The 41,789-nt window shown below is 35.4% G+C and carries 34 protein-coding genes; 15 read left to right on the top strand and 19 right to left on the bottom strand.

All coding sequences use genetic code 11. The features are described from left to right. Positions 1-203: 203 nt before the first annotated feature. The 9 genes from QXL17_03760 to QXL17_03720 all read left to right on the top strand — a co-directional run bounded on the left by QXL17_03760 (position 204) and on the right by QXL17_03720 (position 7,815). The gene (locus QXL17_03760; protein MEM4258253.1) at positions 204-650 is read left to right on the top strand and encodes a hypothetical protein; all 447 of its coding nucleotides are present in this window, start codon (positions 204-206) and stop codon (positions 648-650) included. A 357-nt stretch (positions 651-1,007) separates the two neighbouring features. Then, entirely contained in the window at positions 1,008-1,661 is a 654-nt protein-coding gene (locus QXL17_03755) for a flagellin (protein MEM4258252.1), read from the top strand. Positions 1,662-1,675: 14 nt separating this feature from the next. After that, complete coding sequence (locus QXL17_03750; GenBank protein MEM4258251.1) at positions 1,676-2,356, top strand: flagellin; 681 nt, start codon at positions 1,676-1,678, stop codon at positions 2,354-2,356. 14 nt (positions 2,357-2,370) lie between these two features. Next, a complete protein-coding gene (locus QXL17_03745; GenBank protein MEM4258250.1) occupies positions 2,371-3,084 on the top strand; it encodes a flagellin in 714 nt (237 codons plus the stop codon). Positions 3,085-3,379: 295 nt separating this feature from the next. Beyond that, on the top strand, positions 3,380-4,414 hold the full coding sequence (locus QXL17_03740; protein MEM4258249.1) for a Gfo/Idh/MocA family oxidoreductase: 1,035 nt from the start codon (positions 3,380-3,382) through the stop codon (positions 4,412-4,414). Beyond that, on the top strand, positions 4,381-5,433 hold the full coding sequence (locus QXL17_03735) for a methyltransferase domain-containing protein (GenBank protein ID MEM4258248.1): 1,053 nt from the start codon (positions 4,381-4,383) through the stop codon (positions 5,431-5,433). The genes QXL17_03740 and QXL17_03735 overlap by 34 nt, the downstream gene beginning before the upstream one ends. 33 nt (positions 5,434-5,466) lie before the next feature. After that, on the top strand, positions 5,467-6,402 hold the full coding sequence (locus QXL17_03730) for a phosphoglycerate dehydrogenase (protein MEM4258247.1): 936 nt from the start codon (positions 5,467-5,469) through the stop codon (positions 6,400-6,402). 71 nt (positions 6,403-6,473) lie between these two features. Further along, positions 6,474-7,121 carry an HAD hydrolase-like protein gene (locus QXL17_03725; protein ID MEM4258246.1) on the top strand — a complete coding sequence of 216 codons (648 nt, stop codon included), beginning with the start codon at positions 6,474-6,476 and terminating at the stop codon, positions 7,119-7,121. 19 nt (positions 7,122-7,140) lie between these two features. Next, entirely contained in the window at positions 7,141-7,815 is a 675-nt protein-coding gene (locus tag QXL17_03720; protein MEM4258245.1) for a cyclase family protein, read from the top strand. Between the two features lie 8 nt (positions 7,816-7,823). On the opposite strand, the gene QXL17_03715 is transcribed toward QXL17_03720, so the two are convergent. The 5 genes from QXL17_03715 to QXL17_03695 all read right to left on the bottom strand — a co-directional run bounded on the left by QXL17_03715 (position 7,824) and on the right by QXL17_03695 (position 12,678). Next, positions 7,824-9,296, bottom strand: a complete 1,473-nt coding sequence (locus tag QXL17_03715) for a radical SAM protein (GenBank protein MEM4258244.1) — start codon at positions 9,294-9,296, stop codon at positions 7,824-7,826. Next, on the bottom strand, positions 9,293-9,985 hold the full coding sequence (locus QXL17_03710; protein ID MEM4258243.1) for a hypothetical protein: 693 nt from the start codon (positions 9,983-9,985) through the stop codon (positions 9,293-9,295). The genes QXL17_03715 and QXL17_03710 overlap by 4 nt, the downstream gene beginning before the upstream one ends. Positions 9,986-10,047: 62 nt before the next feature. Beyond that, the gene (locus QXL17_03705; protein ID MEM4258242.1) at positions 10,048-10,854 is read right to left on the bottom strand and encodes a 6-hydroxymethylpterin diphosphokinase MptE-like protein; all 807 of its coding nucleotides are present in this window, start codon (positions 10,852-10,854) and stop codon (positions 10,048-10,050) included. A 2-nt stretch (positions 10,855-10,856) separates the two neighbouring features. Further along, positions 10,857-11,858: a hypothetical protein gene (locus QXL17_03700; protein MEM4258241.1), complete on the bottom strand. Its 1,002-nt coding sequence runs from the start codon at positions 11,856-11,858 to the stop codon at positions 10,857-10,859. Positions 11,859-12,099: 241 nt separating this feature from the next. Further along, a complete protein-coding gene (locus QXL17_03695) occupies positions 12,100-12,678 on the bottom strand; it encodes a class I SAM-dependent methyltransferase (protein ID MEM4258240.1) in 579 nt (192 codons plus the stop codon). Positions 12,679-13,114: 436 nt separating this feature from the next. Here QXL17_03695 and QXL17_03690 point away from each other — a divergent pair, with 436 nt between their 5' ends. The 4 genes from QXL17_03690 (at position 13,115) to QXL17_03675 (ending at position 16,120) form a co-directional block, all read left to right on the top strand. Further along, positions 13,115-13,768 carry a flagellin gene (locus QXL17_03690; protein ID MEM4258239.1) on the top strand — a complete coding sequence of 218 codons (654 nt, stop codon included), beginning with the start codon at positions 13,115-13,117 and terminating at the stop codon, positions 13,766-13,768. A 14-nt stretch (positions 13,769-13,782) separates the two neighbouring features. Continuing rightward, positions 13,783-14,460, top strand: coding sequence for a flagellin (locus QXL17_03685; protein MEM4258238.1), 678 nt, complete (start codon positions 13,783-13,785; stop codon positions 14,458-14,460). Between the two features lie 14 nt (positions 14,461-14,474). After that, entirely contained in the window at positions 14,475-15,191 is a 717-nt protein-coding gene (locus tag QXL17_03680; GenBank protein MEM4258237.1) for a flagellin, read from the top strand. A 257-nt stretch (positions 15,192-15,448) separates the two neighbouring features. Further along, positions 15,449-16,120, top strand: coding sequence for a flagellin (locus tag QXL17_03675; protein MEM4258236.1), 672 nt, complete (start codon positions 15,449-15,451; stop codon positions 16,118-16,120). On the opposite strand, the gene QXL17_03670 is transcribed toward QXL17_03675, so the two are convergent. The 9 genes from QXL17_03670 to QXL17_03630 form a co-directional block, all read right to left on the bottom strand. After that, on the bottom strand, positions 16,117-17,190 hold the full coding sequence (locus tag QXL17_03670; protein ID MEM4258235.1) for an ATP-dependent 6-phosphofructokinase: 1,074 nt from the start codon (positions 17,188-17,190) through the stop codon (positions 16,117-16,119). The genes QXL17_03675 and QXL17_03670 overlap by 4 nt on opposite strands. Positions 17,191-17,258: 68 nt before the next feature. Beyond that, a complete protein-coding gene (locus QXL17_03665; protein MEM4258234.1) occupies positions 17,259-19,043 on the bottom strand; it encodes a type II secretion system F family protein in 1,785 nt (594 codons plus the stop codon). 7 nt (positions 19,044-19,050) lie between these two features. Continuing rightward, positions 19,051-20,703: a type II/IV secretion system ATPase subunit gene (locus QXL17_03660; protein MEM4258233.1), complete on the bottom strand. Its 1,653-nt coding sequence runs from the start codon at positions 20,701-20,703 to the stop codon at positions 19,051-19,053. Positions 20,704-20,716: 13 nt separating this feature from the next. Further along, on the bottom strand, positions 20,717-22,345 hold the full coding sequence (locus QXL17_03655) for a type II/IV secretion system ATPase subunit (protein MEM4258232.1): 1,629 nt from the start codon (positions 22,343-22,345) through the stop codon (positions 20,717-20,719). A gap of 18 nt (positions 22,346-22,363) precedes the next feature. Then, positions 22,364-23,077, bottom strand: coding sequence for an ATPase domain-containing protein (locus tag QXL17_03650; GenBank protein ID MEM4258231.1), 714 nt, complete (start codon positions 23,075-23,077; stop codon positions 22,364-22,366). 14 nt (positions 23,078-23,091) lie between these two features. Then, the gene (locus QXL17_03645) at positions 23,092-23,541 is read right to left on the bottom strand and encodes a hypothetical protein (GenBank protein MEM4258230.1); all 450 of its coding nucleotides are present in this window, start codon (positions 23,539-23,541) and stop codon (positions 23,092-23,094) included. Between the two features lie 12 nt (positions 23,542-23,553). Next, entirely contained in the window at positions 23,554-23,982 is a 429-nt protein-coding gene (locus QXL17_03640; GenBank protein MEM4258229.1) for a hypothetical protein, read from the bottom strand. Positions 23,983-24,081: 99 nt separating this feature from the next. Further along, positions 24,082-24,852: a FlaD/FlaE family flagellar protein gene (locus tag QXL17_03635; protein MEM4258228.1), complete on the bottom strand. Its 771-nt coding sequence runs from the start codon at positions 24,850-24,852 to the stop codon at positions 24,082-24,084. 76 nt (positions 24,853-24,928) lie between these two features. After that, complete coding sequence (locus QXL17_03630) at positions 24,929-25,510, bottom strand: flagella accessory protein C (GenBank protein MEM4258227.1); 582 nt, start codon at positions 25,508-25,510, stop codon at positions 24,929-24,931. Between the two features lie 563 nt (positions 25,511-26,073). On the opposite strand from QXL17_03630, the gene QXL17_03625 reads away from it, so the two are divergent. Beyond that, on the top strand, positions 26,074-27,597 hold the full coding sequence (locus tag QXL17_03625) for a PAS domain S-box protein (GenBank protein MEM4258226.1): 1,524 nt from the start codon (positions 26,074-26,076) through the stop codon (positions 27,595-27,597). A 37-nt stretch (positions 27,598-27,634) separates the two neighbouring features. Here QXL17_03625 and QXL17_03620 read toward each other — a convergent pair whose 3' ends face one another. Continuing rightward, complete coding sequence (locus tag QXL17_03620; protein ID MEM4258225.1) at positions 27,635-28,540, bottom strand: archaellin/type IV pilin N-terminal domain-containing protein; 906 nt, start codon at positions 28,538-28,540, stop codon at positions 27,635-27,637. 307 nt (positions 28,541-28,847) lie between these two features. Between QXL17_03620 and QXL17_03615 the strand changes: the two genes are divergently transcribed. Further along, entirely contained in the window at positions 28,848-29,474 is a 627-nt protein-coding gene (locus QXL17_03615; protein MEM4258224.1) for a hypothetical protein, read from the top strand. Between the two features lie 16 nt (positions 29,475-29,490). On the opposite strand, the gene QXL17_03610 is transcribed toward QXL17_03615, so the two are convergent. From QXL17_03610 to QXL17_03595, 4 genes are all read right to left on the bottom strand, one after another. Beyond that, positions 29,491-37,953, bottom strand: a complete 8,463-nt coding sequence (locus QXL17_03610; GenBank protein ID MEM4258223.1) for a PAS domain S-box protein — start codon at positions 37,951-37,953, stop codon at positions 29,491-29,493. A 119-nt stretch (positions 37,954-38,072) separates the two neighbouring features. Then, complete coding sequence (locus QXL17_03605; GenBank protein ID MEM4258222.1) at positions 38,073-39,338, bottom strand: hypothetical protein; 1,266 nt, start codon at positions 39,336-39,338, stop codon at positions 38,073-38,075. A 20-nt stretch (positions 39,339-39,358) separates the two neighbouring features. Beyond that, a complete protein-coding gene (locus tag QXL17_03600) occupies positions 39,359-41,053 on the bottom strand; it encodes a signal peptidase I (protein MEM4258221.1) in 1,695 nt (564 codons plus the stop codon). Between the two features lie 209 nt (positions 41,054-41,262). Further along, a partial coding sequence (locus QXL17_03595) for a hypothetical protein (GenBank protein ID MEM4258220.1) occupies positions 41,263-41,789 on the bottom strand: 527 nt, incomplete at its 5' end.

The raw sequence follows: 41,789 nt of genomic DNA, 5'->3' as shown, positions 1-41,789 counted from the left end.
GAAAGGCAGATTACTTTGATTTAATTTTCATTCAAAATACACTGCATTCTTCCAATCACTCTTCAAATTGTATTAACACAAGAATTTTTCAACAGCCTATAAATTTCAACTGAGCTCTACTATAGAAAAGAAAAGTTTTAATCTATTTTTACGATTAATAGATGTATTTATTGATCCTTTCTAAAAATAAGAGGTAGTACCATATGCAAAAAATACAAAACGATGATATCATGAAAAAGGTACTGACAACAATGATTACTATCTCAGGTAGAAAAACAACCGAAGGATATGCAACATCGGTTCTAGAAACATTACTGAAACAACTGAGTAGTCGATATGATTTTTTAAAATATATCGATGTCAAAGACACTCAATTCGTAGAAGAACGAACGCCGATTACTGTCCTCTCTAATGTTAATGTTGTTTCATCTGAAGAGATTGGCAAAGCACTCCATGATATTATTACAACGATGAATAAAAACTTAGGAGAAGATGCAGGTCATTTTTTTATTAAAGAAATCTCAAGAAATCTAACTGAAGAATATAATAATGCGATTCGTTCAATGGGTGTTGATTTGAATCTTATGCAACTTGAACATGAGGTCAACGAACTTGAACGACGTCTTCTCAACTCTCAACAAAAAGCATGATACAGAAAAGATACGACACAGCATGATTTTTTACATTGGCGGTCGTTATAGTTCAACAATTCCAATCAAGTAAAACATTACATTCAGTCATAGTCAATTACATTTTATGTTTGTATGAACCTTTTTTTTTTAAAAGTCACCTTCTACTAGATATATCTTCATACATACCAAGTAGTCCAGGTGACTAATAATCTACTAATATATCTGTAAAAACAATTCGCAGTATAACTGCATACATACCTGCATATTCAGATACGTATTCATCTGCAAATAAAATATATAAACAAACCAGATGTTTCAATGTTTAGCACTCTAAAAAAGTTGTTATAGAACAACTATAGGAGGGAAGTGGAAGCGATGGGAAAGATATATAAGAAATTAAAGGAAAATGATATCGGCGATGTTGGTATCGGAGCGATGATTGTTTTTATCGCGATGGTCCTCGTTGCTGGTATTGCTGCTTCTGTTCTTATTCAAACAAGCGGCAAATTAGAAACGCAGGCGATGTCGACAGGGCAACAAACCATAGCAGAAGTTGCCACTGGAATAGCTGTTGAAAAAGTCTCTGGAAAAAACGAGGGATCGAAAATTGTTCGACTGGCGATTGAAATACGACCTCGTGCTGGGACAAAAGATGTTGATTTATCAACAGTTGTTGTTGAGATCTCTGATTCTCAGACAAAAAACCTATTTACGTACAGTCCAACCTACTTTACTGTAACAGCAAACATAAATGGAGATAGCTTCAAGGCTGCCAGTTATCCAGTCAATAACAACACAGTCTTTGGTGTTATCGTTCTCGAAGACGCAGATGAATCATGCTCAGCATCTAACCCGGTTATCAACACAGGAGATCATGTGATTCTTACTGTGAATGCCACTGCTGCATTTGGTGGTCTTGCAACAAGAGTCAATGTCTTTGGTATGATCATACCTGAAGAAGGATCACCTGGTATTATATCATTTACCACTCCTGCTGCATATAACGATGTGGTGGTGGAGCTCCAATGAGGAGGATGAAAACCATGAATCATAAGATATTACAAGTTCTTAAGGAGAAGGATGTTGCAGATGTTGGTATTGGTGCAATGATTGTGTTCATTGCGATGGTTCTTGTCGCAGGTGTTGCTGCATCGGTTTTGATTCAGACTGCTGGAAAACTTGAAACACAAGCGATGAGTTCAGGACAGCAAACTATTGCTGAAGTATCCAGCGGTATCGCCGTTATTGATGTGGTAGGAAAAACTGGCACAAGTGATCTGAAATATCTTGCAATAACAGTACGCGCGCGCGCTGGTGCACCAGACATTGATATCAACCAAACACGTATTGTAATTAGCGATGGAACAAAAAAGACAGTTCTGCTCTATGACGGCTGGATTGATCCACAGCATTATAATGCAACAGTAAACTCATCCAATGCTCAACTCTTCGACACTGGAAACTGGGATTCGTTAACCTTTGAGAAATTTGGGATTATTGTCCTCCAAGATCAAGATGGATCCTGTCAACGAGCAACGCCAGTTATCAACAAAGGAGATAAAGTTGTACTTACTTTGCTTTGTTCAGCAAGTGGTTGCTTTGGCCGAGAGATTCCAACTCGAACTCAAGTCTATGGAAGAGTCATACCTGAAATTGGATCACCTGGTGTGATAGCATTTACCACCCCAGCTGCATACAACGATGTGGTATATGATTTACAATGAGGAGGATGAAAGCCATGAATCATAAAATATTAAGGATACTTAAAGAGAAGGATGTTGCAGATGTTGGTATTGGTGCAATGATTGTGTTCATTGCGATGGTTCTTGTCGCAGGAATTGCTGCATCGGTGCTGATTCAAACAGCGACGAAATTGGAATCGCAGGCTATGGCGACAGGGCAAGAAACCATCGGCGAGGTTGCAACCGGTCTCGCAGTTTTCGATATCGAAGGATATTCCTCTTCGGTATCCGCAAATATCAGTAAGTTACTCATCTGTGTTAGACCTCGTGCAGGTTCAACTGACATTGATCTTAATCAGGTATTCGTTGAACTAGCAGATCCAACAATGAAGGTTGTTCTCAGATACAATAATACCTTTTTCGCAAAAAGGTTAAATGCCGGGTTTGATGACATCTTCAATCAAGCGATATTCCCTGGAGAGGGTATGAATTATTCAGCAGCGCAAGAAAGTGGAGTAATCGATGACTTTGGAATTCTAGTCGTTGAGGATGCAGATAGGTCGATTTCAGGAACAAATCCTGTTATCAATCGAGGAGATAAAGTCATGCTCGCGGTATATACCTACCATTGCTTTAATGAGAGTGGTTCACAAGGTCTCCGGGAGCGAAAAGCGATCTGGGGTGCTGTTGTTCCTGAACTCGGATCTCCGGGTATTATCTCCTTTGTAACTCCTGCGGCATACAACAGCAAAGTCATGGATCTACAGTGAGTCCGGTAAAAAAAGCACTCTGTGCAGAAAATCTGCACATCATCTTATTTTTTTCATTTTTTGAGAATTTTTCCAACTAAAAAAGTTCCTGTATAATTTTTTAAAAGAAGAATCCATAATAAACCTAAACCGTAGAATTTATACCACGAAGATGCATTTTGCCTTTTTGTATGCTCAAAAATTATCGTGGATACCCTGATAAATCAAAGTATATCAACATTCATACTATCTTGAAGAGACGTATAATACTTGATAATAAGTTTTTCATCAAAAAAGAAATATTTTCGAGGGGATTATGGATACACTAAAGGTTGGCATCATTGGATACGGTAAAGTTGGACGAATACGACAGAGGATTATAGAAAATCATACGAATTTATCTCTTATCGGCATATGTGATGTTATAAAGCCGAAAAATATTTCATCGAAATATTCTTTTTATACTGACTATAAAACCTTACTTAAAGAAAATCTTGATGCTGTCTTCATCTGTACTCCAAATCGATATTCTTCAGATATTGCAGTTGCTGCATTAAAAAAAAACATTCATGTTTTTTGTGAAAAACCACCGGGTCGTACTGTTGGTGATATCAAAAAGATTATTAAAGCAGAACAAAAACATAAAGATGTAAAAGTGAAATTTGGTTTTAATCATCGATACCACGATGGCGTCCGTGAAGCAAAGGCAATTATCGATAGTGGTCGTCTTGGTTCAATTCTCTGGCTTCGAGGGATCTATGGAAAATCAGGAGGTATCGATTTCGAAAAGAATTGGCGGAGCGATCGGGGCATTGCTGGAGGAGGAATACTTCTTGATCAAGGCATCCATATGTTAGATCTATTTCGATTTTTTTGCGGGGATTTCAGTGAGATTAAAAGTTTTGTCACTAATGCATACTGGAATATTGATGTTGAGGACAACGTCTTTGCCATATTACGAAATAACAGTAATCAAACCGCAATGATTCATTCTTCGTCAACCCAATGGAAACATATGTTTAAACTTGATATATTTCTCCGTGATGGATACGTTATTATTAATGGCATCTTATCCTCAACCCATAGTTATGGCCAAGAAAGTTTGATTATAGCCCGTCGACAGTTTGAAAATGAAGCATTTGCCTTAGGAAACCCTCGAGAGGAAATTATCTATTTCAGCGAAGATAACTCCTGGAAATTAGAAATCGATGAATTTGTTGATTGTATTCTCAACAATAAGCCTATTAGACATGGAACATCTACCGATGCATTAAAGGCGATGGAACTGGTGTATAAGATTTATAATGCTGATACACAATGGAGAAAAAAAATGAAAAAACAATCGAGTTGAAAACTATGAAACATGTTGTTGTTAATGAAGATATTAGGATCTTTGAGGTACAGCCAGCAAAGTTATTTGATGTTTATCTCCAGATGATTGAACAAGAACTTGGCCTACTCTTAAAGAAATGGGATCTTTTTGATATAAATTGTCCAGGATGTAATTCTCAAAAAAACGAGCAACTTTTTAAAAAATTTGGTATGACATATGTCGAGTGTCAGAACTGTAAAACAGTCTTTGTTACACCTCGCCCCTCAGAATTCAATATTACACAATATTATCAGAAATCAAAATCAATGACATTTTGGTTAAATAAGGTTTATAAAGCGACTCTTTCCTCGAGAAAGCGGGTAATTGTGCATCCTCGTGCCTTCTGGATCGTTGATGTCACTGAAACGTATCTTAAAAAACCGGTTACCTTAATTGATTTTCGGACCAAATATAACGAATTTGTTCAAGCATTACGGTCATTCAAATTTTTTGACCGTATAACTCTTGTTGAACCTTACAGATCTATTCGTGATACAGTCTCTTCTAAGAATATACATATGTATGATTCATTAGATTCTGTTGTTTCTGAGGGGTCACGGACGGCGGTGTTTAGTGCTTTGGAGGTTATTGATCGTGTTTCCAACCCAAAAGAAATAATTCAAAAAGCTCATTCTTTACTCGAACCGAATGGTCTTTTATTTTTAACCACAACAACCATTAGCGGTTTTGATCTTCAAATCCTCTGGCAGCATTCCAAGAGTATTCATCCTTTGGACCATATGAATCTCTTTTCAACGGAAGGAATTACAAAACTGCTTACTGATTGTGGATTCGAAATCATTGAATTAAGTACCATTGGCCAACTAGATCTAGAAATTGTGCGAAATGCTGTTAACAATGATCCCAGTATTCAGGTACCACGGTTTGTTACGTATCTACTTGAGAATCGAGACGAGCGAGCACATCGAGCTTTTCAAGATTTCTTACAACAATACAATTTAAGTTCACCACTTCGGATAGTTGCACAGAAGAAATAAAAAAACTTGATAGAAAAACGAGGCGTTGTTTTTATGGTATCAAAAAAAAAGGTAATTATCACTCCTTCCTCATTTGGAGAGTGCGGAGATGAACCATTAGAATTACTTCGGCAAGCGCATATTGACGTGATTCTTAATCCGTATCATCGAAAGATGAAACCAGAGGAAGTTATAGAACTTGGGAAGGAGTGTCAGGGAATCATTGCAGGCGTTGAAACTTTAAATCAGCAGGTACTTTCTGCGCTCCCTTTGGTACGATGTATCAGTCGTGTTGGTGTTGGTATCGACAATATCGATATCGAATATGCACGTAGACATGGCATTATCATTAAAAACACACCAGATGGTCCGACACGGGCTGTTGCAGAATTAACCGTTGGACTCATTTTTGATTTGTTGCGGATGATTTCATATCGTGATCGTTTAATCCGTCAGGGTATTTGGAACAAAGATATGGGCTTTCTATTGTATGGTAAAACTGTCGGAATTATTGGTCTCGGACGTATTGGTAAAAAGGTTGCAGAAATGCTCCAACTGCTCGGAGTTACTGTTGTCGGGCATGACATTCATCCAGATCATGACTGGTGCAAACAAAGAAACATTCATCTGTTATCTTTATCTGATCTGCTTCAAAAAAGCGATATTGTCAGTGTCCATGTTTCAAAATCACCTGAAGGTAAACCACTGCTCGGTAAATCTGAGCTAGCATTGATGAAAAAACAGGCGTTTCTCTTAAATCTTTCGAGAGGGGAGATCCTTGACGAACATGCCTTGTACGAAGCATTAAAAACACAATCACTGGCAGGTGCAGCACTGGATGTTTATACTCAGGAACCCTATGCAGGTCCTCTCACCGAACTTGGAAATATTATTCTAACACCTCATATAGGATCATATGCGAAGGAATCTCGGCTTGATATGGAGATTCAGGCGGTGAAAAATCTTCTTGAGGTATTCAGTAAGCAGTGATTTCGACCTTTGCAGAGAATCTCAAAAATACAACACGTGTGAAAGAAATATGAATGGATTTCGTGAACTCTATGCTTAAACTTATTATTATGGATTTCGACGGAGTCATCATTGAATCTGTTGATCTAAAAACAGAGGCATTTCGCGAATTATTTCAAGAGTATCATGAATATATCGATGACATTATCGATTATCACGTACGGCATCATGCATTTTCACGATATGTAAAATTTAAATATATCTATGAAAATATTTTAAAAAAACCGTATACTCCTGAAGTTGAACGTGATCTTGGACAACGGTTTTCATATATCGTTTATCAAAAAGTCGTTACCTGCCCATATGTTCCTGGTGCACTCGAATTTTTAAAATTCTTTGCACCACGATATCCCATTTATCTTGCATCGAACACACCTCAACAAGAGTTAGAACGTATTGTCGCAGAACGAAAGATACAACAATATTTTAAACGTGTTTTTGGAAGTCCGCCAGGTAATAAAATTGAATTTATTCACACTGCTCTTACTGCTGAACACGCACAGCCCCAGCAAGCAATTTATATTGGGGATATGCGGGAAGATTATAACGTTGCACGAAAAACAGGAGTCAAGTTCATAGGAAGAAAAAATATTGAATCTTTTGATGACTTTTGCGTCCCAAATTTCCCGAATCTCCTCGACATCAAAGAATGGATTGTGAGGGATATTAAAGAAAAATAATATGAGAGCTCTGGTGACTATGTCTCGATATATCTTACTGTCATATCCAATAAACACGGCTACTCCCAGTTATGGAAATACCCCACCACTTCAAATTGAACCATACCAACAGATCACCCAAGGAAATTCCTGTAATACATCACTCATCCATATCCATAACCATCTCGGAACACATATTGATGCACCATATCATTTCATAGATACTGGTAAAAAAATCACTGACTATACTATAGAAGAATTCATTTTTTCTCATCCGATAGTTCTAGATATACCAAAAAATCCTGGAGAATTAGTAATGGTTGATGAACTACTGTCGTATTCGTCTTCGTTGAGCTCATGTGATATGATCATATTTCGAACTGGTTTTTGGAAATATAGAAATGAAGCTGTGTATCGATTAAAAAACCCTGGAATCTCTCCCGAGATTGCACATTATCTTCGTACTGAATATCCAAACATTAAATGTGTTGGTATTGATTCGATTTCGATATCAAGTTTCATCCATCGTGAATCAGGGCGAAAGGCGCATACTATTTTTCTTCAGGATAAAGATTATGCAAGTAATCCGATTTTATTACTCGAAGACATGGACCTATCAAGTAAAAAATTAACAAGGTTACGGCAGGTCTTCGTTTGTCCTTTATTCATCGCTAATCTAGATAGTTCTCCCTGTACCGTTGTCGGTGTCTTATGATGATCAATTTAACCTGCATATTTTTTCCAAAAAATTTTTCCTACAAATGCTAACATGGTATCGTTTTTTTCTGCAATACGAATTAATGGATAGTACCATATCGGCATTTTAACATACAATGAAAATGTTCTCAATAAACCTGATAATTCTTGTTTTGAGAGATACGGATTTTCGATTACAGGATCGCCAATCAACGTATCAGGTTCTTGGTCGGGAGACAGATATTTGTTGTTAATACAATAGGTGTATAGCTCTGTTCCCTTATATGGTTGAAATATAAAACCACTCGTTGACATTCTACCGTGTAAAATCTTATTTAATCTTCGGTTTAATCGGATTGTGTCAAAAATTAATTTACGGTTTTCTTCAGGTAATCCAATAATATTGTTAACACCGACCTCTACATTATATTTTTTTAAAATTTTAAACGCTTCAATTGCCTCGTTATTTGTAAATGTTTTTTTAAGCCGGTTTTTTCGATAGTTTTCATTTCCCGATTCAATGCCAATTCCGATCTTATCGCATCCTATCTCTTTTAATAATCTTATTTTAACATCTGTTATTGTTTTAATATGTGTTTGACACCAAAAAGGAATTTGATAGTTTTTATACATTTCTGCAAATCGTTTGAATTCTTCGTCAGATACCGCAAGAAATGTTTCAGAATTGAAGTAAATATACTTTGGTTGATGTAGCTTGATTTGATACTCTAATTCAGCTTGTATTCTTTCTATTGTTTTGCGTCGGTAATATCCTTTACCGTAATGTTTCCGCAGCGATGGAGCACAACAATACGTACATGAATACGGACAGCCTCGATCCATATTAATCGTTACAGTTTTGATAATTTTTCCTGACATCGGCCGCATCAGCCGCTCTTGATCAAAAATTGTATAATCTTCAAAAGGTATTATGTTGATGTCGACAAGATCATCTGGTTTATTGTACATTATGGTAGTTTTTTTCCCCTTTGTGCTTCGATAACAGATATTTGGGACATCCTGAATTGGAATTTTTCCTTCGAGGTACTCAATGATTTTTACAATTGCGTTTTCTCCTTCTCCATAACATACATAATCAATTTCTTCTTTATTTGCAAGTTCTTCAGGTCGTAAAATTGCAGTCACACCACCAGCAATCACCGGAATGTTTGTATGCCGAATTTTACGTAGTAATTTCATCCCAAGTTGTAAGGTATTATCAACAAAAGTAATCGCGATGAGCTCAGGTTTGTACAGCTCAACGGTTTTTATCAAATCATCTTCAACAGGAGTTTCAATTAACTTTTTTATCTCAAACGGTTTAATCTGAAATCGTTGTATCCGTTTTTCCTCATTTGATATCTCTTCAGTCTTATAATAGGTGGTATCAAACAATTTAACTATGTGCCCTTCTTTTTTCAGACATGCTGATAAAATTGCGATACTATTAGGTATTGTTGCTTGAAGCATTAGATTTGGATAAATAAATAATACCTTCATTGTTTTTTTTCCTTCATAAGCAACCGTGTTAACTCTAAATCATCAGGATAATCAATGTCAATTGTTGAAAGGCCTGATAGTAGATAATAACCAATTTTATCTCCTTTGTGGCCAAATATTGCTTTGCCATCCTGTTCGTAATTTTTTATAAACGTCTTAGATCGTATACCAGTCAAACCCCAACATATGATATGCAGTGGTTTGATATTCTGTGAATTCTGTTTTGAACCACCATATGAAAATGTAAGCGGTTTGTTATCATAGAGCGCTTCGGAGCGTATTTCCTTTACTGAAAAAAGAAGGTCATACTGCTCTGTCGTCAACTTTTTTATAAATCCACTGATGTCTTTTTTCGTTAAGAATGGTGAAGTAAGATTCGCTTGAATGACATAATCACATGGTATGTTTTTCAAGAAGTCATAAATATACTCATTGTTCGTCACAGATGATGAGGAGAGGTGATCGGGTCGTTTATAATAATTTATTTTCTCTTGTTTTGCTATAGATTCAAAAACTGATTCAGAGGCGTTCAGATAGATATTCTTCCAATCGGAGACAACCTCTTTACAAACATCGATGATATAGCAGGTAAGGAAACGATTATGGACTGGTTGTAATGCTTTTAATAAAATTCGCTGGCTTCCCAATCGAGCCGGAATCATAATAACTATCTTATTTTTTTGTCTCATACGTTCACCATGTACTATTTTGATATCCTTCTTTGTTTTGCCTTGTAATACATTATTTATTATTAAAGAACAACGTCTTCTATTTTTTTTCGTTCAAAAACTTCCAAATATCCGCCCACAGTTGCATTAAAAATTTTTCTCCCATGATCCTCATATGCTTTTTTACATACTTTATACGCATCAAAAAGATACTGCCATTCTCCACGTATTCCTTTACCAATACGGTTTTCTACCGGCGTATCTTCAAAACGGTACTGATTATCAGTTATTCCACAATCACATCCTACTAAATACATTTCCTGAAATCCTAAAAAGAACGCTATTTGTAATGCGTTAATTACTGAGGAGCCACCGCTGTAGATACCTTTCGTAATATCTGTGCTAAAGGTATTGTAGACATTCATAGAACCAAGATTCCGGAGTACATATGGCTGTGTTGTCTCATAGAGATGGTAAAAATGATACTTTGTTAGATATTTTCGAGCCGCATTTTCAGTTAGAAACATCTGTACATTTTTCAAAGCAAAAAGCTCTTTGTAATTCTCCTGAAATAATTTGCCATCTGCTACAACCCAATATTCTGGTGAAAGCTTGAATCGATTCAACCCTCGATATAACGTATTGACGCCGATAACGTGTTCGTTTTGAAGTAATGCTAGATTCGTTTTATTTAGAGATGGGCCAGATCCTATTAAGAATCCTCGTTTTCCTTTATGGATATTATGTAACGATGAAAGCGTGCTGTTCAATTTTTCAAGTTTTTTGTTAAATCGGTAGTCAAGTATCATGTTTGCGGTGTTTGCTACCTTTGCAAAATGTTTTGGAATCGATATTTTCATACCGATTATTTCTTCGAGATTTTGAGCCATCGTCACCCCTTCAAAATTTCTTTGAGCTCCTCAACCGTTCGTGGCATAATGATGTTATTCTGTTCAAATTCTTTCTGCCAATATTCCTTTAAAACTGGATTGGTCCAAGTCCAGAGATGAAGTAATGAAATGACCGTTGCTTTTGTAGTTCGTTTAGCAGCAAATAACGCCTCAGTATAGTATCCAATGATGTATTTCCAATCATGATTCATGAGTGTTTCTGCAAGGATATATGGGGAAATAACATGGTCTGAATGAGCCATTCTTCCGTAGAGTGTATGCTCTCGTGGATGTGGTTTAATAACATATTTATCCTTGAATCTTTCATCAAGAATGTCCATAAGTGTATTGGTTATATTAACAACGCTTTCTTCAATAGCACCTTCAGAGACAAGATCATCACCAAGAAATAACACTGTTTTACCTTTGAGAAGATGCTGGTATTTTCCTGTTTTCGCAGGTTGCGTATCTAATGGGGAAGGCATGATAATTTCAAAATTAATTTTTTCCCTGTTTAACTCCCAAGCGAAACGTCCTGCTTTATTCAAAATGTAAACATCAACACCAAGGAATATTTTTGCGACCAAGATCATAAAGAAGGGAATAACACCTTTTTGTTTTTGGAAAGAGAATTTATGCGGATTTTTTTCAGATAAAACCAGAAAAACCTTATTTTTTTTAGAAAGTTTTTTAACATAACTAAGAAAAACGACAGACCATGAAGTAAAAAAAAGATATATCTCATCGTTGTTAATATTTTTAAACAATCGCTTATATTCTTTTCGTGCTTTCAAAACATTATAAAAAAGTTTCCACTTTGTTTGAGCAGTTATGAGATTTGGATGAACATTAGGAACAATAATATCTGCATTGGTATTTTCCTTAAAAAATGGTACAAGCTCTTCAGGTATCACTACTGAATATTTTTTAAATTTCTTGTTCTCAATTAACGGAACAGCTCTTGAATAAATCTGCACGGGTGCATTAATAAAAAGTATTGGCATAAAGTCACATCACGGAAATTGTTTTGTTAGCACATAGCGATTTACTTGGATATTATCTTTTTTTAACCAATTTATCAACTGAATTTTTAAAAAAATATTTCGCATAATGAAGTAACTCCTACATGCATATATAAATATTACTGATAGCTCTTGTAAAACTTGTTTATGTAGAATCGTTACTAATCATACTGCCCATCAAACTAAATAATAAAAAATGGTGAATATTCCTTTGTTATGCTTTTTATTTTTTTATCCACCAATCAGTAGGATAGCCGTGAGTCTGAAAACTTACCTTTTTCTTTTGTGAAAATTCAGCAACTGCGCGAGCAACATCAGGATGATTAAAATCATGACCACATAAAACACCGCCAGGTTTTACCTTTGGATAATATAATTCTAAATCCTTTAGTACATAATCATATAAATGATTTCCATCAATATACACAAAATCTAAGTTTTCTGGGACATCATTGATTGCTTCTGAAGACATTTTTCTAATCCAAATAATTTTTTCCTTATATTTTTTTAAAACCTTTTGTGCATACAAAAAAGCTTTACTATGTGGAACTTTTGGATCTTGTTTCTCATCGATTCCTTCATACATCATGTACGGATCGATAAGATATATTTTGTCAATGTTGAGATGTCGGAGTATATTCCGTGTGTTATAACCGCGCAGAACCCCTATCTCTGCGCCAATAACTTTTTTTTTATTAAAATGGTTTTTCATCACATAAATACTTTGCCTTGTTCCTAACATGTTTAAGAGGAATACAACGTTCATCGACTTCATATATGCATAATCGACTATTTTTTTCATATACCACCTCAGATAAACCCAAGTAAATTTATCCGTTTATCATCGAGAAGAAGTCATTTATCTTCCCAATTTGATTATATCTATTTCTGATCATTTTCTGTAACGTGACCGTAAGTTTAACAATTCTATATAAACTTGCCTCTTTCGTTCAATGTTTTATAAAAATATGTTTATTCATTTCACTTCGTTCCCTTATATCTTCGTAACTCTCTATATTTGTTCTCAAAATAGAAAGATATCAAGGTAGCACACTAGATACTCTACTTGGTGATTTCTTCTTTAATAATGCAGTTATTCATCGAATAATTTGGCACCTGCATATATACGTATATTTCTAGTTATATGCTCATATGCAAACAAGGTTAATAAATTATCCATGATTTTCATTTATTGCGGAATCACAACAAGATAACGAGTTGTGAGGATGGGATGTAAAATGGAAAAAACGGTAAAATTGTTGCAAAAAACCGATATCGGCGATGTTGGTATCGGAGCGATGATTGTTTTTATTGCGATGGTTCTTGTTGCTGGTATTGCTGCATCGGTTTTGATTCAGACTGCTGGAAAACTTGAAACACAAGCGATGAGTTCAGGTCAACAGACCATTGCGGAGGTTGCTACTGGAGCAGCTGTTGAAAAGATCGTAGGACAGCACGAAAACGGTAAAATTGTACGTTTAGCGATTTTTATTAGACCGCGGGCAGGTACCAAAGATATTGATTTATCAACAACAGTTATTGAACTTTCAGATTCGGATACAAAAAATATATTTACTTACAATAAAAGCTGTTTTACCATTACCGCAAATATTAACGGAGATCTCTTAAGCTCGTCTTGTTTTCCACATCTCAATGGAACGACTTTTGGTGTCATCGTCATGGAGGATGCAGATGAATCATGTTCCTCATCTAATCCTGTTATAAACACCGGGGATCATGTTATTCTCACGATTAATACCACTGCGGCTTTCAGTGGTTTAGGAACTCGGAGAAATATTTTTGGTCAAGTAATCGTGGAAGAAGGATCTCCAGGAATTATTTCATTTACCACCCCTGCAGCATACGCAGTTGCAGTGGTTAATTTACAATGAGGAGGATGAAAACCATGAATCATAAGATATTACAAGTTCTTAAGGAGAAGGATGTTGCAGATGTTGGTATTGGTGCAATGATTGTGTTCATTGCGATGGTTCTCGTCGCAGGCATTGCTGCATCGGTGCTGATTCAGACTGCTGGAAAACTTGAAACACAAGCGATGAGTTCAGGACAGCAAACCATTGCTGAAGTATCCAGCGGTATCGCCGTTATTGATATTGTCGGTATGAAAAACACAAAGCTCAACTATCTTGGAATTACGGTTCGAGCACGCGCTGGTGCACCAGACATTGATATCAACCAAACACGGCTTATTTTAAGCGATGGAGTTAAAAAAGTTGTTCTCCTGTATAATGGTTGGAAAAATCCAGGACATTATAATGCAACAGTTAATATCTCTAACGCTCAGATTTTTGACACAGGAAATTGGGATGAATTGAATAGCGAGACCTTTGGTTTGATTGTTGTTCAAGATCAAGATGGTTCTTGTAAAGAACTTAACCCCATTATCAATCAAGGGGACAAAGTTATATTAACAGTTCGATGTGCAGCAGCTGCATGTTTTGGTCGAGAGGTTCCAGAACGTGTTCAAATTTTTGGTTTGATCGTCCCAGAAATTGGTTCTCCCGGTATTATTTCATTTACCACTCCGGCTGCATACAACGATGTGGTATATGATTTACAATGAGGAGGATGAAAACCATGAATCATAAGATATTACAAGTTCTTAAGGAGAAGGATGTTGCAGATGTTGGTATTGGTACGCTCATCGTCTTCATTGCGATGGTTCTCGTCGCAGGCATTGCTGCATCGGTGCTGATTCAGACTGCTGGACGACTTGAATCTCAAGCAATGGCAACAGGACAGCAAACCATCGGCGAGGTTGCAACTGGCTTAGCGGTTTTTGGAATTCATGGGTATGCTGCTGCTGGTGCAAACATCAGTAAACTTGCAATCACCGTTCGCCCTCGTTCTGGCTCTACCGATATCGATTTAAGTCAAGTCTTTCTCGAGTTATCAGATACTGATACAAAAATTATTCTGAAATACAATAGTTCGCAGAATAATTATGCAAAAAGAGTCGGAGCAGGCTTTGATGATCTTTTCAACCTTCCTGTATTTCCCGGAGAAGGTTTGAATCATACTCAGCAATTACAGTATAATACTGTTGATGATTACGGGATCTTAGTTATTGAAGATGCTGATAATTCAGTGTCACAAACAAATCCTGTTATCAATCGAGGAGATAAAGTCATGCTGACGGTCTATACTTACCACTGCTTTAATTTCAGTGGTACCAATGGCTTCACAGAAAGAAAACCAATATGGGGTGCAGTCATACCTGAGCAGGGTTCACCAGGTATTATTTCATTTACAACGCCAGCTGCGTTTAACGCTCGAGTCATGACGTTACAATAAATAGTGATACTCTACATGATGAGATTCAGTTCTCATCATTTTTTAGATTTTTTTTATACTGGAAAAAAGACGATTATCTAATTCTAATTTAGGATTTTTGTCAGCTCGTACAATACTTGTTTTTATTGATATTTCTCAAATCTCTGATTTTTTCATTTTCTTCTGACATAAAACAATACCTTTTTATTCTCGTTTTTAATTATCGTTAAGTAGTTGGGAGATATATCCTTCTCAGGTACTACTAAACTTAGTGATTAATCGAGGGAGGCGAGGGGATTATACAACTACGTTGGTATACACTTCAGAAAGAAAGTCAAGCATCAATTGGGGTTGGTTCCTTAATTATTTTTATCGCAATGATTCTTGTCGCAGGCATCACTGCATCGGTTCTGATACAAACCATGAATAGTTTAGAACAACAGGCGCTCAAAACAGGAATGGAGACGATACGAGAAATATCAAGCGGTTTGAAAGTAACCCATATCAGCGGGTATCAACACAATGCAACTATTTCTCAACTCGCAATTTTTATCACGCCAGTTACCGGTTCTGAAGCAATTGATCTAACCTATACACATATTAGTATCTCTGATTCAAAAAAACAGGCAATCCTTAATTATTCGAAAACCTGTTTTAGTAGAAATGTAACAAATGGTTTATTTAATACATTAAACGCCAGTCGTCTTTCTGCATCAACCTTTGGAATTGTAGTCATTCGTGACATCGACGGTTCCTGTAATGCATCGCTACCTATTATTAATCAAGAGGACCTTGTTGTTCTGCTGATAAATACTTCGAAATGTTTTTCGGGTCTTGGAACACGTATAAAAGTACAAGGTTCGATTAATCCAGAATTTGGGATCGCGGGTCTTATTGAGTTTACAACGCCGAATACCTATTTAAAAAATATTGTTGAGTTGTGGCCTTAGGTCAAATCTTGCTGCATGATTTCTTCAGTTGGAGCAATTCTTCCAAAAAAGATTTTTGCAATATCGTATAACTCCATATCCACAGTTTTTAGCTTTTGAACAGCTTCTTCTAGATCAACAGGGATGATTTTATTTCCTCGTAACGCTACCATTTTTCCATATTGCTGATTTTTAATAACCTCGACAGCTGCAACGCCAAATCGTGTTGCAAGTACACGATCATACGCTGTTGGAGTACCACCTCGTTGGACGTGGCCAAGAACAGTCACACGAGTTTCGACACCGAGCCTTTTTTCAATCTCTTTTCCTAAAAAGTTACCAATGCCTCCAAGGCGCACATGGCCAAATTCGTCTCGTTCATCTGATACTGTTGCAAATTTATCAATATCTTTTGGTTTTGCTCCTTCGGAAACTACGACGATACTAAATGTTTTTCCACTTTCATACCGAGCTTTAAGATTTCGACATACCACATCAAGATCAAAGGGCTGTTCAGGAATAAGTATCTCATCAGCACCGCCTGCAATACCAGCTATTGTTGCAATCCATCCTGCATGACGCCCCATGACTTCTAACACCATGACTCGATGGTGGGATTCAGCAGTAGTATGTAATCGATCAATTGCTTCGGTGACAATCGATACTGCGGTGTCGAAACCAAAGGTAAAATCAGTGCCTGATAGATCGTTGTCGATTGTTTTTGGAACGCCGACTACAGGAATACCAAGCTGATATAACTTTAATGCAACTCCCAAGGTGTCTTCTCCACCGATTGCAACCAGAGCATCCAGTTTGAATTTTCTGATATTTTGTTGAACTTTTTCAACATTGCCTGTTTCTTTGAAAGGATTTGTTCGAGAGGTTCCAAGAATTGTTCCTCCTTTGGGGAGAATACCTGAGACGACACGATCGGTCAAGGGAAACATATCACCTTCAATGAGCCCTTTCCAACCGTTTTTAATACCGATAGTAACCCATCCGTACCGAGACGCCTTTCGAACTACTGCTCGAATGACTGCATTTAAACCGGGACAGTCGCCACCACCGGTTAATATCCCAATTTTTTTCATACCACCACCTTGATTAATTCCAGCTCTGTATTGATTTTAACTTCTAATAACTTATGGTTTGCTTTTTTTTACATACCAAGATACGTCCCTAAACCGATGTCAATAAATGCTCCTGTAACCGCGACTACCCATACAAAAGGAACAAAATATAGCAGTGTGAGGTAGAGATGGCTTCCTCGAAGTGTTCGTAAGGTTAATGCAAGCATGCAACAATGAATGGTAAGCACAATAAAAATAATTATAAAATTATAGGTAAAAACCTCCGGTGGAACCGTTTTTAGAATTGCACCGACATCAATAGTTGTCCCGCGGAAAGGATTTCCACCCATGCTTTCCCGCATAATCGTATTCATATGGCGAGCGATGACGAGTGAGGTATAGATACAGAACGCTAGTCCAAAGGTTATGCCGCCGAATAATGCAGCAGTTGTATTAATAACAGTCAATTTTTTAACCCGAAGATCTCGAATTTTTCGAATGTTTTCAGTAATCATACGACTAACAGTTCGAGGATTTGCTGCTGCTGCGGTTGCCTGACGGAACATTTCACAGGAACGCTGAATATGGTTACTTCCCGTATCAATGCCAAACCATTCCCAAGATTCATCATCGTTGATCCGTGTTCGAAGCCGTCGGTATAAATCACGGATATGTTTCGTGAGCACACCATAATCCTTTTCACTGAGATAGTACACTGATGCAGTAATTCGGCCGCCGCGCATCGTTGCAATCGAACCAAGAGATGGTAAAAAACTGAGAAAATTCCGTTCTTTTCGATTGATCATGTTTTCAGCTTGAAATGTTTTAATTCCAACGATGATTAATGGCGTCAGAGATAATGCAACAAGAATCTCAAAAGGAATGCTGCTGATCAATGGTAATATAAGAAGATATTTACTAAGAAATAAACAACATCCAAGAATAACTGACGAAATTATTGAAATTTTGAACAATTTTTTTAATTGGAGTTCAGTGTCTCCGGCTTCACCGGTTCGATGCCAAATCTCATCGGCAGGAACCATGGATCGAATCAAATATAAGAGCATTCCTTCAGAAACTATTAGGAGAAAAGATGAAAGAAATATGAAGGTATTCATATCTTCGGTACCAATAATCATTGGTAATACAATGCCAAGTGCCATGATAAAAATAATAGAAATTAACAGGCTGACGTAAACCTCGCTTAATATTACAATATTTTCATTTGATGATTCATACATGGTCTTATATTCTTGAAGCACAGCACCTTGTTCTGTTTCAATGAACTCTCGATGATCAACACCACTGTCTAATCCTTGAGCAAATCGATCTAGAAAGTCGCCCAGGATCTTACTTGGCGTCCGCTGTGCAATAAACGTGAAACATTTTGCCAGAGGCACCCGCCATTGTTCGCTCAAGACGCTAATTTTTCTTAGTTCCTCACCAAGACTTCCATATGCTTTGTTTCCGCCAAGCATCCCGATAATATCCTTAAGCGATGTATCTGAAATGGCAAGAACCCGTAGATGGGTTATAAAAAAATGCATTTTACTGTTAATATCTGCCTCTTTGTTCTTCCATGTGATAAAAGGGTAAAAAAATCCAAGCATGATGGGAACGATACCACCGATGATAAACGTTGTGGGATTTAAATCAAGTGGGACCGGAATCATCATTTGGAGAATAAATGGTAAACAAAAAACCAAAACACCTAATCCTATGAGTGGAAAAAGTACGGTTCGTTGAAATTTTTTTGGATCTTCAAGGGCGTTATACGCTATTTTTAATTGTTTTAAAAAATCTTCTTTTTGTTTTTTTTCCTTTCTTTCTTTCCGAGATTTTTTCTCCTCTTTTTTTTCTGTTTCTTCAGGCATAAGATATTCACGTTATCGAAAATGGTAAACCTTTTTCTCCCTCGCGATAGAAACCCCAGATACACTGTACAACTTCATAATAATCAAAAATCTTTTCTTCAACCATCCGTTCAAGAATACGTTTTCGTTTTTCATATTCGTCATAAATGCCTGCTGTATCAGCATATCCAGCGTTTTTTGCAATTTTTTGCTCAAGAATATAGCTGTTTTTGTTTCCGGTAAAAACATGTCGATCTTCTTCAGGCTTCCATTCAAAGGCCTTCCGAGCCATAATACCATCAACCGCCCGGTTGTAACCTTCAATTTCATCAATTGAGGTCACCCGTCGAATCAGCCGTCCATCTCGTTCTAACGCAAGTTGAATAACGACGAAATCCAAGTTATCCATAAATGTTTTTGGAACGTTAATAGGATCACCGGTGAACCGTTGAATAACCTTGGTGACAGTTCCGGCATGAAACGTTGTCATACATGGATGACCAGTTTGCATAGCTTGGAAAACAATACTTCCTTCAGCACCTCGAACTTCTCCTGGAATTATATAATCTGGACGTGATCGTAATGCTGCTCGAAGAAGGTCGAAAAGATCAACTTGTCCTTCTTCAGGTCCTGTTGTTTTCGTCAGAAGACGTTGCCAAACCGTATGCGGGACCTGCAACTCTGGGGTTCCCTCAGCGGTATAAATTTTTCGTTCAGGTGGTATAAAAGGAATAATCGCATTCATAGTTGTTGTTTTTCCGCAAGCAGTCCCACCACAGAGAAAAAAACTTCTCCCGTATTGAAGACAAATCCAGAGATATGAAGCGATACCAGCGTTCAGTGTTCCCCAATGGATCAGTTGGGTGATGCTGATCGGTGTTTCTGTAAACCGTCGAATGCTCATACTTGGTCCTTTGATACTGATTGCTGAGCTGTAGATGATATTTCCTCGACTACCATCAGGCAATACACCATCAACGATCGGACGTCCTTCACTGACTGGTGTCCCCATCTTTTCGCTGAGTGCTTTTGCAAATTCTGGGCCTTCTTTTGATTCAATGATCACATTTGTTTTAATCATTTCAAAAATTTTATGGAATAAATACACATTGTAACCTGAGACGATATTGATATCTTCGATGTACGGATCACGCATAAAACACTCGATTTTTCCTCCACCAATGAGATTTTTAATGATATAATATTGGATATTTGTTTTCTGCTCTGAAGTTAAACGTACCTTTGAAAGTTTTAATGGTTTTTTCTTTGATTTTTGAACATCTGCATCTACAGCTTGTTCGTCGACAATAGTTAATTCGTCAAGTAATTCAATAATAACATTTTTCAGATCTTCGTCTTCGATAACGCTCCGTTTCTCAGGTATTTTTTTTAAAATTAATTTTAACAACTGATCGTGTTTTATCTTTTCACTTTCACTAAGTATAGGTTCAATTGCTCTATACTCAACAGCATCCATATCAGCAGTTTTATAGATATGGACAAAAACCATCCCTTTTGTTGGATAAATGATATTTGGTAGTGACTCGTTTCGTACTTCACGGGGAACAGGACTGTAAAAATCAGGTTCACCTATTTTATCGCGAATGCTGTCAACATATTTTTTCAGATGAGGGTTTTTATTGTATAAATTCTGGATTTCCTCTTTTCCCATCTTCACCATACACTATCACCACCTAGAGTGCTATCGGTAGACCTTTTTCTCCCTCGCGATAGAATGTCCAAATAAATTGTACGACTTCGTAATAATCGAAAATCTTTTCCTCAATCATACGATCAAGAATATGTTTTCTGCGATCGAATTCATCATAAATCTGGTTGACATCGGTATATCCTGCGTTTTTTGCTATGCGTTGCTCGAGTACATAGCTGTTCCGATATGCTTTAAATATATGAGAATCATCAACCGGGTTCCATTCGAATGCTTTTCTTGACATAATACCATCGACTTCTTTGTTGTATCCTTCGATCTCATCGACTGAGAGTACCCGGCGAAGCCTTTTTCCTTTTCTTTCAACGGCCATCTGAATTAATACGACGTCAAGGTTATCCATAAATGTTTTTGGAATGTTAATTGGATGACCTGTGAACCGTTGAATAACTTTGGTAACTGATCCTGCATGAAACGTTGTTACTACAGGATGACCAGTTTGCATAGCTTGAAAAACGACGCGACCTTCAATACCTCGAGTTTCTCCAGGGATAATATAATCAGGACGGGAACGGAGACCTGCTCTTAGGAGATCACCTTCAAGGATATGTCCTTCTTTCGGACCAGTTGTTCGTGTCAGGAGTTGTTGCCAAACAGCATGGGGAACTTGAACTTCAGGAGTGTTTTCGACAGAAAAAATTTTCTTCTCAGGAGGAATAAATACAAACATTGCATTTGATGTTGTTGTTTTTCCAGACGCGGTTTCACCGCAGACAAAGATACTTCGGCCGTAATTCAAGCAGAGCCATAAATAGGCAGCGACTGCTGTTGACAGAGTTCCCCAACTAATCAGTTGTGTGATACTAATTGGAACTTCGCTGAATTTTCGAACGGTCATCGTCGGCCCCTTTAAACTCACATCTTTACTATGGATAATATTCACTCGACTTCCATCAGGTAATGTACCATCGGCAATTGGTTGTCCTTCGCTTACCGGGCTTCCAATTTTTTCTGCGAACTCCTGTGAAAAACGACTCGCCCATTTCTTATCGATATGAATATTGGTTCTAACCATCTCAAAGACCTTATGGATCAGATGGACATTTTCTCCAGTTATGATATGGATATCTTCAATGTACGGATCACGCATAAAGCATTCCAGTGGTCCACCACCAACAATATTTTTTAAAATATCGTATTCAATATCCATCCGTTCTACAGACGAGATGCGGACTTTCCCTTTTGATAGTTTAAATTCGCTCCCAGCGTTTTCATCAAGGATTGTTATTTCATCGAGAAACTTTTTCACCGCATTTTTAATCTCTTCATCAGTTTTCACGCGCTCTCGGTAGGGTGCACGTTCGTAAATCTTTTCAAGGATATAATCTCGCTTTTTTTCTTCAACCTCGTTTAATACTGGCTCAACAGAATGATATTCTTTAAATTCGGCGCCTTCAGGAGTATAAATATGGATGAAGACAACACCTTTTGTTGGATAGATGATATTTGGATTTTTTTCTCCTTTTAAATCGCGAGGTACTTTGCTATAAAAAACAGGACGGGGCATTTTACTGCTGATTTCATCAAGATATCGTTTCAAATGAGGATTATCACGAATCAGTTTTTCTTCTTCATCTTTTTCCATCTTTGTCATAATCCTATCCCCTCCTATTTAGAAGGCTACACCACTTGATTCGATACTTAAACCAACGTTTGGCTTCACTGAAAAGGTTGTCATAGGTTCATATTTTCTTCGTGCACCATTAAACTTTTCAATATAGAGATTGTGAACAACGCCGACACCGGGCATTGCCTCGCGGCTAATGCGATAATGAATGTCGGTAAACATTTTGAACGCATTATGGATTTCTGCGGGCCAGTCATTTGGATTCGCAGTTAGTACAATGATCTTTCCTGAACCTTTTAAACGGTTTAAAAAACTGGTAAGATCAATAAGATTTTCTTTATTAAGACTTTCATTGAGCAATGTAGAAATAGAATCAATAAAAATAATCTCAGGATCAAATAATTTTTTTCCAGTCATCAACGCTTCGAGAAATGTCTTTTTTGGTTTTGTTTCAGCAAGCGTTACCTCTGTGGAAATAAAAAACAGTTTCCCTGACATCAGGTATTGTCTCATATCATAGCCGACTGAAGCAGTTTGTCTAAGAAAACTTTTAATGGTAAATTGGGTGGAAACATATGAACAAGTATGACCATTCAATAGGAAGCTATAACAAAATCTCTGGCAAAAAATACTTTTTCCAGTACCTTCTTTTCCCTCCATGAATATTAGTGAACCATTTGGTATTTCAACACCAAATCGTTCAGCAAAACCGTCGGTTTCGCCTTTTCTCTTTAACATCAGAGATTTTGCTTCTTGCATAGCCATAATCCTTTTTATATTGTAAATATGAAGTCATCTTCAACAGCTTGCGGCCCAACAATCCGTAGTACATGATTGCCTGCGCTAAGTAACGTTTGAACTATATACAGATTCGTATATTCTGATTGATGGATTGAAGCATCTGAGAAATTATAGTATCTCTGCGGTACAATCTCACCGTCGATAAAAATATGCATAGTTTGATTGTTTGTAATTAATTCTTTTCCTCCAATATTTTTCAAATAAAAAATGCGGTAATTTCCATCTCCAGAAAGTGGTATTCTTTGGGGATCGTTAATAATGGTAAAATCAGTATCTAATTGGTCTTGGAGTCGTTTTCCTTGATCTGCTAAAGAGTTGCTGATATTCATTGTTACTCCAATAAAAACACCGGATACTGCTCCTGCAACGATAATTGCTGCAACAAAAAAGATTACATGCGCACCGGTTAAACTAAATCCCATTATGTTTCACCTTCATACGATAGTATATTCATAATAATCAGCTATCCCATAATCGGTAATTACTTTCAAGCGTTGAATACCAGCACCAGGTATATCTTCAAGAGTAAACTCTACAGTTTGTTGTGGATACAAATACGCTTCTGGACAGGAATGAGGATATACAACACCATTAAGAACAATACTACACTGAGCTGTTGAAAGCGTAGTACTACCGATATTTTTTACTGATACAATATGATTGTAGTTTGGACCATTTTCTACAATCACGACGTTGGAAATGCTTATATCTGTTTGAATTTTGTTCATACCTCGATTAACACAGTGAATAAAAGATGTATGAGTTTCCGAGATGCTTGGGATCACTGTTGCTGTAAAAATCTGCAGCCCAATAATCACTGAAATACTAATGATGCCGAATGCAGCAACGAGTGAAAATCCCATCTAATATCCCTCCAGATTTTGATACATTGTATGTGCTCCAAAATCCCCTTCATGGTTAGTTTATGGTGCAATACGTAATGTCTTTCGACTTAAAAAAGTTTATTTTAATTGATATTCTTCGATACTTTTTGCCATCTTTTCCATTTCGCGATCTATCTTCCAGATAAAACGTTCGTTAAGATTTTTACCTTTTAATTTCTGGATAAAGAGTAATGATTGAATATGGTCTTTCGTTACCAGTTTTGGTGGTTCTTTTATTTCTGCGGTACTGTCGCTGATTCCTTTTGCATATTCAATAAGATCAAGTCGGACATCGTCAGTAATCCAGTCGATATCAACATAATAGCTCAGAATGTCTGGGAGATTATTTTTACCAATTTTATCAACAAGATATTGGAGCCATTTCATTAAGACAACAATACTTTCAGGGTCATTAGGAATCAGTTCTAAAGGCTGCATCGGTTCATCAGATTCAACAATCTCCTGCTGTTGATTCATCATATCTTTTGTTTTGATAATTCGTCCTGAAACGCCTTTAACACCTTCAAGACGTTGTTCTTCAATAGATTTTATCCTTTCCTTTAATTCTTCGACGGTTTCAACGAGTTTCTTCATGTCTTGGACTTCTTCAGGAGATTGAACCGGTGTTTTTTGTCCGTTTCTCTTTTCAACGGTTATTGTTTGTTTATTCTTGCTATAGTTTTGGAGAATACCTTGGATCTTATTTACCAATTCATACAACTGTTCTTTTGAAATTGAAATATTGTTTTCTTTGATTTTTTTTCCAATTCGGTCAACAATTCGTGCAGGTAATAAATTTTTTTCGAGTATAGACTTTAATTCAAGATCTATATCGAACTTTTCAGGCACAGTCTTTCTTCTCCTCAAGGTTAGTTGTATTTTTATTCTTTTTAAATATTTTCCGTAAACAGTAAACGCATTACAGTTATTTTAAATTTAGTAAAAAATCATTTATCAATGAATCAATGTTTTGATCAATCATAAGTGATGAAAGAGATTCTGCTAGGATTCGATCAAGATCCTCATCGGTAAAATTACTCCATACATCTGAATCTGACGAAGAATTAATTTGAGGTTCGACGACAGAAGAGTTTGGTATTTCTTGGCTCAATTTCTTTTCATCTGTTTCTCCTTGAACAGGTATACTTTGTTTGTCGCTACTGCTTGATACCGCTTCCGTTGGTTTTAATTCAGGCTTGTTTTGTACAGCTGGTTTTACTTGAGGTTGTGGTATCTTACCATCTAAAATCATTTTATTCTTTTCGAGAACCGATTCTATTTCTCCAATTCGTGTATTTAATGTTTCAATTTCTTTAGTAAAATTTTCAAGTGCATCAAGTCGTTTTTTTGTAACTTTTGACAGGCCAACAAAAGGATTCATCTGTTCTGAGACAATTTCATAGAGGCTGACTAAGTCATCAAGATCCTTGGTAAGACTATCAATCTTTTCTGTTAATTTTCCGATATCCTCCTGGTTTTTCTTTATCTGAAAATCAAAGTCCTTAATACTTTGGAGGATATTTCGCCGCTGTTCTAAATCTTCTCGAGAACCTCCAGCAGGTGCTGCTGCAGCTTGCGGCTGAGGTATTTTTGGTATCGTTGGAATTGTTGGTGGTGCTTTTTCTTTTGTATCTGGAGTTTGAGGTTTTTGCTCTTTTTTCTGTTCTGGTTTTTTTGCTTCTTCAGCAGAGGGTGTTTTTTGATCAACTTTTATAACGGTTCGTAGCGCATCTACAGTTTGTTTTTGCTCTTGTGTTGCTTGTTCTTTTGGTTTCGGTGTTTCTGCAGGCTTTATCTCTTGTGTTCCCCCTCCGCTTGGTATCGGCTTCTCAACAGTCTCCTCTTTTCCCAGTTTTAGTTTTATTGCAACCCCTCCTCATTGTATTCACATTATTACTTGCTCTTACTAGATATAAACCGTATTCAGGTATTTATACTTTTACTTACTTTTTCCGAGTCTTTTATCCAAGAAGCGGTTTATCGAAAAAATCAAAATATATTAAAATATATTCGTTTTGTCATTGTCGAGTTAATCTATCTAGATACACTAGAACGTATTGGGTTGAGGAGATGGATAGTATCGATTCAACAAATCTAGAAAAGCATACAGCAAGAATACTTATTTTTGGTATTTCTAGAGATAAAACTATTGTTCAATTTGATCATGAATGTCAAAAAATTACGGAGTATCATCGTGGAGATATTATACGGCAAAAAACACTTGATTTTTTAGTTCCTTTGCGCTTTATCAAAAGATGGTATGAACAACTAGAAAAAATAGAAACTCAGGGATTTATTCAAGGTGTTGAACTCCCAATTAAAAAGAAGAATGGTGCTGAAATTACTATTTTATGGGATGGTTTTCCTTTAAACACAAAATCGTCAGATCCAATCTTTTGCTTCATTGGGACTATACCGGATAGTCAGGGACATTCTACACAAAGTCTCCCCTATCTCCAACATGGCAATTCGATTCTGCATGAAAATGATTGTCTACAGAATACATTCCAGGATACAATTCAAACGTCTTTTGAACTAAACGATCAGACAATTACTGCTGATGCATCCATAGACAAAAAATCACCATCAAACAGTAGAGATATATTTAATAGTAGATTTCTTGATACATATGATACTCATCAGGAAAAGGCTGATGGCACTTTAAAAAAGATGAAAGACCAGGACGCTATGGAAAAAAAGATTCGTGATTTATCAAAAAAATATTCTATTTTAAATCAAAAACTAAAAGATCTTGATAAAAAAAATAGATCCTTAGAGCGAAAGAATATTCAACTCGAACAAAATTTACAACACGTGAAAAAAAATCAGCCATCTCTCAATTCGGCAGATGTGTCAAATAATAAAATTTTCCATTTAAGAAAAAAACAACTTTCAAAACGCGCTCCCAAGAAAGGTAGATTTGATATTTTTGATCCTTTTGGGTTTAAACGAAAAAAAGAAGAGATAGCATTCGGCTTACAGCAGTTGGATCAGCAGAGACAAGAGCTGCTTAAAAAAGAATCAGATCTGCTTAGAGAACGGAAAGAAATTGATCAGAAAATCGCTGAATTTAGCAGTTGGAAAGAAAAATTAATAGAGGCTGAAGCAGAAATTGAAAAACGAAGGAATGCTTTATTTGAAGAAGAACGGCTGTTACAGCAACAATTAGAGCACCTATCTCCAGCGAATGAACCGGTCCAATCTCTACGTCAAGAAAAGAGTCAAGAGATATCTGAACCTCAAGATCTTGTTAGTGATCTTTCAGAATGTGCGGCTGTCGTCCAACGTGGCATTTTAAAACAAGTCAATGCATTGTTTACTGATTTTATTGGTTTTTCATCTGAAGAACTTCTTGAAAAAAGCCTTTTTGATTTTATTGCTCCTGAAGGATTATCTGATGTCGAACGATATTATCTTAATCGATTGAAGGGAAATGATGTTTCCAATTACTGTACGATTTTTTCAACAAAAAATAATGAAAAGAAATCTGCAGAAGTCTATCTAAAACCAGCAATTTACAAAGGTGAAAAAGCAGAGATTACAGTTATTAAACAAATTAAGAAAGAACCCAACTCTGAAAAACCAGAAAAATAATAAAAAAGAAGAAGGAAAATTGTAGCTTCTTCTCTTTTTACCACATTTGGACGATTCTTTTGCTAAATACTGCAGGTGCAGTGATTTCAAAGACACCTTTTGCACCAATCTCAGGCTTTATCGATCCAGATATCGAACCACGGGCTTCTAGTCCTGAATATGTCCAATCGTTTTGATTTGTATTCAGCACTGCACTGAGATTCACAAGAATATATACTCGGTCTCCACTGTTGATACCCTGGGTGTTTGAAATGGAGGCATCAGGATCATGTAATGCGATTGCTGCGAAGGTTGCATTGGTTGTTTTGTTCATGAGCCATATTGAATGATTTGTTGCTATCGGTGTTTCAAATACAGTTCTGTATCCTGTATTCACTGGAGAAATTAATGAGGTATTCAATGTTAGTACGGAGAGTTTGTTGTATAAAATTAGTAACTCACAGAGCTTTAAATCGATATCTTGTGATCCTGCGCGAGGTCGTATTGAGATAAGCATATAGTTAATTCGTGTTTTATTTGCATTGGTATATCCAATAACATCATCAATGACTATACCGGATGATACTTCTCTGATGGTTTGTGTACCGACGCTTTGTGCTCGTTGCTGCAAAGTTTCACTTGTTTGTATAATAACACTTGCTGCGACTGCTGCGACGAGAACCATCGCAATGAAGACGATGAGCGTACCAATACCTACATCGGCATCGGTGTGTGATTTAATATTTCTTTTTTCTTGTCGTTTTTTATTTCCCGGTTTGATGGCGACGATTGTATTAATTCGTAGACAGCCTAAGCCTTGATTTGAGTCAACTAAAATAAAACCGTCTTTGTAGTCGACATCTTCTAATATTCCGGTTACGACACTTGCTCGTTCTTCTCCAGGTTCTTTTGTGACTATTTTACAGTACTTTCCAACCAGCCTTTCCATATATTTCTTTTCCATACGTTTCACCTTCGTTTTCTTTCATTGCCCATGCTTTTTAACGGCATGGTAAATTTTAACATGTACAATGTTCTCAACTAACAATATATAAGGATTTGCCGGTTGAAGTACAAAATGTAAAAATGACAGTGTGATAGAATGTCACTGAGGTTGTTCTTTCTCTCTATAAACACTAACTGGATGACTCGATACAGCTCGATTGTTTCATCTTAGATTCATGGGATTATTTGCATAAAATAGGATATATTTGTATAACAATATTTATATATAAAACAAATTTATTTAACATCAGAATAAACGTGGAACCATGAACACTCACGGCGCTCTTGGATTAACAGCTATCCTCATTCTCGTTACAATTCTGTTCGTCGGTGCAACAGCTACCTCAGTACTACTCAATCAGTCAAACAGTGTAACAAAAGAAAACCTCACCCAAATTATTGATACGGTAGCAACGAAATATTCAACGTATCTGCAAATAGAAGGGATACTAGGTCAGTATTCAATGATAGATACTCATCGACAAATTGGGAACATTGCAATCCTCATCGAACCACTTGTAACAGCAAATATTGATCTTTCAAGCATGGTGATTACGCTAAATACTGGTGATACCGTACAAATACTTCGCTACAATGGGAATGCCAAACTACTACAAACACATCATAGTTTATTTTCCCATCCTCAATGGGAAACTCTTTCTAACAACACCTACAGCGCTCTTTCGATTCATGACCTCGATAACTCGCTTGTTGCCCATAATATATTGAATGATCATACTGATTTAACCTACCTTATTATAAAAACACCCGAAGAAATTCATATAAAAAATGGTGATCAACTCAGTATAACGTTCTTGATACCAAATGGTATTATACGAACGATAACCCTCGACATTCCCTTTTCGACAAAAAACGTTGTTTCTCTCTTGTAAGAAGAAATTTTTCCTATTATTTACCTTCTTCATCTTTTAATTTCTTTGTTTTTAGCTCAAGCCCCCGTGATTCTAGATACTTATCAATCTCAGCATAGATTTTTAATTTTTCACGTAACAGATGATCCATTTCAGCAGGAGAATGTTTTGCCGATTGAATAGAGATATTCATCGCTGCTGATTCTTTTGGGGTACCACTAGATACAACATCATGAGACGTATCTAATTTAGCATTTTCTTGTACGTCGATACTCATATTGTTTTTTTCTGTAGGATCTACACCAGTATTAACAATCTTTGATGTGCTCTCTTCAGCGGGTTTCAGATGGTTAGATAGCGCATTTAATACCGCAGTTCGCTCTTCATCAGCAAGTTTGTATTTAGTATATATCTCATCACATTTTACTAACAATGACGATACCTCTTCTTGCTTTTTTTGAAGTTCTACCTGTAATTCATTAATATTTGTAACATCGTTTAACACCATTAGCGACCCATTGATATCACCAGAACTGTCAAACAGAGGCATATTCACAATATCAATCAAGTGCATGTCACCCCGTGTATCTTCAACCGATATCGATTTAATATTAACTGGTTTTTTCTCAGTTTCTGATTGTTTTAATCCTGATCGGATTCGTTCCTTATTTAATGAATCAACTTCAAAGATCGTATGTCCCATGAGCTTCTCAGTAGGGATTCCAAGATAGTATTCCGCTTGTTTGTTCATCATAACAATTGCATGATTTCTATCGGTCATAATAACTGGTGAAGGAATCGCATTCGTAACCGTATTAAACGAATGAGCGATCCTGTTCTTTTCAGCTAAAATCTGCTCAAATTGTTGTTGCAATTCTTCGAATTTTTTCTGTGTTTGATGTCTTTCATTTTGATACCATTCGATCTGTTTTTGCAATTGCTCAATATTTTTTGTTTTTTCTTCTAGAGTTGATTTAAGTTCTTGATATTCCCGGATGGAAAGTTCATATTCGCGGTTTTTCTGTTGAAGTGATAAAAGCTCTGCTTGATGCTTTTCGATAGCTGTTTTAAACCAGTTAATCGCTGATTGATTAGCTCTCAATTCTCGAGATAACTCTTCGATTTCGATTTGTTTTTTTTCGAGTTCTTTTTCTTTCTCTTTTAAAGTTTTCTGTACTGCATCTTTCTCCCGGACTAAGTGTTTTTCTTCAAACTGTTTTTTCAAAAAATTCATATCTTTTTGATGACGTAATACTTCTTGCTTTAATCGTTGGTTCTCCTCCTTTATGTCATTTAACAAGGTTATATGTTTTTGATTTTCCATGAGCTGTTGTCTAAGTTTTGCTCCTTCGTTTTGAACATTAATGAGCATGGTTTCAAGGTCTATTTTTTCTTTGTTAAGTTGTGTCAGTTCTTGGTTTTTTCTTTCAAGATTTTTTTCAAGTGATGTTATATGCGCAAGTTGAGCATCAAAGTTGTTTTTTATTGTTTGCAACTCCTGTTCAACAAAAGACAGCCTGGTTCTACTTTCATCAAGATCTTTTGTCTTTGTACTGAGTTCTTTTTCAAGATGCTTTACTGTACCCTTCAGCAGATCGCACTCTTTTTGTACTTTTTGGCACTCTGAATTTGCTTGCTGTAACTTTGTTTGTAATTCGATTACTTCATTTGTTTTTTCTGTGATCCTGTTTTCTTGGACATTTAATTGTTCTTGGATATGATCAAAAAGGCTACTTTTCTGAGTTAAGACCAACTGTCTCTCCGTCAATTGATCTTTCAATACTTCAATAATCTTATTTCGCTCAGCTAATTCGTTTTGGAGTTTTTCTTCGGCTGTTGTAATTTGTTGTATTTCAGCCTGTAATCGGCTAATCTCATTTTGTTTTTTATTTAATTCTTCTTGTTGCAGTAGCAAAGAATTTTTCATGGCATCTTCTTGAGTCTTTTTTTCATTCAACAGGGTAATTTCTCTATTTTTATTTTCAATCTCTCGATTCAGTAGACATATTTCTTTTTCTTTTTCTTTTAATTTTGATTCTAGTTGGTTTAGTTGATTATTTTTTTCTACAATGCTTTGATTAAATTGATCTCTGTTTTGCTCAAGGAATATTTTAAGCTCCTGAAGCTGTTCTTGTTTTTGTTGTAATTCTTTTTCTTTAAATAGAATGGTGTGTTGTAATTCTTCAACTTTCAGTTGTGTTTTGTTTAAAAGCCATCGCGTTTCTTCAAGTTCTGATGTTTTCCAGTCACAATCTTTTTCCTTTTTTAACACATCTTCTAAAAGATGCTTGTTTTCCTGTTCTTTTTTCAATAGTCTTTCTGCTTGATTTCTCATTTGTTCAAGGATTTGATTTTTCTCCATTGTGATTACTTGTAGTTGTTTTTGAAGTGATTCAAACTCATTACTTAGGTGTGTATATTCTTTATTTTTTTCTTCTAGCTGCTGTTCTGTCGAAAACAGCTTATCTTTCATTTGAATAATATCGTTATTTTTTTCTTGTAATTCTTTTGTAATCTTTTCAAATTCAGATTCAATTTTTTTAAACGTCGTTTCTTTTGATTCAAGCATTGATCGTAATTTTTGAATTTCTGAATCTTTATATTCGTTAGATTTCTTTTGATTTTGAATAATGGAGAGTAAATTTTCAATCTTGTTTTGTTTTTCAACGATATCTTTATTTTTTTGTTCAAGTATGGTATTTGTAGCCCTCAGTTCTTCATCAGCTATCGTGAGTTTTTTCGATAGTTCTTCATTTCGAATAAGTAACTCTTTGTATTCTTTTTCTTTTCGTCGTATATCTGCTTGTGCATTGATCAGCCATGTTTTATCTTGCAGTAGCATTATTGATCCGATGGCGGTTCCTTGGGCATCGATAATCGGGATGTTTGAGATATCAGTTAAATAGCGTGCTCCCTGTTTTGTTTCTATACTTACAGATTGGATTGTACTCGGTTTTTTCTGTTCTTTAACTAGCTTAAACATTTCGGAAACTCGTTCTTGTATGCCGAGACCGATGGAATTGATTTGTTGTCCATACATTTCAGATTTGGACAATCCAAAGAATTCCTCTGCATTTTTATTTACATTTAAAATTTTATTGTTTTTGTCTAAGGTGATTATCGGATAGGTACAGGAGTCCTGCATCCCGATAAATAAACTGTTAATTTGTTCTTTTTCTCGTTCTAATTGTTGAATCATTGCTTTTTGTCTTTCGTAGGTAACCTGTAATTCTTGAAGTTCTGCGTTTTTTATCGTTAAGTTTTTTTCCTGTTCAGATACTTTAGTTTGAAGAAGGTTAATTTTCGCTTCTTTTTCTGTAATCCGTGTTTGATTTTTCATAAATTCGTTTTGCATCTGTTCAATTATTTCGTTTCGTATTCTGAGGTCGTGCTCAAGTGTTTCACTAGTATCCTTTAGATGCTCTAGTTCTTTTTGTATGCTGTTTTTTTCATGTAAAACGTTCTCAAGTTGTATCAGCACATCTCGTTGCTCATTTCGGGCAGTTTCAAGTTCTTGTTTTTTCTCTTGAAGATTTTTATTTGTCATTTCAAGTATTGTCTGATTTTTTGCCAGTTCATTTTTCAGTTGTACTACTTCACACTCAGTTGCTGTTAATTGTTTTCTTACTATTTCGAGTTCTTGCTGCGTTTGTTGAATTGTGTTTTGCAATTCTGTCATCTCATTTTGTTTTTCAATGATTTGACTATTGAGCATATTTTTTTCTTCAGAAAGTACTTTGATAGATTTGTCTTTTTCTTCGACATCCTGTTTTAACTGAGTACTGAGGAGTTGTAATTGTTTCAATTCTTCTGTAAATTGTTGTATTGCTTGTTTTGTTGCATCAGTCTCACTTCTCAATTGTTCATTTTCGTTTTTCATCTGACATACTACTACCTGCTGTTTTTCAATTTCTATTTCTTTTGATTGCAATAGTAATTCCTTTTGCGCTAGTTCACTTTTTAATTCAATTATCTGATCATTTCTTTGGGCCAATTCTTTTTTAAGATTATCTAACGCTGTTGATACAAAAACAAGTTCTGTTTCTTTCTGTTGTACTACATATTTATGCTGATCACATATCTTTTGTAATTCTGTGATACTGTTTTCTTTTTCTTTGAGTTTTTGCTCAATCTCTTTTGCTGATTGTTCAATTGCTTCTTTTTCTGCCATACTTTTAGATAAATTTTCTTTTATCGCTGTAATTTCATTTTGTAAGAAAACACATTTGTTTTGCAGATTAGCAAGATCATGCTCTTTGTTACTCAGTGCGTTTTTTGTTTCTAATAAATCACGGTTCTTATGGTCCAACTCTTGATTGAGAAGAGAGATTGCCTCGTCTTTCTGTTGTATCTCAGTATATAACGTACTCACTATGTTTTGTTTTTGATCAAGACTCTGCATGCTTTCTTTTAATCTTTCTTCGGTTGTTTTTAATTCTTTCTCAATACAGGACACTTTTTTCAAAAGAGTGTGATTATCATTCTTCAATGCTGTGATCTCCTCTTGTTTCAACTGTATTTCAGATTGTAAAGCCACCTTATCTGTTACATCGTCAATAACTATCATTGTTCCCTGTATCACTCCATGCGGATCTTGAATCGGCATGTTGATAATATCGGTTAAGATATTCTTGCCATTGCCAGTTGCTAAAAAGATAGATTTTTCAACTACCATTTTTTTATCTTTTATCGAATGATGTAAACCAGTTTGAATCCGTGGATCAGACATAAAGGAGAGCGAAAAAACTGTTTTCTCCCGAGAATTTTCATTTGATAAATTCAGTAATTTTGATGCGGATTCATTCCACGATACGATTCTATTTTCAGAATCCAAAATCAAAAGAGCAGATGTCATAACATTTTTTAATGCAGATAGCTGGTTATGCATCAGATTTAATTCTGAAGACAAACTATTGATATGTGAATCTTTTGTTACCAATTGCTCCTCAAGAATTTTTTGTTGCAATTCTGTTTTATGTAGTTTTTCTCCAAGTTCGTTTACATTTCTCTTTTTTTCTTCTAGTTCTTCATAGATACTATTTATTTTTTCTGAAGAGATCTGTATCTTTTGTTGCAACTGCTCAATCGTGTTTGATTGTAGTATAATTTTTGTTTGTTGTTCTGAAAGTTGACCGTCTAGATTACCAATGATGTCATTTCTTATTTTCAGTTCATTCTGGAGATGTATTATTTCATTTTGCATTTGTTCAAGAGTTGCTGTTCTTATCTGTAAGTCGCTTTCTTTTAGTTTTAAATCTTCAGTAAGTTGTTGAAGGTTGAGTTGTGTTGAGTTTAATAACTCTTGAGTATCCAATGACTCTTTTTTTAATTGCGCGATTTCTTTTATTTTGTTTTCAACATCTGTTTTTAAAAAGTGGATCTCCTGATCCTTTTCGTTAACTTCCCACAGTTTCTCATTGATTAATTTTTTAGTATCGTCTAAATCTCTTTGAATTTTCTGATTTTCTTCGAGAAGTTGATGTATTTGGTCATTTTTCTTCGTCAAAGTCGTTTGTTGTTCTGAAAGTTGTTTTTCAAGATTTTCAATGATATTATCTTTTGTAACTATCTCTGTTTCTAACTGCCTTAAATCAGTTTGTATTTGACAGATCACTGCATCTTTATGAGTAATAGCTGTTTTTTGATCGATTATTTGTTTTTGTAGTTCATCTACTGCATCATTTTTTATTTTTAGGTCTGATTTTAATAATTCAAGGAGATGATTTTTTTCTTCTAGTTCTGCTTTATTTTTTTCAAATATGATACGTAATGTTTCAAGTTCCTTCCGTGTTTCTTTTAATTCTTTTCTTTTTGGGTCATTTTTTTCTTGTGCAAGTTCTCTTTGTACGTTTTCAAGTTCAAATTTTGTTTGATCAAGTTCTTTTTGTTTTTCTTCAATACAGTTATTGCTGTTTATCAGTTCATCTCTTGTATTTTTGAGTTCATTTTGAACTGAAATAAGGGTTGATTCTTGACTATCTAATAGTGTTTGTAAGCGGTTTATCTCTATCTTCTGAAGTTCTACCTGAGATCTTTCAAAATTCAGTTGATGATTAACTGTTTCAAAATCTTTCTGTTTATTTTTTAATTCTCGTGATATTTGGTCTAATTCGATTTTCAAGCCAATGATTTCGTTATCCTTATTTTTAAGTATTTCTTCTTGATGGAGAGCGAATTGTTCCATATTTTGAATTTTAGTATGCAAAGCAGTTATTTCTTTTGATTGATGTTCTAAGGTATGTTTATTTTTTTGTACTTCATCTATTAGTTTCACAGTATTTTCTTCTTTTCTTCTTAATTCTTCAGTAAGTTGTAGTAATGATTGTTGTTTTTCCTCGAGTTCTTTTGTACGCATCTCTAATATATTTTGAGTTTTCATAAGCTCGGTTCTTGTTTCTTCGAGCTCAAATCCTGTTGTTTCAAGCGTTCGCCGTTCGCTTTCAAGATCCTGTTGTACTTGGGAAATTTGTGAACATGAAAGAGCAAGTTGTTGTTTTTTCTGTTCTAACTCTTGTTTTGCTTGAGATAATTCTTTTTTGTTTACTTCTATATCTGTTGTTAGTTGTTGAATTGTACGTTCTTGTTCTTCAAATAAAGTATTTTGGCGGAGGATATATTTGTTTTTATTTTCTAATTTCAATTTTAATTCTTCACATTCCTGGTCTTTTTTAAGCAATAACTCTTGAATTTTTTGTAATTCTTGCTCCCGGGATTTTACTTCTTCGTTTGTCTGATTAAAAATAGTCTGCATTTGGGATATTTGATTTTCTAGATTTTTTGAGGTTTTAGTTAATTGTACAATTTCTTGTTTTAATCGATTATTTTCGTCAGTTGTTTCGTGAAGTTGATTTTGTAGCAAGATACATTGTTGTTGTATCTGTTGTAATTCGGTATGTATCTCTACATTCTTTTTTTGGTTTTTTTCCTGCTCTTGTTTGAGCATTTGTAATTCGGTATTTTTGGTACATAGTTCTTTTTCTTTTTCTTTTATCTTCGCATTTAATTCTTCACAATCCTGCTTTGTCAGTTCAATGATCTTATTTGCTTCTTCTAAATTTCTTTTTAAATTAGAGATTTCTTTCTCTTGATCTTCGATAAGATCACTTTGATAAATAGTATATCTGTCTCTGTTTTCAAGCTTTGAAATAATTTCGTTGATCTCTTGTTCTTTTTCTTTGAGCTCGTTGTGTTTCTGGATAATCTCTTCGTTTTTGGTTTTTAGTTCATCTTCTTTAGTTTTTAATGATTGATAACTTCTATTTACTTCAGATTGTAATTGAAGTTTTTCTTGTTCTTGTTTTTGGCAGATTTCTTGTATCTGACGAATTTCATTATTTTTTTCGTTGAGCATCTGTTGTAATCTGAGTAATTCTTCGTTTAAACGTTGTATTTCATTGTTTCGCATTGTACTTTCTGTTTCTCTGGTGTTTACTTCTTGTTGAAGTTTCTCAATGAGTTTTGTATTTTCTATAAGTTTTTGTTCATAATTTTCTAATTGCTTTTTAAAATCTTCAATAATCTCGTTTCTTTCAGTTACTTCATCGGAGAGTACTTTGAGTTTTTCTTGTGTTTTATCTGCTAACTGTTGTAATTGCTCAACTTCTTGTTTTTTCTGTCGTAGTTCTTGTTCTTGCTTGATTGCCTCTTGTTGTATTTTTTCATAGGAATTAAATAATTTTTGAAATTCTTCTTCTTTTACTGAGAAACGTCTCATGTACTTATCAATATCGTTTTTTAATCGAGTAATCTCATAGTTTTTTTCTTCGAGTTCAGTTTCTTTCTGTTGAAGATTTTTTTGTATTTCTTCGATTTGCCTGTTTTTGTTTTCAATTTTTTGATCTCTGCTTGTTACTTCGAGTTGTAATTGTCGAATTTCATGGTTTTTTTCTTCTAATTCAAGCTTACTTATTCTTAATTGTTCAGTCATCTTTGATACATCCCGTTCTTGGTTATTTAATTCAATAATCTTTTCTTTTAAATCTGATTTTAATCTCATGATTTCTTCATTCTCTCTCCTGAGGATATGTTCATCTGATTTATGAGTAAACATACTGTTTTGAATGTTCTTTTCCTCAGTAATACCTGTATTTTTAAAAACGTCTATTCCTTTCCTGTTGACAACGATGTTGATTTCTCCTTCATTTTTACCATTTTTCATATATGGTTGGGCATTTATCTCTAAATCAAGAAGATCTCCTTTCTTTGTTTTAACATGAAGCATAAATGACGGTTTTTCTTTACCAACTAAACGGGAAACATTTCGAAACATCATCTGTTGTCGTGATTCTTCAGTCAGAAAATTCGTATTTTCAATGTTACAGCCGAGGATATCTTCTTGAGAATAACCAATGAGATAGCAGAAAGCTTCATTTGTTGCTACGATTACACCCTTTTTATTGAGAATGAAACCAGGAGTTCTATCATCAAGAAAAAAGATATTTTCTGAAGCACTCTGGTTATGAATCGATTGTTTTTCCCCTCGTATGAAATCCTCTGACATGATGTAGCCTCACCCAGGTTGACATACAACCTACTGTTAGAGTTCTTAAAGCATATAATGACTAGCCTAATATTAATGTTTTTTTATTTTTAATAAAACCTCCTCGCCAAAAGGAAAAATTAGACGTTATTCTTTTGTAAGAGTTTTTCTACCGCTAATTTTAATTCATCGTATTCCGCAAGTAGCTCATCATAGTTATTTTTTAGCTCATGATACTTATTTTCAAAACCATCATCAAGTTTTGCATTCAACATATTTTTAAGATTTTTGTATTCCTCTTCAAGTTCATCATATAACACTTTTATTTTTTCATATTTCTCTTTATACTTGTTATCTTCAGAAGAAAATATCTCTTGTTGAATCTGCGTTTTGTATCGCTGTTCGGTGCTGGGTTCATTTTTTTGTTTTTGTACAATTCGAGATTGAATAGTTTTTCCAAGCATACCAAATGAGGTCTTTTCGAGACGATTGAACAGCTCTTTACATTTTTTTATGTTTACATCTATAACATTAACCTTTCGGCGATGTTCTAGAACTATTTCTGAAAATGTCCTTCGGTCAATGTCTTTAATCAGGCGTTTTTCGGTTAAATCCATAAGATCTTCTTTTAATTTTAACCGCTCTTTTTCAAGAGCTTTCAATCTGTTTTCTAACAACTCCCGAAGTGCTATGGATTCTTGCATATAGTTTGCAATCACATCATCATGTTTAACAAAAATATTGTAGAGTTCTTCGTCGGAGATCGTTTGATCCTTTAATAGCCATGCAAGTTCAGGAGAAATACGATCTTTAAACTCAAGTTTTTCTATAGTTTTTAATCCTTTGGTATACCAACTCGGGACAAAAATAAGGCCATTTTTATCTTCGTCGAATTGGTCAAGGGGAAAACTGAGAATTGCATCAGATTTACTGTCCTTAATTTTATATCCAATTATCTTATTGTCGGAATCCTTGATTGTATCAAATACAACTCCAAGTTGTTCACCGGTATCTTCAAGGAACACCGGTTTTCCTTTTGCGTCCTTCTGTAGGAGGGCATTCCGTTTTTGAACTTGGTTCCAATCTTTTGATTGTTTTGATAAATCATGATCAGCAAGAGTATCTTCAAGAAAAATATCTGGTTCTTGAACGGTATTAACTTCCTGTTTACCTGGTTGACTGTTTTTATGGGGATAAAGATTAGTTTGCTGATGAATATTCATAATTAACTGATCTGTTTGAGGTGTCTCTTGAGATTGGTTGTGTTGGATCTTGTCTTTCTTTTGTTTATGACCAAAACCAATACGTTTTTTCTTTTTTATTTTATCACTAGGTTGCTCTTGAAGAATTTGTGAGGTATCACCACGTATCTGGGTATCTTTTTTATTTTTTTTAAACAACCCCATTTAGTGCATCTCCCTCTCCATCACAGGTCGCAGCTCCCTTCTAGTATAAGTAATGGATCTTTTTGTTCTTTAACATTTCGGATTTGATAAGTCATATACCATGTAACAAGAGATAAAGGAATCAAAAAGAAAGCGAGAACTAAGAGATAAATGCCGATTGCTCCAAGACCAAGTGCTGTTGATTCAAGTAGTGTTCGATCACTGGTCATAAGATTGTACTGTGTTTTCACAATAATATAAATACAGCCAAAAATCAACGCAAAACTTGATGTTAAGATAATTTTTGCTCTCGTTCTGCAATGGATAAAATATGCACAAAGTCCAGCTGCAATCGATGCCACAACCATTGCTAATAATTCGCTAGTTAACAATAATAAAAAAGGTACTAAAATGGTTGATGCAAGAATCAATGGTTTTACATCAAGGTGTACTATATTTGTTCGTAAAATCCATCCAACATGCTGATTGAAGGTTACTTTCGTTTTATGTTTTACTGTCGATATTCTCTGAATAACTCTTCTGTTGATTAAGAATTTCGATACTCGTCTCCATGATATGTCAATTTCGAAAATTCTATATTTCATACTTATGTATGCTGACGTGACAATTAAGGTTATTGTGCAGACGGTGAGGATACCTGCTGCGAGAACATCAAGAATGAGTACAGTAGATTGACCATCATGATGTAAACATTCTCTAATAAATTCATCAGGAAAAATAAACCAGATTGGAGATGAATATAGTTTAATTTCCCCAAGAAATGAACCGTTCTGAGTTCCATTCGGTATTGTTGCCGTAATGCCAAGATTTCTTATTTCTCCAGGATCGATAGTAAATAGTGTTCGGTTTACAAAATCTTTCAGTTCACCGGAACCAAATACGATACCCTTCACAGGCATTATCCCAGGGTTGATCACAGGTAAATATCGCATTGGTCCTGTTTTTCCCGAGGGTATAGATCCAAGTTCAAACCCACTCTTTTCAGGGAATTCACCAACACCAACTGTTGCAGGTGTTGAGTCAAAAGCAAAAAAATGAACTAATACTAATAATAACACAAAGATGGTTAAAAAGAATGAAAATAAGTTTTTGATGTTGAGCGGTTGTGTTTCAAAAATATTGAGTCTGATTTTTTCTTTATATGTTTTTGCTCGGTCAGGTAATATAAACAGGGATATTACAAGTAAGACGACCGATATGGTTAAAGGAGTGAAAACGCCAACATACGTCAGGGTCCCTTTTGCTGCAGATGGTTGTGATAAAGCATTAAATCCTTGGGTAATAAGGATTCCAATATACCCAACAAACGGTATTTTCAATGGTTGCGATCCAACTGATAAAACTTTTCCGATAAATCGTTTTTCTTGGATGTATGGTTCAGGGATATGTGGTCCAGATTGATCGGTATATTCGTTTGCATCTCCTTTGGTTTCTAGCGCTGGTCGACCCCACATAGTTTTTATTCCAACAACACGGTGAACAACCAGCTTTTCATCAGGCCAGCTTAACCAACTTTTAAAAACGATGACATCTCCTATTTTGACATCATCGATGTTTGTTGGTGTCCACGCGACGAGATCCCCTTCGAAAAGTGAAGGACTCATAGAATTTGAAGTAATAATTGCTAACGGAAATGGTGTTCCTGAGATAACAGATAATGAACGTGATGCAATGATAATAAGAATTGATAGAAAAAGAAGATTTCCAATTAACAATTTTATTGTTAATTGCTGTTTTATCGTTTTCCCCTCCTCACGTTTTTAATAAATAAACTGAACACTCATCTGTATATTATTTTGCATCCATCCTTACTAATCATGAATAGAACTAGAATTATTTATACATTATGTTCCTTTTTCCTGTATCTTGGGAAAGAGAATTTATAAAAAGAAATACTTAAGATGTATTGAACTATCACATTGTTTTATGTTACGTCTTTTGTGTTTGCTTGGAAGTGAATCCAGATCAATCCAGTGTGTGCTCCTCCTGTTGGAGAAAACGGAACATCAATTGATACTTGAACCCAGACAAAATCAGTAGTACCATTTATTGCATCATTATTATACTTGGTAAAACGAACTTGGTTATTATTCCATGGAGTAGTACCTTTATTTCCATTGATGTCTGTTGGATTTGCATTACCTGGACCAAGAACCCATGCTGCAGATGCAGTCGGTGCTTTACTCACAGTTTTATCCCACATAAAAACACTTCCTGAATCCTGCTCAACAGTTTTTGTTCGATTCTTATGCAACCATATCTGAAGACATGCATCACCAGTTGATGTTGATACATTAATCCGTGTTATATTAACTCTAAATAATTCTTCATTGACAATCGCAAACGCAGCAGTATATGTTTTGTTATACCCTGCGCTAAAATTACCACCAAAATGCAGTTTCAGTGCAGCGTTGGTCCCATTGCTTCCTGCAAGACGCAATACCGTAATAT

The sequence above is a fragment of the Candidatus Thermoplasmatota archaeon genome (assembly GCA_038884455.1).
Lineage (GTDB): Archaea > Thermoplasmatota > E2 > DHVEG-1 > DHVEG-1 > JAWABU01.
This window is presented reverse-complemented; position numbering and strand designations above follow the sequence as displayed.

Coding starts and splice junctions, on each gene's coding strand:
- QXL17_03640 (MEM4258229.1), bottom strand. CDS start 23,982: ATGGGATTTTCACTCGTTGCTGCATTCGGCATCATTAGTATTTCAGTG.
- QXL17_03660 (MEM4258233.1), bottom strand. CDS start 20,703: ATGGTGAAGATGGGAAAAGAGGAAATCCAGAATTTATACAATAAAAAC.
- QXL17_03670 (MEM4258235.1), bottom strand. CDS start 17,190: ATGAAAAAAATTGGGATATTAACCGGTGGTGGCGACTGTCCCGGTTTA.
- QXL17_03730 (MEM4258247.1), top strand. CDS start 5,467: ATGGTATCAAAAAAAAAGGTAATTATCACTCCTTCCTCATTTGGAGAG.
- QXL17_03750 (MEM4258251.1), top strand. CDS start 1,676: ATGAATCATAAGATATTACAAGTTCTTAAGGAGAAGGATGTTGCAGAT.
- QXL17_03620 (MEM4258225.1), bottom strand. CDS start 28,540: ATGGAAAAGAAATATATGGAAAGGCTGGTTGGAAAGTACTGTAAAATA.
- QXL17_03625 (MEM4258226.1), top strand. CDS start 26,074: ATGGATAGTATCGATTCAACAAATCTAGAAAAGCATACAGCAAGAATA.
- QXL17_03710 (MEM4258243.1), bottom strand. CDS start 9,985: ATGAGACAAAAAAATAAGATAGTTATTATGATTCCGGCTCGATTGGGA.
- QXL17_03745 (MEM4258250.1), top strand. CDS start 2,371: ATGAATCATAAAATATTAAGGATACTTAAAGAGAAGGATGTTGCAGAT.
- QXL17_03610 (MEM4258223.1), bottom strand. CDS start 37,953: ATGTCAGAGGATTTCATACGAGGGGAAAAACAATCGATTCATAACCAG.
- QXL17_03645 (MEM4258230.1), bottom strand. CDS start 23,541: ATGGGATTTAGTTTAACCGGTGCGCATGTAATCTTTTTTGTTGCAGCA.
- QXL17_03695 (MEM4258240.1), bottom strand. CDS start 12,678: ATGAAAAAAATAGTCGATTATGCATATATGAAGTCGATGAACGTTGTA.
- QXL17_03715 (MEM4258244.1), bottom strand. CDS start 9,296: ATGAAGGTATTATTTATTTATCCAAATCTAATGCTTCAAGCAACAATA.
- QXL17_03605 (MEM4258222.1), bottom strand. CDS start 39,338: ATGGGGTTGTTTAAAAAAAATAAAAAAGATACCCAGATACGTGGTGAT.
- QXL17_03680 (MEM4258237.1), top strand. CDS start 14,475: ATGAATCATAAGATATTACAAGTTCTTAAGGAGAAGGATGTTGCAGAT.
- QXL17_03720 (MEM4258245.1), top strand. CDS start 7,141: ATGTCTCGATATATCTTACTGTCATATCCAATAAACACGGCTACTCCC.
- QXL17_03725 (MEM4258246.1), top strand. CDS start 6,474: ATGCTTAAACTTATTATTATGGATTTCGACGGAGTCATCATTGAATCT.
- QXL17_03760 (MEM4258253.1), top strand. CDS start 204: ATGCAAAAAATACAAAACGATGATATCATGAAAAAGGTACTGACAACA.
- QXL17_03665 (MEM4258234.1), bottom strand. CDS start 19,043: ATGCCTGAAGAAACAGAAAAAAAAGAGGAGAAAAAATCTCGGAAAGAA.
- QXL17_03700 (MEM4258241.1), bottom strand. CDS start 11,858: ATGCCAATACTTTTTATTAATGCACCCGTGCAGATTTATTCAAGAGCT.
- QXL17_03655 (MEM4258232.1), bottom strand. CDS start 22,345: ATGACAAAGATGGAAAAAGATGAAGAAGAAAAACTGATTCGTGATAAT.
- QXL17_03740 (MEM4258249.1), top strand. CDS start 3,380: ATGGATACACTAAAGGTTGGCATCATTGGATACGGTAAAGTTGGACGA.
- QXL17_03755 (MEM4258252.1), top strand. CDS start 1,008: ATGGGAAAGATATATAAGAAATTAAAGGAAAATGATATCGGCGATGTT.
- QXL17_03615 (MEM4258224.1), top strand. CDS start 28,848: ATGAACACTCACGGCGCTCTTGGATTAACAGCTATCCTCATTCTCGTT.
- QXL17_03705 (MEM4258242.1), bottom strand. CDS start 10,854: ATGGCTCAAAATCTCGAAGAAATAATCGGTATGAAAATATCGATTCCA.
- QXL17_03735 (MEM4258248.1), top strand. CDS start 4,381: ATGGAGAAAAAAAATGAAAAAACAATCGAGTTGAAAACTATGAAACAT.
- QXL17_03685 (MEM4258238.1), top strand. CDS start 13,783: ATGAATCATAAGATATTACAAGTTCTTAAGGAGAAGGATGTTGCAGAT.
- QXL17_03650 (MEM4258231.1), bottom strand. CDS start 23,077: ATGCAAGAAGCAAAATCTCTGATGTTAAAGAGAAAAGGCGAAACCGAC.
- QXL17_03690 (MEM4258239.1), top strand. CDS start 13,115: ATGGAAAAAACGGTAAAATTGTTGCAAAAAACCGATATCGGCGATGTT.